Source organism: Sinorhizobium sp. NFACC03, assembly GCF_900103435.1.
Taxonomy (GTDB): domain Bacteria; phylum Pseudomonadota; class Alphaproteobacteria; order Rhizobiales; family Rhizobiaceae; genus Ensifer.
This window is the reverse complement of the sequence record NZ_FMXF01000020.1, coordinates 1-56,995: the sequence shown is the minus strand read 5'-3', so window position 1 is coordinate 56,995 and position 56,995 is coordinate 1. Positions and strand designations below refer to the sequence as shown.

Below are 56,995 nucleotides of genomic sequence, written 5' to 3'. Positions count from 1 at the left end.
CGCTGTAGCACGTTGAATTGCTGCATGTTTTCGTCCGTTTCCGGTACGAACAGGCGAGCAGCGAATCTTCCTGTCATCGGGGATAGGCCAGCGGCTATCGGTACGCAAGTTGTAGCGCATATGTCACTCCTGAGCAAATCGTCCAATATTGACAATAAATCCAAATTCAGAAATAAGCGGGCATGACCATTGCACCCGCCTTCGCCTCCATCCTCGCCACGCATGCGCCGACGGCCGCTGCGATCAGCGCCTTGCTCTATCCGCATGGAGAAGTCGTGCTGCACGATCTCAGGACCGGTACGGTTGCAGGGATCTGGAACTGCTTTTCCGGGCGCGCGGTCGGCGAAGATTCGCTGATCGAGGAAGAGTTCGCCGCGGTCGGCAGCGCCGACGCCGTGCTCGGTCCTTATGAAAAAACCGGCACGGATGGCCGGCGCTTCAAGTCGATCTCCGCCGTGCTGCGTGACGGCACGGGCGAAGCGGTCGGCCTGCTCTGCATCAATCTCGATATGTCGATGATCGATTCGGCGGTGAAGCTGCTTTCGGCTTTCGCCGGCGCCGAGCAGCCGAGGCCACAGGCGCTCTTTGCGCGCGATTGGCGCGAGGAGATCAATGCGACGCTGCATGGCTGGCTGAAGGAGCGGGGGCTGGCACTTTCGGCCCTGAAGCGCGGCGATCGCGTGGCGCTGGTGGCAGCACTCGATGGACGCGGACTGTTCCAGACGCGCAATGCCGTCGATCACCTGGCAAGCCTCATCGGCGCCTCCCGCGCCTCGATCTACAATTATCTTGCTGCGGCACGCGGCGAGGCACCCTGATTTGAAACACGCGCAATTCCGGACGGAGACCGCTTCGCGTCTCCCCGTAGTTGCCTGATCTGCAACCGTTTCGCGCGCCGCCGGGCGCCGAGAGGAGGAGACTTCCATGACGACCTTGCCCGATTTCCGCCTCGAAACCCATTTCTCCCGCTGGGAGTTCAATGCCCGCCACCACATGACGGCGAGCGACAGCCAGACGATAAGCATGAGCGATCTGCTCGCACTTGCCGACGACGAGGACCGCGCCGCCTGGGAAAGCGTGACGCTCGGCTATACCGAGACCCATGGCGCGCCGGCGTTGAGAGCGGCGATCGCTGCCACCTATGAAGGCCTTTCGGCCGCAGACATCCTCTGCTTCGCCGGCGCGGAGGAGGGGCTCTATTGCGCCATGCTGGCGCTGCTCGGGCCGGGTGACCATGCGATCGTGACGGTCCCGAACTACCAGTCGATGGAAACTTTGCCGGTAACGATCGCCGGTGCCGTCACCGGTGTGCCGCTCCGCCCGGAAAACAACTGGCGGCTCGATATCGCCGACGTGCGCGCTGCCTTGAGACCCAATACCCGGCTGATCTGCATCAACTTCCCCAACAACCCGACCGGCGCCATCGCCGACCAGGAAACGTTCCGGGCTCTGGTGGCGCTCTGCGCCGAGCGCGGCATCCATCTCTTCAGTGACGAGGTCTATCGCGGCCTGGAACGCGATCCCTCGCTTCGGCTGCCGCAGGCGGCCGAGTGCTTCGAGCGCGGCATCTCGCTGAACGTCATGTCCAAGGCCTACGGGCTTCCGGGCCTCAGGATCGGCTGGATCGCCTGCCGCGACCACGCACTGCTCGAGCGCATGGAGAAGATGAAGCACTACCTGTCGATCTGCAATTCGCGACCGTCGGAAGTGCTGGCGACGATCGCGCTCAAGGCCCGCGCTGTTATCCTCGATCGCAACCGGGCGCTGGTCGCTGCCAATCTCGAAAAGCTCGGTACCTTCTTCGCCGAGTTTCCCGATCTCTACGAATGGCGGGCACCTGACGGAGGCTGCGTCGGATTTGCCCGCTATCTCGGCGCCGACGGTGTCGAGACCCATTGCCGGCGTCTCGTGGAGGAGTCGGGCGTCTTGCTCCTTCCTTCGAGCCTCTTCGTTTCCGATCTTCTTCCGGTCGCAACCGATCGCTTCCGTGTCGGTTTCGGCCGCAAGGACATCGAGATCGGGCTCGATGCCTGGCGCCGGCATCTCACCGGGCTTCGTGCATCCGCCTGACACCCGCAAGCCGAAGGATATCTCGTGCTTTCCCGCGGCGGCATTCGGTCGCCGCGGTGCCGGTTGGCGGCCGTGCCCAGAAATCGCGCGAATGTGGATATACACCGGGCAGCAATGGTCCTGTCGTTAGGGCCGTGTTAACCAGCGGCCCCTGCCACCGAGTGTTCCCCCTGCTGATGCATTACAGACCCGAAATCGATGGACTGCGCGCGCTTGCCGTGGTGCCAGTCCTCCTGTTCCATGCCGGTTTCGGCCTTGTTGCCGGCGGTTTTGCCGGCGTCGACGTCTTCTTCGTCATTAGCGGCTTTCTGATCACCTCGATCATTCATAGCGAAATCCACGACGGGAGCTTCAGCATCGTCCGCTTTTACGAGCGGCGGGCCCGCCGGCTCGCGCCCGCGCTCCTGCTGGTTTGTGCCGTTTCGATTCCTTTCGCGCTTCTGTGGATGCTGCCGCAGGAGCTCAACACGTTTGGCAAGAGCCTTTATGCCGTGAATTTCTTCGCCTCGAATTTCCTGTTCTGGGATCAGACGGGATATTTCGAGCCGAGCACCGATCTGATGCCGCTGCTGCACACCTGGTCGCTGGCGGTCGAGGAGCAGTTCTATCTCGTCTTTCCGCTGCTCCTGCTTGTGCTGCGCCGTGTGTCTGCGGCAACGACGCTGAAGGTCGTGCTGGCACTCGTCGCCTTGAGTTTTGCGATGACGCAGCTCCTGGCGCGGGTCGATCCGGCCGCGAATTTCTATCTTCTGCCCAGCCGTTTCTGGGAGCTTGGCATCGGTGCGGCCCTGGCGCTTATGGGCGCCGCGAGGCTCGATCTGGCAAAAGGCCGCCGCGAACTGCTCTCGGGCCTCGGCCTGGCCGCGATCATCGCGAGCTACCTCTTCGTGCCGGAATCGGCCTTCTATCCCGGCTTTACGACGGTGCCCGTGGTGCTCGGAACGGCGCTGGTTCTTGCCTTTGCGCACGGCGACACGGCCGTCGGCCGGCTGCTGTCGCTGAAGCCGCTGGTCGCGATCGGCCTCATCAGCTACAGCCTTTACCTCTGGCACCAGCCGGTCTTCGCCTTCGCGCGGCTGAGGGCGATCGACGGCATCCCGGCCGAGGGCTATGCACTCTTGATCGTGCTGTGTTTCGCGCTCGCCTATCTCAGCTGGCGTTTTGTCGAGCAGCCCTTCCGCAATCCCAAGCGCTTCGGGCGCGGCGCGGTCTTCGGCGCAACGCTTGCCGCCGGATCGGCGGCGATCGCACTCGGCTTCGGCTTCGATGGTTCGGACGGACTGGTTGCCCGGAACGGCGAGCTCGCGCAGTTGACACAGCCGAGCGTCGGTCTCGGCAAGAAATGCGATGCGGTTGCCGATCTCACATGCGCCACCAGCCCGAAGCCGGAAGTCGCGGTCTGGGGCGATTCCTTTGCTCGCCATCTCGTCGATGGCGTCATCGCCTCGAAGCCGGACGTGCGGCTGGTGCAGCTTGCCAAGAACAATTGCGGTCCGTTCCTGAACCTGGCGCCCGTCGTTCCCCGGCTCGGTCGCAACTGGCCGCAGGACTGCGCGCGCTACAACGACGACGTCCGCCGCTTTCTGCTCGCCAACCGGTCGATCCGCTACGTCGTTCTGTCCTCGCAACTCAGCCAGTATCTGCAGCAAGAGAAGGTGCTCGTCGACGGCCGCAAGGAAATGCCGTCGGAAGTGAGCCTCCTCAGCGATGGCCTGCGGACGACGCTCGCCTGGCTGGAGGCCAACGGCTTCGAAGCCGTCTTCGTGGCGCCGACGCCGCATGACGGCCGCGACACGGGGCTCTGCGTGGCGAGGGCACGGCTGCTCGGCGAACCGGATCAGCGCTGCGAGCCGGCGCTGAAGGACGTGCGCAAGTATGATCAGGACGTGCTGAAGGTGGTCGCCGATATCGCCGACGAATATCCGGTCGTCAGCTTCATGAACTATCTCTGCGATGCGGATAGCTGCAAGGTCGAGGACAAGGGCGTCTCGCTCTTCGAGGACTTCGGGCATTTCTCCGCGCAAGGGTCACGCCAGATGGTCCGTGCCTTCGACTTCTACCGCTCCTTCATCCAGGCGGCGGAGCGCGATGCTCTTTCCTGGCGTGAGCCTGGTGGCCTGCCGCTCTTCGGGAGCGCCGATCTTTAACGGCGTGTGCCACTACCGGGCGCTGTCCATCAATCTCCAAAAACAGACGCCCCGGATCATGCGATGCCGGGGCGTTTGCTTTTGATTTGGCTTGTCGCTCAGATCAGGCGCGACGGCTGCGACGCTCGCGGGCCGGCGCGGCTGCCGTTTCGTTGGCGGTCTTGTTGCGCATGGGGCCGATCTTTTCGATGATCAGCTCCAGCGTCGGGCGCTCGCGGCGCACATGCTCGTCCAGCGCCACGCGCATGGCGGCGAGGTGGTCGCAGGTGGTGCCGCAGCAGCCGCCGATGATCTTGGCGCCGGCATCGGCCGCAAGCCGTACATATTCGGCCATCAGCGGCGGCGTGCCGGAATAGTGGATCTCGGAACCGCGGAATTCCGGAATGCCGCAATTGCCCTTGACGATCACGGTCGCCTCAGGGGCGGCTTCGGTCATGTCGAGCAGCGAGGAAAGGATGTCCGAAGCGCCGACGCCGCAATTGGCGCCCACGGCCACGGGCCCGTTGCCGAGATCGCTGACGACACCGTGGATATCCTTCGGATGCAGGCCCATCATCGTCTTGCCGGCGGTGTCGAAGGAGCCGGTATAGACGTAGGGCAGGCCCACCTTGGCAGCGGCTTCGGCGGCGGCGCGGATTTCGTCCGGCGAGGACATGGTTTCGATCCAGGCGACTTCGGCGCCTCCGGCCTTCAGGCCTTCGATCTGCTCGATGAAGGCGACAACCGCGTCCTCATAGGAAAGCGCGCCGAGCGGAATCAGCAGTTCGCCGGTCGGGCCGACGGAGCCGGCCGTGATGACCTTGCGCGGTGCCTTGTCGGCAACGGCGCGGGCGATCTCGGCGGCGCGCTTGTTCAGCGCATGCACGCGGTCGTCCGCCTGGTGCAGTTTCAGGCGATGGCGGGTGCCGCCGAAGGTGTTGGTGAGGATGATGTCGGCGCCGGCGTCGACGAAATCCTGATGCAGCTTGGTGATGTTCTCCGGCTTGCTCTCGTTCCAGAGTTCCGGCGCTTCGCCGGCCTCCAGGCCCATGGCGAAGAGCGACGTGCCGGTGGCGCCGTCGGCGAGAAGAATGCCTTTTTCGGCGAGGAGAGAGGAGAGGACATTGGATGCTGCGGTCATCGGTTTTTCCCGGCTAGAAGAGATTACACTAAGATATAAAGATATCTTTATGTCTTGGCAAGCGTTCAGCGTCGGGAGGCTGGCGCTTCCGCGCGCATGCTCATGCGGCCGGCAAGCCCGAGCCCGAAGACGGCAAGCGCGGTCAGCAGCCACATCGGGTCGGCACGATTGAGGAAGAAGCTTTCGAGCATGGCATTATAGGTCATGAAGATGACCACCATCACGCAGAAGTCGGCAAAGATCTGCGCCTGCGGGCGACGATAGGCGCGGATGTAATCGAAGAGCGGTTTGACGAAGAGGAGGGCCGTCATGAGGATGCCGCCCGGCACGCCGAACATCAGCACCGCGTCGAGATAGCTGTTGTGACCGGTAACGATGCCGCGCACGTCCCAGCTCGCCTCGAAATTCGCTTCCATTCCCATGATCACGGGCGATAGCCAGAAACTCGCATAGCCCTGGCCGAGCCACGGGCGCTCGGCGATGCTGGCACTGGCGAATTTCCAGATGTCGTCGCGGCCGGTAAATGTCGGATCGTCGATCAGGGCCTTGGTGATCGAAAGCAGCGTGTCGGAATAGATGCTGCCAAGCGTCAGGCCGAAGATCAGAGCCGACATGGCGAGGTGGGCGAGGATCATCAGGCTGGGGCTGCGCACGGCGCGCCCGGCAAAGACGAGGCCGATCGCGATCGGCAGGAAGCCGATCGTCGTCTTCGACCCGGTATGAAGCACGAAATTGGCCGCAAGAAGCGTGATTGCCCAGCCGCGCAGCGGCGCACCGGCACGCAGGCAATAGATGCCGAACATGCAGAGGATGGAAAAGACCGGCGCCGAGACGTTCTTGTGCAGCAGGTGGCCGCGCCAGAAGCCGGCGTGCCAAGGTTCGTCGCCGAAGGCCGAATGGATGGCGCGGTCGGGCGCCACGAAGAGCGCGGCATAGTCGATCAGGATCAGAAGCAGGATGGCGTTGGCGCCGGCATTGACGAAATCTCGCTCGCTCCTCGGCAGCACCAGCACGCCCGCCACCATGATCATCGCAATGAGGCTCAGCGTCAGGCCGCGGGCGGAAGCCGCAGGATCATAGGACTGCAGGCAGGAGAGATAGGCGATCGCGAAGATCGCGATCCAGCTCGGCGAGACCAGGCGGGCCAATATCCGCCTGTCGACCGTAAGCAGCATGGCGAACAAATAGACCGCGCCGAGCACCAGGTAGCCGACCTGGTTGATGATATTGCCTTCGTTGGCGGCGTTGGGGTCCGTGGTTACCGCACCCTCAAACGGGATCAGCGTGAAGACGATGAGGAACAGGCCAAGGCCCGAGAGCAGCGCGGCAAGACCGTGGACGAGCTCCGCCAGGCCGGCATCGAAGGCAGCCGGCACCCGCTGACGCTCGGTGGATAGGTTTGCCGTGGCTGAGTTCGGGTGCATGGCCTGCCGAAACGGGTGGAAGTTTGCCGCGTCGCGGGCGACGCCTTCGTTTGTGAACCCACGCCGGTGTCGCCGTTGAGGCTGGCCGGGCAGGGGAGACGGTCACCTTGGCGCAATCAGGTTAAACCTCGGTGAAGCGCGAGATGGTGTTGCCTACAGCGCCGCGCGTCTTATCAGACGCGCAAAGGTCGCTGTAGCACTTTGACTTTCTGCATGTCTTTGTCCTTAGATCGAGATCGATTTAAGGAGACATGCAGTGGGGCGACGGCTTTGTGCCTCGGCCGCCGGGACTGTGATATTTGCAGACGGATTGCCGCAGGTGCTTGCCGCGCCGGCCTGCTACCCATAAAAAGGCGGGGATGTCTCGGCCGTGGAAAACGCGGCCGCTGCCGTATTGAGCGGCATGTCTTCCATAATTCGATCACGATTTTCGTCCCGAGGTCGTTCGATAGCGTCGAAACGAGAAAACACGATATGCAGTCCCTTATCCGTATGGTCGCGTCCGCCGCGGTCTCCGTGAGCCTGCTCATTGGCAGCGCCTCCTATGCCGCAGCCGGACAGGCGCATTTTGTCGTCAACGCCGAGACCGGCTCGATCCTCGAAGCCGATAATGCGGACGAGCTGAACTTTCCGGCGTCGCTGACGAAGATGATGACGATCTACCTCGCCTTCGAAGCGCTGAAGAACGGCACCCTGCAATGGGACCAGAAGCTGACGGTTTCGGAACACGCCAACGGCCTTGAGCCGTTCAAGCTTGCCGTCGGCGCCGGCCACCAGATCACCGTGCGCGAAGCGGTCATGGGCATGGTCGTGCTTTCGGCCAACGACGCAGCCGTCGTCATCGGCGAGACGCTTGCCGGCAACGAGCCTGCCTTCGGCGAGATGATGACCCGCAAGGCCAAGGCTCTCGGCATGAGCCGCACCGTGTTCAAGAACGCCAATGGCCTGCCGGACCCGGCCCAGGTGACGACGGCGCGCGACATGGCGACGCTCGGCCTGGCGCTGATGCGCGACTTTCCGGCCGAGTTCCAGCTCTTCGCCAACAAGACGATCGAGTTTCGCGGCATGAAGCTGCGCGGCCATAACGGCGTGATGAAGCGCTACGAAGGCGTCGACGGCATCAAGACCGGCTATACGGACGCGTCCGGCTACAACCTCGTCACCTCCGCCAAGCGCGGCGACACCCGGCTCGTCGCCGTCGTCATGGGCGGCAAGACTGCACAGGCGCGCGACGACGACATGATCGCTCTGCTCGACAAGTTCCTGCCGCCGAAGGAAGACGCGAGTGCTGCCAGCGTTGCCGAGCCGGTTGCAGCGGCAACGGCAGCGACCACGACGACCAACTGATCGCAGAAGAACAGTCTGCCCCTCACCCTAACCCTCTCCCCGCAGGCGGGGCGAGGGGACGCGGACTGTCGCCAACTGTCAGCCTTGGGTTGACCGCCAGCTATGGCGCCCGGTGTTCCGGGTGATCTTGTTGAGCTAGGGAATGCGACTTCGCCACGCGTCCCTTCTCCCCGTCAGAACCGGGAGAAGGTGCCGGCAGGCGGATGAGGGGCGCGTCTTTAGACGGCACCGCTCGCTCGCCGACTCACGCCGCCGCGCGATCCTCGTGGCTCGTTGGCGTGACCATGGCGGAGATGACGGTGGAAAGGTCGAGCGCACCGATCGGGCGGCCGTTGACGTCGACCACATGGGCGCTTGTGACACGGGCAGCGGTCATCATGCGGGCGGCCGATTCCAGCACGGTCCCGGTCACGAGCGGTACGCCTTCGGCATTGCCCGAGAGCGGGCGCATGATCGTTTCGACATTGATCACCCGCCCACGGTTCACTTCCTTGACGAAAGCGGTGATGTAGTCGTCGGCCGGCGAAAGCACGATCTCCTGGCCGGTGCCCTGCTGCACCACGCGTCCGTCGCGCAGGATGGCGATCTTGTCGCCGAGGCGCAGCGCCTCGTCGAGATCGTGGGTGATGAAGACGACGGTCTTCTTCAGTTCCTTCTGCAGGTCGAGAAGCACGGTCTGCATGTCGACGCGGATCAGCGGATCGAGCGCCGAATAGGCTTCGTCCATCAGAAGGATATCGGCGTCGTTGGTGAGCGCGCGGGCAAGGCCGACGCGCTGCTGCATGCCGCCCGAAAGCTGGTTCGGATAGTGGTTTTCGAAGCCCTTGAGGCCGACGCGCTCGATCCAGCCGCGCGCACGCTTCTCGCTCTCCTTGCGCTCGATGCCCTGGATTTCGAGGCCGTAGACGGTGTTGTCGAGCACGGTACGGTGTGGCAGCAACGCGAATTTCTGGAACACCATCGCCGTCTTGTGGCGGCGGAATTCCCGGAGAGCGTCGTCGTTCATCTTGCAGACATCGACACCGTCATAAAGCACTTCGCCCGAGGTCGGGTCGATCAGCCGGTTGATGTGGCGGATCAGCGTCGACTTGCCGGAGCCGGAGAGACCCATGACCACCATGACGCCGCCGGCGGGCATGGAGATGTTGATGTCCTGCAGGCCGAGCACGTGGCCGTGCTTCTCGTTGAGCTCGGCCTTGCCCAAGCCTTTCTTGACGGCGTCGACAAAGTCGCCGCCGCGGGGTCCGAAGATCTTGTAGAGGTTCTTCACCTCGATCGCGTGACTAGCCATGGATAACCTCCGAGTGCTTTTGCAGCCGCTTGCCGAAGGCCTGGCTGGTACGGTCGAAAATGATGGCTATGCCGACAAGGGCAAAGCCGTTGAGGAAGCCGACGGTGAAGAACTGGTTGGCGATCGCCTGCAGCACGTTCTTGCCGAGGCCGCCGACGCCGATCATCGAAGCGACGACAACCATCGCCAGCGACATCATGATCGTCTGGTTGATGCCGGCCATGATGGTCGGCAAGGCGAGCGGCATCTGCACATTCTTCAGTTTCTGCCAGGACGACGAGCCGAAGGCGTCGGCCGCTTCCATCACTTCCTTGTCGACGAGACGAATGCCGAGATTGGTCAGCCGGATCATCGGCGGCACGGCGTAGATGACGACCGCGATGAGGCCCGGCACCTTGCCGAGGCCGAAGACCATGACGACAGGGATCAGGTAGACGAAACTCGGCATCGTCTGCATGACGTCGAGGATCGGGTTGATAAAGGCCTGCACCCGGTCCGAGCGCGCCATCAGAATGCCGATCGGAATGCCGATGACGATCGAGATGAGCGTGCAGACGGTGACCATCGCAAGCGTGACCATCGTGTCGTTCCAAAGCCCGACAAGGCCGATGGCGATCATCGACAGCGCCGTCCCGATGGTGACGTTGATGTTGCGGCTGCCGAAATAGACGACCGCCACCATGAGCACCAGGACCAGGATCCAGGGCGAGCCGACGAACAGGCTTTCGAGGTAGTTCAGGAACCATTGAAGCGGCTGGACCATCCTGTCGATGATGTCGCCATAGGACCGCACGAATCCCTTGAAGCCGTCATCGACGGTCTTGCGAGCGAGCCGGATCGTGCCTTCGTCAATGGCAGGGAACTTGCAGAGCAAAGCTGGCAAGACACTGCAGATGGATGCCATATGTATCCCCTTCTTGGCCGGAAGTCTTTTATCTCGCCGGTTGCGTCTCGGCATCGATTTGCGTCGATGCCTGCGCACACTGCTGGTGGCCTCTTTGGGCCCGGCTCTTGAACTGTGTCAGCGAAATGTGGCGTCCGCTTTACTGTTTGCGACGCGGACGGCCTCGCTTCGCCGCCTCTGGAACGACGCGCGCTCGAACGGAACCCGTGAGAGCGCTGCATTGTCCCCGTTCCGGCATCACAACCGGAACGGACAGGCGGCCGTGAGGGACGGCGCGCCTGCCCTTGTGTCGTGTCAGAGTGCCGCCTTGACCTTTTCGGCCACTTCCGGGCTCACCCACTGGGTCCACATGTCCGGGAACTCGGCGAGGAAGTGCTTGGCGCCATCCTCGTTGGTACCCTGGTTCTGGTCCATCCAGGCGAGAACCTTGTTGACGGTGCCGTTGTCCCACTTGCGCGCCTTGACGTAATCCATGGCGACGCCGGCCTTCTCGGAGAAGGACTTGGTCACGACCGTGTAGACGTCGGAAACCGGGTAGGAGTTGACCTTCGGTGTCGGGCAGTCAGGAACGGCGGTGCAGGCGTCCCAGTCGGCCTTGTCGTGGTCGACGCCGAAGGAGAGGCGGGTCATTTCGTACTTGCCGAGAATGGCGGTCGGCGCCCAGTAGTAGCCGAGCCAGCCGGTCTTCTTTTCGAAGGCGTTGGCGATCGAGCCATCGAGGCCGGCGGCCGAACCGGTATCGACCAGCAGGAAGCCGGCTTTTTCCGCGTCCAGTGCCCGATAGAGATTGGCGGTCGAGACCTGGCAGTTCCAGCCCGACGGGCAATTGTGAACCGCGGCCTTCGACGAATCTTCCGGCGACGGGAAGAGTTCCGGATGCTTCAGGGCGTCCTGCACCGTCTTGATGTCAGGATGCGCGTCTGCGAGGAATTTCGGGATCCACCAGCCCTCGATGCCGCCTTCGCTCAAGATCTTGGCGGCTTCGATCAGCCGGCCTTCCTTGATCGCGGCGTCGAGCGGCGTGCGCACGGCGTTGACCCAGAGTTCCGGCGCCATGTCGGGTTGCGACTTTTCGTTCATGGAAGCGAAGGTCGGCATGGTGTCGCCGGTGACCAGCGTCACGGTGCAGCCGTAACCGTTTTCGAGAATGAACTTGTCCACCTGGGCGGCGACGCCGGCGGAAGCCCAGTTCATTTCGGCAATGCTGACTTCACCGCATTCCGCAGCCTGTGCGGAACCCGCCAGAGCGTAGAGGCCCGCGGCGAGAATGGTGGAAGCGAGGAGTTTCTTCATGTTGCAAGACCTCCCAGTCTTTATTTGCAGCCAATATCCAAACGGGAACCTACGGCGGATGCCGAGCATCCTCCGTCACCCGGAGCAATCATGCAGCCTGGGGTTCGGCATCAAATCAAACCAAGGTTCACCCTTGCTGCGGACGGTGCGGGAGTTCGTTTTCAGCCCTGGCCGCGGAACCCTGTCGCCCGCCAATCTCCTCTTATACCGCCAGCCAAGCCTAAGTATTCTCGTTGAGAAATCAACCTCTTCAATCGGAACGTCGGGTTGCCGCCGCTCTTTGCGCGTTCTGTCTGCGACATCGCTGGCGGGCGCTTTTTGAGCATGAGAAAGGCCGAATTTAAGCAATACCGACAATTCCTGCCGCAAAAAATGGCGCTATGCGCCACATCGTTCGAATCCCTGTCGAGATCCTGACGTTTCCTGTCGTGATTGCGTCACGGCGATTGTCGCGCATGTCGCGAAAAAAATTCAAAAAAAGCCGGAATTCATCTTTGGTTAAATCCTCAATAACCATCCGGTAACGATGTCCAGCTAATTGTTCTTCTCGCGGCGGGGGACTGCCGCGGGTCCGGATCAGGTAGTGCGTCCCGGATTTCAAGCGAACCTTCGGTGCGTTACCCCGAAGTGACCAGGCGTTTTTTGGGCGGCCGCATCCCTCTTCTCGAGGTTGATGCGGCCTTCGCATTTCAGCACCAGCGTCGGACATAAAAAAACCGCCCCGGATGGGGCGGTGGAGGAGGCTCTGGGAGGAGAGCTCGAAGGGGCATCTGCGCCCCGATCGCGGACCTAGCCGACGTTCGACGTACGGATGAAGCCGAGCGGACCGAAGGGCGCGTCGACAACGAGGTTGCGCACGCGTGACTGGCTGGTCGGAACCTTGGAGTTCCAGGCGATCTGGACGAAGTTGGGCTTGCTGAAGATGTACAGCATGGACGTAAACCTTGAGAGGCCGGAGGCCTATCCCCCGGAGCGTGTTGCTATGCCGCTGATATAGGTGTGCGCTGCAATAGAATGAATGCCAAACTCGCCATGCGATGTCGCAATTTGGCTACCGGCTGCGGCATTTTCGACAAGCCTTGCGAAAGGCCGAAACAATGCGTGAGAAGCCTCGCTCGATTGCGGCGAAATCGTGTCGAAACAGACCTTTGCCGCTGACCGTTTCAGTGTTACCGATGGCCGCATGACACGCAGGATCATGTTGCAGGGAACCGGCTCGGATGTCGGAAAATCGGTACTGGTGGCGGGGCTCTGTCGGCTCGCCGCCAATCGGGGCTTAAAGGTCCGGCCGTTCAAGCCGCAGAACATGTCGAACAACGCCGCCGTTTCCGACGACGGCGGCGAGATCGGCCGGGCGCAATGGCTGCAGGCGCTGGCCGCGCGCGTGCCGTCGTCCGTGCACATGAATCCCGTGCTTTTGAAGCCGCAGTCCGACGTCGGCAGCCAGATCGTCGTGCAGGGCAAGGTGACGGGGCAGGCCAAGGGCCGGGAGTACCAGGCGCTGAAACCGAAGCTGCTTGGCGCCGTGCTGGAAAGCTTCGAACAGATCTCGGCCGGCGCCGATCTCGTGGTGGTGGAGGGCGCGGGCTCGCCGGCGGAGATCAACCTGAGGGCCGGCGATATCGCCAATATGGGCTTTGCGACGCGCGCCGACGTGCCCGTCGTGCTCGTCGGCGACATCGACCGCGGCGGGGTGATCGCCTCGCTCGTTGGCACCCATGCGATCCTTTCGGACGAGGACCGGCGCATGGTCACCGGGTACCTCATCAACAAGTTCCGCGGTGACGTTACGCTGTTCGATGATGGCACCGCCGCCGTCAATCGATTCACCGGCTGGCCCTGTTTCGGCGTCGTGCCATGGCTGAAGGCAGCAGCCAGGCTGCCGGCAGAAGATTCGGTCGTGCTGGAGAAACTGACGCGCGGCGAGGGACGGGCGCTGAAGGTTGCCGTGCCGGTGCTGTCGCGCATCGCCAATTTCGACGACCTCGACCCGCTGGCCGCCGAGCCCGAGGTCGATCTCGTCTTCGTCCGGCCGGGCAACCCGATCCCCGCTGATGCCGGCCTCGTCGTCATTCCCGGATCGAAGTCGACCATCGGCGACCTCATCGATTTTAAGGCGCAAGACTGGGATCGCGATCTCGAGCGCCATGTGCGCCGCGGTGGACGGGTCATCGGCATTTGCGGCGGCTACCAGATGCTCGGTCGTCGGGTCACTGATCCGCTCGGCATTGAGGGTGGCGAACGTGCGGTCGAGGGCCTCGGGCTTCTCGACGTCGAGACCGAGATGGCGCCGGAAAAGACCGTGCGCAACAGCCGCGCCTGGTCGCTGGAGCATGACGTGGCCCTCGAGGGTTACGAGATCCACCTGGGCAAGACGCAAGGGGCCGATTGCGACCGACCTTCGGTTCGCATCGACAACCGTGCGGATGGTGCGCTTTCTGCCGACGGCCGGGTGATGGGTACCTATCTGCACGGGCTGTTCACGAGTGACGCCTATCGCACAGCACTTTTGAAGAGCTTCGGCATTGAAGGCGGCGCCAGCAACTACCGCCAGTCGGTCGACGCGGCGCTCGACGATGTCGCCGGCGAGCTGGAGGCGGTACTCGACCGGCGCTGGCTGGACGGGCTGCTCGGCAGATAACCGAAAAGGCGGGCAGCGGAAATCATCGGGATTCCTGGCGACAGCATGGACAAGCCTGAAACCCCAGCATCTTCCACCGTTCCGCTGTAGAATTCACTGGGAAGAATGGAGCGCTCAGCTGCGGCCGCGCTCGGAGACAGGTGTTGCAATGCAGGACGAAACCAGACGAGCCCATTGGGACAAAGCCTATCAATCGAAAGGCGAAGCGGGGGTCAGCTGGTTCGAAGATGCGCCCGCCGTTTCGCTCGATCTCATCCGCAGGCACGTGACGATCGCCACCGCGTCGCTGATCGATATCGGCGGCGGCGCCTCGCGGCTGGTGGACGTGTTGCTCGACGAGGGCATGAAATCAGTGACGGTGCTCGATTTGTCGCCGGCGGCGCTCGATGCCGCCAGGGCAAGGCTCGGGCTGCGGGCCGACGCGGTCCACTGGGTTGCGGCCGATGTGACCGCGTGGCGGCCGGATCGGACCTACGACATCTGGCACGACCGCGCCGCCTTTCATTTCCTGACCGATCCGGACGACCGGGCGGCCTATATCGAACGCCTGACGGCGACCGTCGTTCCGGGCGGACACGCCGTTATCGCCACCTTCGCGCCCGATGGTCCGGAGCGCTGCAGCGGTCTGCCCGTGGCGCGTTACGACCCGGCGGCGCTGGCCGAAGTGATCGGACCGTCCTTCCGGCTTGTCGAGCATATCATGCACCAGCACACGACGCCGTGGAACTCGACGCAGGCCTTTCAATTCAGCGTGCTGGAGCGGGTGACGCACTAGGGCCGCAACCGGTTTGGCGCCTGCGTCGCTTCTGCCGTGGCTAGCGCACCTGCGAGAAGGTGAAGGCTCTGTCGCCGTGGTACCAGATGAACTCGTTTTCCCGGGCGCTCAGTCCTCCGGGATTCCGCGAGACCATCCCACAAAGGTTCGTCGTTTTCAGCCACAGGAAACAAACCTCGTCCTTCTCGAACCGGACCTCGACGTTGCTCATCCTGCCGGCGCCGAGCGAAGCCCAGTCTCCCGTCAAGGTGGCGATGCCCTCGGGCGAAACGACAGCTTCATGTTCCTCGCCCGAATCCAGCATGCGTCCACGCAACCGGTGCCCGAAGAACAACGAACGGAGCTCATCGGCTGGCAGCCTGTCGCGAATGCTGACGTCGGTGTTCATCAGGGTCTCAGGCACGCCCGCCAGGCGCAGTCCCTGATAGAGCTTCTCGCTGGCATGCGGCTGCGCCAGGTCCAGCGGCGGGCGCTCTGAAATGCAGACGGGCGTTCCGCCACGGCTGATGCGAAGCGCGTCGTAGCGGGCGACTGCCGCCTCAGCCTCCGCGCGGTGACCGAGATGTCCGGCGGCAGAGGCAAGGAGAAGGAAAGGACCGTCATCCTGGGGGTTGAGCGCGATGCTGCTTCTCGCCGCCGCTGCTGCTACTTCGAAATCCTCCAGGCTGAACTGCGTCAGGCCGAGGACGTACAGGAAGAAGGACGGGGAGTGCGGATCGAGGCGGATCGCCGTGCGGATATAGGGCAGGGCCTCCGCCGGCCGACCGGCGGATGTCAGCACGAAGGCCGTCAATGCGTAGCTCCAGGAGTCGCCGGGTTCCAGCGCGATCGCTTCCTTGAGGTCTGCGAGCGCGTCGGCATGCCGCCAGTCCACTTCGGCAAGGAGGGCCGCTGCCTGATAGGCGAGTGCCGTCTTATGTTTCTGCGCCATCCGCAGAAACTGCCGCGCCTTGGCTCGCGCCTCGAAGCGCGTGATGCCCAGCTGATAGTGCCAGCGCCACAGATAAATGCGCGCATAGACCATGGCTGCGGCGGCATAGGCACGTCCATAGGCGGGATCGAGCGCAATCGCCTGGTCGAAATAGGGCAGTGCCTTTGCGAAGTCTTCGGGCGTGGTGCGCCGGTGGTGCTCCCAGCCGCGCAGGAACGCATCGAAGGCCGCCGGCACGGTCGTTTCCTTGCGCCCGAAGGCCATCTGCTGGTCAGGATCCAGCCGCAACGCAAGCGCTTCGGCAATGCCGCGCATCACTTCGTCCTGCAGCGCAAAGGCGTCGGTGAGCGATCCGTCGAACTTTCCGGCCCAGACGTGACCGCCATCCAGGGAATCTATGAGCTGCGCATTGATGCGAAGTTGCTCTCCGGCACGCTGGACGCTGCCTTCAAGCACATATCTCACACCGAGTTCTTCCGACACCTGCCTGGCTGTCACCGATCTCCCCTTGTAGGTGAACGTCGAGTTGCGCGCGATGACGAACAGGCCGGAGATCTGGGCCAGTTCGGTGACGAGGCCGTCGGTCATGCCATTGGCGAAAAACTCCTGCTTGGGGTCATCGCTGACATTGGCAAACGGAAGCACGGCGATCGAGGGCTTGTCTGCCTGGCTGAAGTCCACAGCCTGAGCCGGACGGATGTCGGCAGGCGGCTGCCACGGGCGCCACCAGGCGGCGCCGGCGGCGGCTGTGAATGCCAGGGCAGATGCCGCTGCCAGGGCGACCCAGCGTCTTCCACGGTGCGCCCTGGCCTTCGGCTTGCCGGCGTGGGCTTCGTCCAGCCAGAGACGGTAGGTCCGAACCGGTTTTTCGACGTGTTTCAGGCGCTGCTCGCCGAGAAAGACGAAACCGACATCGAGGTGCTTCTCGACCTGGTCGTAGGCGGTGCCGGAGATGACGATGCCGCCCGGTTCGGCCAGGCTCTGCAGGCGCTCGGCGATGATGACACCATCGCCGTGGATGTCGTCGCCCTCGACGATCACGTCGCCAAGATTGATGCCGATGCGGAATTGCAGCCGCCCCGCGTCCACGCCGCGACTATCAGATTTGGCGCGCTGCACCTCGACCGCACATCGGACTGCCTCGACGACGCTGTGGAACTCGACCAGCAGGCCGTCGCCCATGGTCTTGATCAGCCGGCCGCGATGCGTCTCGATGCTTTGTTCGAATAGTTCGTGCAGGTCGGCCTGAAAGCGGGCGCAGGTACCCTCCTCGTCGGCCTGGGTAAGCAGCCCATAGCCGCAAACGTCGGCAATCATCACGGCGGCGAGCCTGCGTTCCATGTGCCTACCGGATAAACGAAGCCCCTCGGGTCGGTTGCGGGATGGTTCAGCGACCTTTGCGCGTCCATAGGACGCGCGGCGCTGCAGTTTAACGCAACATCTGTAATTGCTAAAATATGTTCGTTCGCGATCTGCCATTCGCCTAATGTCCGGTGCGGCTTCGCGCTCGACAAATCGTCGCGCGACGCAAGTCGGCCGGGGAGGTGTCGCAAGCGTCGATTGACTTTGCGGCGCCCGCTTCCTAATCATCGGATGTTGGATGGTTCCCCCTTGTCGTGGCGATCGGGGGGAATAATTGGGAATGTGACGGATGGACCCAAATCGGGCATCCTTATCGCAGCCGACCCCGCGACTGTAGAACGGTCAGGGTTCGCCATCGGGCTCAAATTCAGAGCTGCCAGCCGGTTGCATGGGGCAATCGAGGCAGGTCGGGATCGAGCCGGAAAAGCCACTGGCGTGGCATCGTGATCAGCCGGGTTGGACGCCTCTTCTTCTACGAATCGTCCGCCTTTCACGAAGCCGCCCACAGCGCCCATGCGTCGGAGACGACGCGCAAAGGTTCGCTGTGGCACCGGAAAGCGCCGGGAAGGTGAGGCGGGCCGCTCGGGTCCTGACATCGGAACCTCGTCCATTCTGAGCGAGGCGATGTGGGGCCTCGTGACGCCGTGAGCCAGGAGACCTGCCACCCGACATGGGCATTCCGCCCGAGGAGACGTGTCGTCTCCAACGCCATCACGGAGGTTGTTTTGGCTCTCAGATACTTTCCCGAACGCGCCGCCGGCGCGTCGAACGGCTGTTGCCATCTGCCGCTGACCTTGGCGCGGTCGCGATGAGCAATCCCAGCGCCGGACCCGTTCTGGTCCTCGGCGGCGCCCGTTCCGGCAAGTCCAGCTTTTCCGAGAAGCTCGTCGAAGCGTCCGGCCTTACCAAACATTATGTCGCCACCGGCCGCGCCTGGGACGACGAAATGCGCGCGCGCATCGACCATCACAAGATGCGCCGCGGCGAAGGCTGGACGACGCACGAGGAGCCGGTCGATCTCGTCGGCATTCTGCGGCGCATCGACGACCCCACCCATGTCGTTTTGATCGACTGCCTGACGCTGTGGGTCACCAATCTGATGCTTGAGGAGCGCGACATCGAGGCGGAGTTCGCCTCGCTTGTTGCCTACCTGCCGCAGGCGCAGGCGCGCTTCGTGTTCGTTTCCAACGAAGTCGGCCTCGGCATTGTGCCCGAGAACCGCATGGCCCGCGAGTTTCGCGACCATGCCGGCCGGCTTCACCAGATCGTTGCGGAGAAATCCGCTGAAGTTTACTTTGTCGCGGCCGGTTTGCCGCTGAAAATGAAGGGTTGAATAATGACCACTGCGAGAACCAGCCACGGCAAGATCCCGGCGACTGTCATCACCGGCTTCCTCGGCGCCGGCAAGACGACGATGATCCGCAATCTGTTGCAGAACGCCGACGGCAAGCGCATCGCGCTGATCATCAACGAGTTCGGCGATCTCGGCGTCGACGGCGACGTCTTGAAGGGCTGCGGTGCGGAGGCCTGCACCGAGGACGACATCATCGAACTTACCAATGGCTGCATCTGCTGCACCGTGGCCGATGATTTCATCCCGACCATGACCAAGCTGCTCGAGCGCGAAAACCGCCCGGACCATATCATCATCGAGACCTCGGGCCTGGCTTTGCCGCAGCCGCTGATCGCCGCCTTCAACTGGCCGGATATCCGCAGTGAAGTCACCGTCGATGGCGTCGTCACCGTGGTCGACAGCGCTGCCGTTGCCGCCGGCCGCTTTGCCGATGACCATGACAAGGTCGATGCGCTGCGCGTCGAGGACGACAATCTCGACCATGAAAGCCCGATCGAGGAACTGTTCGAGGATCAGTTGACCGCTGCCGACCTGATCGTGCTCAACAAGACCGATCTGATCGACGCGTCCGGCCTCAAGGCGGTACGCGACGAGGTTTCCTCGCGCACCAGCCGCAAGCCGACCATGATCGAGGCGAAGAACGGCGAGGTGGCCGCCGCCATCCTGCTTGGCCTCGGCGTCGGCACCGAAAGCGATATCGCCAACCGCAAGTCGCATCACGAGATGGAGCATGAGGCGGGCGAGGAGCACGACCATGACGAGTTCGACAGCTTTGTCGTCGAGCTCGGCGCCATCGCCGATCCGGCCGCCTTCATCGATCGCCTCAAGGGCGTGATATCCGAGCACGACGTGCTGCGTCTCAAGGGTTTTGCCGATGTGCCTGGCAAGCCGATGCGCCTGCTGATCCAGGCGGTCGGTGCCCGCATCGACCAGTATTACGATCGCGCCTGGGCGGCCGGCGAAAAGCGCGGCACGCGTCTCGTCGTCATCGGCCTGCACGACATGGACGAGGCGGCGGTTCGCGCTGCGATTGCTGCGCTCGTCTGATCGTTCATTGAATGAAATGATCTAACGCATTGAAATAACGCAATTCCGGACGGAAGCCGCTTCACGCGTTTCCGTTCGGAATTGCCCGAACGGACAAGACCATGCATCTGCTTCTCGCCCAGAAAGGAACGATCGCCGACGGCAACGAGGCGATCGACCTTGGGCAAACGCCGGCCGACATCCTGTTCCTGTCTGCCGCCGACACCGAGCTCTCCTCGATCGCCGCCGCCCACGGCCGGCGTGACGGTGGCCTGAGCCTGCGCATTGCGAGCCTGATGAACCTGATGCATCCGATGTCGGTCGACACCTATGTCGAGCGCACGGCGCGTCATGCGAGGCTGATCGTCGTCCGGCCGCTCGGTGGCGCCAGCTATTTCCGCTATCTGCTCGAAGCCTTGCATGCGGCCGCCGTCACCCACCGTTTCCAGATCGCGGTGCTGCCGGGCGACGACAAGCCGGACCCGGGCCTTGAACCGTTTTCTACGGTTGAGGCCGATGACCGCCAGCGGCTCTGGGCCTATTTCAACGAGGGCGGCGCCGACAATGCCGGCCTGTTCCTCGACTATGCCGAGGCGCTGGTTTCAGGCGCCGAGAAACCGCAGCCGGCCAAGCCTTTGCTGAAAGCCGGCATCTGGTGGCCGGGGCGGGGCGTGATCGGGGTTTCGGATTGGTTGAGTGTTGTGGGGGCTGGAGCCCCCGCATGCGCAAATCCCACCATCGCCATCTGCTTCTACCGCGCCCTCGTCCAGAGCGGCGAGACGCGGCCGGTCGAAGCGCTGATCGATGCGCTGAAGGTGCAAGGGGTTCGGGCACTGCCGGTCTTCGTCTCCAGCCTCAAGGATGCGGTCTCCGTCGGCACGCTGCAATCGATCTTTTCCGAGGCCCCACCCGACGTGGTGATGAATGCCACCGGCTTTGCCGTTTCTTCGCCCGGCGCCGATCGTCAGCCGACGGTGCTGGAATCAACAGGCGCGCCGGTGCTGCAGGTGATCTTCTCCGGCTCATCACGGCAGCAATGGGAGACATCGCCGCAGGGGCTGATGGCGCGCGATCTGGCGATGAACGTGGCGCTACCGGAGGTCGATGGCCGCATCCTTGCGCGCGCCGTCTCGTTCAAGGCGGCGTCGATCTACGATGCGAAAGTCGAGGCTAACATTGTCGGGCATGAGCCGCTCGAAGATCGGGTGCGTTTTGCCGCCAGCCTTGCCGTCAACTGGGCGAAGTTGCGTCGCACCGAACCCACCGACCGGCGGATCGCCATCGTCATGGCCAATTATCCGAACCGCGACGGGCGCCTCGGCAATGGCGTCGGTCTCGACACACCGGCCGGCACCGTCGAAGTGCTGCGTGCCATGACGGCAGAAGGCTATGCGGTGGGCGACGTCCCGGAGGATGGCGACGCGCTGATGCGTTACCTGATGGCCGGGCCGACCAATGCGGCAGGCCGTGATCGTGAAATTAGAGAAACAATTTCGCTCAGCGATTACAACGCCTTCTTCGATTCGCTTCCGAAACAGATTCAGGATGAAGTTGGCGGCCGTTGGGGCGCGCCCGAGGCCGATCCGTTCTTCCTCGACGGCGCCTTCGCGCTGCCGCTCGCCCGCTTCGGCGATGTCATCGTCGGCATCCAGCCGGCGCGCGGCTACAACATCGATCCGAAGGAAAGCTACCACTCGCCGGACCTGGTGCCGCCGCATGGCTATCTCGCCTTCTATGCCTTCCTGCGCCATCAGTTCGGCGCGCAGGCCATCGTGCACATGGGCAAGCACGGCAACCTCGAATGGCTGCCGGGCAAGGCCTTGGCGCTGTCGGAGAGGTGTTATCCCGAGGCGATCTTCGGGCCGCTGCCGCATGTATATCCGTTCATCGTCAACGATCCGGGCGAAGGCACGCAGGCCAAGCGCCGCACCAGCGCCGTCATCATCGACCACCTGACGCCACCGCTCACGCGCGCTGAATCCTATGGTCCGCTGAAGGATCTGGAAGCGCTGGTGGACGAATATTACGACGCGGCTGGTGGCGACCCGCGAAGGCTGAGGCTCTTGAGCCGCCAGATCCTCGACCTCGTGCGCGACATCGGCCTCGACAGCGATGCCGGCATCGACAAGGGCGACAGCGACGACAAGGCGCTGGAAAAGCTCGACGCCTATCTCTGCGACCTCAAGGAAATGCAGATCCGCGACGGCCTGCACATCTTCGGCGTGGCGCCGGAGGGGCGTCTGCTGACGGATCTTACCGTGGCGCTGGCCCGCGTTCCCCGCGGACTTGGCGAAGGTGGCGATCAGAGCCTGCAGCGTGCAATCGCGGCGGATGCGGGGTTCGCCTTCGACCCGCTCGATTGCGTGATGTCGGATGTCTGGACCGGCGCAAAACCATCGATCCTCACCGATATCTCCGACGCCCCCTGGCGCACCAACGGTGACACCGTCGAACGCATCGAGCTCCTCGCCGCAAGCCTCGTCTCGGGTGAGCAGCCTTGCCCAGCGGATTGGACCAACACGCAAGCCGTGCTCGACGAAATCGAGACCCGCCTCAAGCCCTCCATTACCGGCTCCGGTGCTGCCGAAATGGCCGGTTTTCTCACCGGTCTTGACGGCCGCTTCGTCGCCCCCGGTCCTTCCGGCGCGCCGACCCGCGGCCGCCCGGACGTGCTGCCGACGGGGCGCAACTTCTACTCCGTCGACAGCCGCGCCGTGCCGACACCTGCCGCCTATGAGCTCGGCAAAAAATCCGCCGAACTGCTGATCCGCCGCTACCTGCAGGATCACGGCGAGTGGCCTTCCTCCTTTGGCCTCACCGCCTGGGGCACGGCGAACATGCGCACCGGCGGCGACGACATCGCCCAGGCGCTGGCGCTGATCGGCGCCAAGCCCGTCTGGGACATGGTTTCACGCCGGGTCACGGGCTACGAGATCGTGCCGCTTGCCATGCTCGGCCGGCCGCGCGTCGACGTAACGCTGCGCATTTCCGGTTTCTTCCGCGATGCCTTCCCGGACCAGATCGCCCTCTTCGACAAGGCGATCCGCGCCGTCGGCGCGCTGGAGGAGGACGATGCCGACAACATGATCGCCGCGCGCATGCGGGCGGAAAGCCAGCGGCTGGAGGCAGAAGGCGTCGAGGCTCAAGAGGCCGCGCGTCGCGCCTCCTATCGCATCTTCGGCGCCAAGCCCGGAGCCTATGGCGCAGGCCTGCAGGCGCTGATCGATGAGAAAGGCTGGGACAGCAGAGCCGATCTCGCCGAGGCGTACCTCACCTGGGGCGCCTACGCCTATGGCGCCGGCGAAGAGGGCAAGGCCGAACGCGATCTCTTCGAGGAGCGGCTGCGCACCATCGAAGCGGTGGTGCAGAACCAGGACAACCGCGAGCATGACCTGCTCGACAGCGACGACTATTACCAGTTCGAAGGCGGCATGAGCGCTGCCGCCGAGCATCTTGGCGGCACCAGGCCGGCGATCTATCACAACGATCATTCCCGGCCGGAAAAGCCTGTCATCCGCTCGCTGGAGGAAGAGATCGGCCGCGTCGTTCGGGCGCGCGTCGTCAATCCCAAGTGGATCGATGGCGTCATGCGCCACGGCTACAAGGGCGCCTTCGAGATCGCCGCCACCGTCGACTACATGTTCGCCTTTGCCGCGACCACCGGTGCGGTGCGTGACCATCACTTCGAGGCCGCCTATCAGGCCTTCGTCGTCGACGAGCGCGTGGCGGAGTTTCTGCGCGACAAGAACCCGGCCGCCTTTGCCGAGCTTGCCGAGCGGCTGCTGGAAGCGATCGACCGCAATCTCTGGACCCCGCGCTCGAACTCGGCGCGGTTTGAACTTGGAGGCATCAGCGGCGCCGCCACCCGGCTTCGCGCCGGCAACGAATAGAGCAGCTCCGGGCACGGTTTTCCGTCCGGAATTGCCTGGAAGCAAAGACTTGGGTTCCGTTTCGCGTTCAGTGAAACACGGAAAAGGAACAGATGCGGGATCAGAGCTGCGGTTTTGCATCCATCCCGCCAACCGGAATTGAGGGAGTTATCATGAGCGATGAGACGACAAACAGCGGCGAAGCCCCTGCCGAGAAGGACGATGCCCGCCACGCCATGAAGATGGCGAAGAAGAAGGCCGCCCGCGAAAAGATCATGGCGACGAAGACCGACGAGAAGGGCCTGATCATCGTCAACACCGGCAAGGGCAAGGGCAAGTCGACCGCCGGTTTCGGCATGATCTTCCGCCATATCGCCCACGGCATGCCCTGCGCCGTCGTGCAGTTCATCAAGGGCGCCATGGCGACCGGCGAGCGCGAACTGATCGAAAAGCATTTCGGTGACGTCTGCCAGTTCTACACGCTCGGCGAAGGCTTTACCTGGGAAACGCAGGACCGCGCGCGTGATGTGGCGATGGCGGAAAAGGCCTGGGAAAAGGCGAAGGAACTGATCCGCGACGAGCGCAACTCGATGGTGCTGCTCGACGAGATCAACATCGCGCTGCGCTACGACTATATCGACGTCGCGGAAGTCGTGCGCTTTCTGAAGGAAGAGAAGCCGCATATGACCCACGTGGTGCTCACCGGCCGCAACGCCAAGGAAGACCTGATCGAGATTGCCGATCTCGTCACCGAGATGGAGCTGATCAAGCATCCGTTCCGCTCTGGCATCAAGGCGCAGCAGGGCGTCGAGTTCTGATGAGCCAGAGCTGGCAGTTCTGGGCGCTGCTTTCGGCAGCCTTCGCTGCCCTGACGGCTGTGTTCGCCAAGGTCGGGGTCGCGCAGATCAACTCCGACTTCGCGACGCTGATCCGCACCGTCGTCATCCTCTGTGTGCTCGCCGGCATTGTGGCTGCGACCGGGCAGTGGCAGAAACCTTCGGAAATCCCGGGCCGCACCTGGCTGTTCCTGGCACTGTCCGGCCTTGCCACGGGCGCTTCGTGGCTTGCCTATTTCCGGGCGCTGAAACTCGGAGACGCCGCCCGCGTGGCGCCGATCGACAAGCTGTCGATCGTCATGGTCGCGATCTTCGGTGTTCTCTTCCTCGGCGAAAAACTCAACCTGATGAACTGGCTGGGCGTCGTGTTCATCGCCGCCGGCGCGCTGCTTCTGGCGGTGTTTTGAGGTTTCATGATCGGTTTGTTGCTTCGAAGCGATTTGCTCACTGAACTTTAAGAGGCAATCGCGGTAACTGAATGGATGGTATCTGCTCAGCGCTAAATGGTATTTCCAAAATGAATTACGGCGATGTCGGCCTCAGAAAGGCATTTGGTCCCTATGCGGTATTCTTGTCCGTCAGTTTTCTTTTCGCGACCATTGTTGTCTACTTATACTTAACGTTGTTCGACGATCAGGCAATCGTAAGGCGGCTCGGGATCGAGGGGCTGAGCCTCGAAACATGTGTGAGTGCATCTTATTGGATCGCGAACTCAATTTACATTTCGCATAAGCTCCTATCGATCGTAGTATTTTTCAGTTTTGTCGTTGCATTATATTTCTCGTATAAGTTCAATTCTCTCCTTTTTGTTGGTGTCACTATTGTCGGGTCATTGTGTATTTTCCCGTTCGCGATAATGTTTCTCAGCAGTAACGTTTTCATCATTCCATCGTTGCTCGTATCTTCATGTTCTCATGGGGGTGCGTCTGTGTTTTATATTTTAGTGTTAATGATCAACATGATGTCGGCCTATGTAATTTTAGGAATCGCCTATTTTTTGTTCAAAGCTCACAGAGACGGTCTTGGTCGCGACTGAAGCCGGTGACGTAGTTGCTGCCAGTCCGTCAAAATCAAACCCACCGGCGGACACGCCCGCAATAGGCACTGTATGCCTCGCCGAAAGCGCGGGAGAGGTGGGTTTCCTCCATGCGGATCTGGTAGGAGATCGAGATCCAGGCGGAAAGCGCCAGCGCCACCGAGACGACGTTGGGCACCGCCAGCACCGTACCGGTCAGCGCCGTGACCATGCCGGCATAGATCGGGTTGCGGGAGAAGGCATAGAAACCTGAGGTGACGAGCGGCGCGTCCTGTTCCTCGGGGATGCCGATCTTCGCCCATTGCGACAGCATCGTCAGCCCGCCGCCGAGCGCCATGAGTACAAGGCCAGCGGTGTGAAGCAGCGGCCCGTCGAGCACCGGGATCCTGCCGAGCGAAGCGCCGACCGCCTCCGGAAAGGCGGCGACCGCCAGCAGGTGAACCACCAGCGCCGCCACGACTACGCGAAAGAGTTTGCCTGTAAATCCTTCGGCATCGTCGCCATAGGTCATCACGACGGGTGAGCGGCCGGATTGAACGCGGCGCAGCATCGCCAGCGCCAGGGTGAAAAGGCCGACGATAAGCATCAGGATGGCGGGAAGGGTGTTGGACATTGGAACCTCTGGGCAACGACAGGATGACGCTTGCGGCCGGGCGGCCTGTCTGACAGTCTCTGGCTCGCCCGACTTCCGCGACGCATTTCCTGTAAGTTGCAATCTCTAGCGGCTAGAGGTTCAAGGGGTTGAGCACTCGACTTTCGTTTTGGTTGCCGCATGTTGTATCGGCGAGTGTCGATGACAGGGAATGCTCGTCGGGCCCTAGGGGGATGTCACCGCCATATCCGCACATTGCCTAGATTCAGACAGGCCAGATCGCCCCATGACCACCCAATGACCGACATCTACGCAGGGTGGTCGGCTCCGGTTTCCAGGAAGCGATCCGGCGTTAGCTTGTCCTGATCGTTCTTAGTGGTCCGAGAGTTCCTCGGCCGTTGCGGCGATCTCGGAGCCACCGAACGTGCCGTCGACATACTTGAAAACCAGTATGCTCATGATCGAGGCGGCGATTGCAATCACGACTATACGCATTCGGCTTTCCCGGTGGTCGTTGCGATCTACAGCAACACCCGGCGAAGGCCTTGGTTCCCGCATTTGGACTAGTTGGCAGGAACAATTGCAGGCGTCGGCGATGGGGCGGTCTCCAAATCCGGCCGAACCGCCAGAATGCTTATTACGAGAGCGACGAGAACGCAGATGAGCATGAGGAAGGCGATACCAGCTTTGTCCATGCCCCGACATCAGACGTTCAATGTGTGCAAATCGAGGCGGCGGCACAGCCGCGTTTAGGGTTGCCCTCTGTGCGGGGGGCCTTGATGAGGCTTCTGGAAGCACGCATATAGATGCCCACATTGTTTAGATCGCGGGTGTACCTTGAAGACCGTTGCTAGAGTTGTGTTTGCTATCGCATCACTTTTGATAATCGCATCATGCAGTGAAACCGGCTCAGCCCAAACGACCAAAGCGAGCGCGTCCGCGGTCCAGCAGGCAGCCAAAGCAAAGGCGGCTCCCACGCCGAAGATGAGCCGAAAGCAGAGAGCCGCAGCGGAAGCTGAGGCAAAGGCGCGTGCTGAAGCGCGCAGTCCTCGGCAATGCAAGACCCCTAAGCAGATATGTGGTTACGGCGCCGGGCCAGCAGGCGAAGAATGCTCATGCTGGTCAACCACAGGCGCGCCCGACGTTGGTCTGACAGTCAAGTGACGTTCACCTAAGTCGCGGCATCTGGTTAGAGTCTCGGCGAGCGGGGAATGCGCGCCGGGACTCAAAGCCCCAGCCAGATCCTGAGCGGATGCGTCGGATAGGCGAGTAGCCGGATGGCGAGCGCGATCGAGACGATGACCAGCAGCGGCTTGATGATCTTGGCGCCCTTGGCCATGGCATAGCGCGAGCCGACCTGGGCGCCGAGAAACTGGCCGACGCCCATCATCAGGCCGACCTTCCAGAGGATGGCGCCGAAGAAGAGAAATACGCCAAAGGCGCCGACGTTGGAGCCGAAGTTGAGGAACTTCGTATGCGCTGTCGCCTTCAAGACGCCGAAGCCGGCCAGGGTGACGAAGCCGAGCATGAAGAAGGAGCCGGTGCCGGGACCAAAGACGCCGTCGTAAAAGCCGATCAACGGCACAAGCGTCAGCGTGAAGACGAAGGGCGTGATCCGACGGTGCTGGTCGACGTCGCCCATGTTCGGCTTGAGCCCGAAATAGAGTGCAATGGCGATCAGCAGGAAGGGCAGCACGGCCTTCAGGACGTCGCCTGGAACGATGGTTGCAAGCAGCGCCCCCAGCACGGAGCCTGCCGCCGACATCAGCGCCATCGGCAATTGCTCTTTCAGGTTCACGTGACCGCGCCGCGCATAGGAAAGGCTTGCCGAACCCGAGCCGAACAGCCCCTGCAGCTTGTTGGTGCCGAGCGTCTGCAAGGGCGGAATGCCGGCGATCAGCATGGCGGGAATGGTGATCATGCCGCCGCCGCCGGCGATCGAATCGATGAAGCCGGCGATGAAGGCGGCAACGAACAAGAAGGCGAGCAGGTGGAAGGCGAGATCTTGCACGGGAGGGACTCGGGGAGAGGGAGACGTATGGAGGTTTTGCCGCCTTGTGTCAGAGCCGGCCACGATTTGCAAAGCCTTCTGTTGCGGCGTTGTTGGCCGCCCGGGCGGACGACCTTCGAATCTTTCACGGAATCAAAAACTTGTCCTGAGTCGCTGTGTTTCTGGATGGAGGCGCCGGCGATCGAATGGCGGCCGACACAGGCGGCTATAGCGATCCGCCGGGCAACTGTGCGCCTTCGTCAATCGCGACATGGCGATGGCGCAATCCGGTTTGACCGGTCTCCCGCGCTCCGGTAAAAATGACAATCATGCGACGGCGTCCGCTTCGGTGGACTGAAAGAGCGTCCGGTGCGGCCGACCCAGCCAGGGGGCCATCAGCCGGTGCTGTCCAGATCGGCCGGAACGGTTCGTTCCTGCCGGCGCTTCGTTAAGGAAAACCGACGAAGGGAGCCGGCCGCCGATGCCATCGGTTAGCGGATCAGCACAAATGAAAGAAGAGGCCGGGCTGGTGCTCGGGCTCGGTTGCGAGCGCCGCACGCCGGCCGAAGAGGTGATCGCACTTGCCGAGCGCGCTTTGGCAGACGCCGGTGCCAGTGCCGGCGATCTGAGGCTGGTCGCCTCGCTCGACGCCCGCGCCGAGGAACCGGCGATCCTTGCGGCCGCGAAGCATTTCTCCGTTCCTGCAGTCTTCTACGACGCGGCCACGCTAGAGGCCGAAGCCTCCCGGCTCGCCAATCCCTCCGAGATCGTCTTTGCCCACACCGGCTGCCATGGCGTGGCCGAAGGGGCAGCGCTTGTTGGCGCCGGCGGCAAGGCCGTGCTGATCGTGCCGAAGATCGTTTCCGCGCATGCGACGGCGGCGCTTGCCGGGCCGGCGGCATTGCGTGTCGAAGAGTACCGTCAGGCGGCGGAGGTCGCCTGATGCACTTCTATGTTATTGAATTGAATCAATCTTTTGTCCGGGTTTGCTCTGAAATGGAATCCGGTTCTTCGCAGGTCGAGTTAGGCGCGCCGTCAGGTGGAGCCCGTATACAGGTGAGGCAGCACGCATGATCGACGACCTCTTTGCCGGATTGCCGGCGCTCGAGAAAGGTTCGGTCTGGCTCGTCGGCGCCGGTCCGGGAGACCCGGGCCTTTTGACGCTGCATGCGGCCAATGCGCTGCGCCAGGCGGATGTGATCGTGCATGATGCGCTGGTCAACGAGGATTGCTTGAAGCTCGCCAGACCGGGCGCCGTGCTTGAGTTTGCGGGCAAGCGTGGCGGCAAGCCGTCGCCGAAGCAGCGCGACATCTCGCTGCGGTTGGTCGAGCTTGCGCGCGCCGGCAACCGGGTGCTGCGGCTGAAGGGCGGCGATCCCTTCGTCTTCGGCCGCGGCGGCGAGGAGGCGCTGACGCTGGTCGAGCACCAGATCCCGTTCCGCATCGTGCCGGGCATCACCGCCGGCATCGGCGGCCTCGCCTATGCCGGCATTCCCGTTACCCACCGCGAGGTCAACCACGCCGTCACCTTCCTCACCGGCCACGATTCCTCCGGCCTCGTGCCCGATCGCATCAACTGGCAGGGCATCGCCAGCGGCTCGCCGGTGATCGTCATGTACATGGCGATGAAACATATCGGCGCGATCACCGCCAACCTCATTGCCGGCGGCCGTTCGCCGGACGAGCCGGTCGCCTTTGTCTGCAATGCGGCGACGGCGAACCAGACGGTGCTGGAAACGACGCTTTCGCGCGCCGAGGCCGATGTCGAGGCGGCCGGGCTCGAACCGCCGGCGATCGTCGTCGTCGGCGAGGTGGTGCGGCTCCGGGCAGCGCTCGACTGGATCGGTGCGCTTGATGGTCGCAAGCTCTCGGCCGACCCCTTCGCCAACCGCATTCTCAGGAACCCGGCATGAGCGGACTGCTGATCGCCGCACCTTCGTCGGGCTCGGGCAAGACGACGGTGACGCTCGGGCTGATGCGGGCGCTGAAGAAGCGCGGCGTCGCGATTGCGCCGGGCAAGGCGGGCCCCGATTACATCGATCCCGCCTTCCATGCGGCCGCGACCGGCGAGCCCTGCTTCAACTTCGACCCCTGGGCAATGCGGCCGGAACTGCTGCTTGCCAACGCTTCGCATGCCACGACCGGTGGCCGCACGCTGATCGTCGAGGCGATGATGGGGCTGCATGACGGCGCCGCCGACGGCTCCGGTTCGCCCGCCGATCTCGCAGCGACGCTCGATCTTGCCGTCATCCTCGTTGTCGATTGCGCCCGCCTGTCCCATTCGGTCGCCGCACTCGTTCGCGGTTATGCGGATCATCGCGACGATATTCGGGTGGTTGGCGTCATCCTCAACAAGGTCGGCAGCGACCGGCACGAGATGATGCTGCGCGATGCGCTGGAGCGGGTGAGCATGCCGGTTTTCGGTGTCTTGCGGCAGGACAGTGCGCTGCAACTGCCCGAGCGCCATCTCGGCCTCGTGCAGGCGGGCGAGCATGGGGCGCTCGAAGGTTTCATCGGGGCTGCTGCCGAACGCGTGGAGGCGAACTGCGACCTCGATGCCGTCGGCCGCGCTGCGACGATCTTTCCGCACGGGTCGGTCACGAGGATCGAGCGGTTCCGGCCGCTCGGGCAACGAATCGCCGTGGCGCGCGATATCGCCTTTGCCTTCTCTTACGAGCATCTGTTGTTCGACTGGCAGCGGGGCGGCGCCGAAATCTCGTTCTTCTCGCCGCTCGCCGACGAAGCGCCGGATCCTTCGGCCGACGCCGTCTATCTGCCGGGCGGTTATCCGGAGCTGCATGCGGGGCACTTAAGTGCTGCTTCAACCTTCCGTACCGGCATGCAATCCGCGGCGGAACGCGGCGCCCGGATCTTCGGCGAATGCGGCGGCTACATGGTGCTCGGCGAAGGGCTTGTCGCCGCCGATGGCGCACGCTACGACATGCTCGGCCTGCTGCCGCTGACGACCAGTTTTGCCGAGCGCAGGCGGCACCTCGGCTATCGCCGCGTCGTGCCTGTCGACAACGCCTTCTTCGATGGACCCATGACGGCGCACGAATTCCACTATGCGACCATCGTCGCCGAAGGTGCGGCGGACCGGCTGTTTGCGGTCAGCGATGCGGCCGGCGAGAATCTCGGCCATGCTGGCCTCAGGCGCGGCAATGTCGCCGGCTCCTTCATGCATCTCATCGACATCGCAGGCGCGCCATGAGCGCACCGATCGTTCACGGTGGCGGCATCACCGAAGCCGCAGCCCGCTTTGGCGGCCGCTTCGAAGACTGGCTCGATCTTTCGACCGGTATCAATCCTTGCCCCGTCGCCGTGCCGGCGGTGCCGGAACGCGCGTGGCACCGGCTGCCGGATCGGCAGACGGTGGATGACGCACGCCTGGCAGCGGCAGATTATTACCGCACCAATGGCGTGCTGCCGTTGCCGGTGCCGGGCACCCAGTCGGCGATCCAGCTTTTGCCGCGTCTCATAAATGAAAACGGGAAGGCGCCGGCGAACAGGCGCGTCGCGATCTTCGGGCCGACCTATGGCGAATATGCCCGTGTGCTGTCGGCAGCCGGCTTTGCCGTCGATCGCGTCGAAGATGCCGCTGCGCTCAGCGCCGAGCATGCCCTGGTCATCGTGGTAAACCCCAACAACCCGACTGGCCGTGCCTTCGCGTCCGCCGAACTTCTGGCGATGGCGGCGAGGCAGAAGGCAAACGGCGGGCTGCTGCTGGTCGACGAAGCCTTCGGCGATCTTGAGCCGGAGTTGAGCGTCGCCGGCCATGTGCGCGATGAAGGCAACCTCATCGTCTTCCGCTCCTTCGGCAAGTTCTTCGGGCTCGCCGGTCTGCGCCTCGGCTTCGTCGTCGCGACGGAGCCTGTGCTTGCGTCCTTTGCCGATTGGCTCGGTCCCTGGGCCGTCTCCGGCCCGGCGCTGACCATCTCGAAAGCGTTGATGCAGGGCGACACCAGGGCGATTGCGGCCGGTATCCTCGAGCGGCGAGCCGGCCTCGATACGGCGCTTGATGGAGCAGGGCTCAAGCGGATCGGTGGAACAGGGCTCTTCGTGCTGGTCGAGCATCCGAGGGCCGCTCTGTTGCAGCAGCGGCTCTGCGAGGCGCATATCCTCACGCGCAAGTTCGACTATGCGCCGGAGTGGCTGAGGATCGGTCTGGCACCGGATGCGGTGGGTGACCGGCGACTGGCGGATGCGCTTGCGCGGATGGAGCTCTGAATGTCGGAGACCATCCTTCTCATCCTCGCGCTGGCGCTGGTGATCGACCGCGTCGTCGGTGACCCGGACTGGCTCTGGGCGCGTCTGCCGCATCCGGTCGTCTTCTTCGGCAAGGCGATCGGCTTCCTCGATGACAGGTTGAACCGCGAGAATCTGGAGGACGGCGCGGCCAGGTTTCGTGGCGTTGTCACCATCGTGCTGCTGCTTGCCGTCAGCGCCTGGTTCGGCCACCTGCTGCACCGCTTGTTCGCCACTCTCGGTCCGGTCGGCTTCCTGCTGGAGGCGGCGCTGGTCGCGGTTTTCCTGGCGCAGAAGAGCCTTGCCGATCATGTGCGCCGCGTTGACGAGGGCTTGCGGCAAGGGGGGCTCGAAGGCGGGCGGGCGGCCGTTTCGATGATCGTCGGCCGCGATCCGAAGACGCTCAACGAACCGGCGGTCTGCCGCGCGGCGATCGAAAGCCTCGCCGAAAACTTCTCCGACGGCGTCGTGGCGCCGGCCTTCTGGTATGCGATCGCCGGTCTGCCCGGTCTGCTCGCCTACAAGATGCTGAACACGGCCGACTCGATGATCGGCCACAAATCGCCGAAATATCTGCACTTCGGCTGGGCTTCGGCGCGGCTCGACGATCTTGCCAACCTGCCGGCAGCACGGCTCTCGATCCTGCTGATCGCCGCCGGCGCACTGATCCACCGTGGCACGCGCGCCGCCAAGGATGCGTTGACGGCAGCCCTTCGTGATCACGGCCTGCACCGCTCGCCGAATTCCGGCTGGCCGGAAGCGGCGATGGCAGGTGCGCTCGATCTGCAGCTTGCCGGCCCGCGCATCTATGGCGGCGTCAAGGTCAGTGAGCCGATGATCAATGGTCCGGGTCGCGCCGTTGCGCGAAGCGAAGATATCGATGCCGGCATCGCCGTGTTCTATGGCGCCTGCACGGTAATGACCGTTTTTGTTCTTGCCGTCGCGATGATTTGATCGTTTCGGCGGCTCCCGTCTTGCGAAATCGAGCTTCGCATTAAGACTTTGCTTTCCATATGTATTAAGATTGCTTCATACTCGGCCGGTTATTCTCTTCGGACGTTTGGTTCCACCGGTAAGTGTTTGTCATCCCGGAGAGAGAAGCATGCGGAATGCGTTTTCGACTGTGCTCTTTGCCGCATTGATGCAGTTTTCCGTTCAGCCGGCGAACGCCGCCAATCTCATTGCCAATATCAGCCTGTCGTCGCAGACCATGACCGTCAAACAGAATGGCGTCGTCATGTACCGCTGGAAGGTGTCTACCGCCCGCAGGGGCTATGTCACGCCGCGCGGCAGCTGGAGGGCCAAATGGCTCTCACGCTACCATCGCTCGAGCAAATACGACGACGCGCCCATGCCCTATGCGGTGTTCTTCAATGGCGGTTACGCCATTCATGCCACCTATGACATCAAGCGCCTCGGCCGCCCGGCGTCACACGGCTGCGTGCGGCTGCATCCGAACAACGCCGCCGAGTTCTTCGCGCTGACGCGCGAGCATGGGCTGAAGAACACGCGCATCGTGATTGCGCGCTGATCGGAGCTGCCCCTCATCCGGCTGCCGCCACCTTCTCCCCGCAGACGGGGAGAAGGGACCTGTGGCGCCGTTTCCGTTTCATCATCGGCGGCCTCCTTTGGGGGACTAACCGCAGGCGACGTTCCCTCTCCCCGCCTGCGGGGAGAGGGGTAGGGTGAGGGGCAATTTCGCTGCTGGAAAATTCGGTGTAACACCGCACATCTGCGAGCGTCTTCGCAGCCACCGCTGAGCGCGGCTCAGTCGATCCCGCCGACATGCATCAGCCGCTCGAGGCTCGGCACGGTGACGTGGCGGCTGTTTTCGATGCGGATGACGTTTTCCTTGCGCAGCTTGGTGATCTGCCGGCTGACGGTTTCGATCGTCAGGCCCAGATAGTCGGCGATGTCGGCGCGCGAAAGCGGCAGGTCGAATTCGTTCGCGGTCCCCTGTTCGGGATCGATATGGGTCGCAATGATGTAGAGGAAGCTCGCCACCTTCTCCTGAGCGGTCTTGCGGCCGAGCGTCAGCATCCAGTCGCGCGCCTCGTCGAGCTCTTTCAGCGCCTGCTCGTGCAGTCGGTGTTCCAGCCCCGGCGCCTCGGAAACGAGCCGCTCGATGACATTGCGCGGGAAGGCGCAGATGTCGGTGTTGACGGCGGCTTCCGCCGTCAGCGCGCTTTCGCGGGTGAAGGGGCGGCCCATGAAATCGGGCGCGAACTGCAGGCCGACGATCTGCTGGCGTCCGTCAGCCAGAACCTTGCTGAGCTTGACGACACCGCTGATGATGTTGGCGTAGCTGTCCGTCGTCTCGCCCTGGCCGACGACCTCGCGGCCCGGCTCGATGCTGCGGCGTGTCGAGTGGCGGGAGAGGTCGAGAAGCTGATCCGGGGTGAGCGTTCCGCAAACGCCGCCATGACGGGCCTCGCAGGCTGCGCAGACGGTCGGAATGTCCGAGTTATGGATATCCTTGCGGCGATGTTCGTTCACGATCTGCAATTCTTTCTACCTGCATGTCGTTGCTCTTACAGCGCCGCGCGTCTCGTCTGACGCACAAAGGTCGCTGTAGCACTTTGAAGTGCTGCATGTTTATCCTTCAAAGGAAACATGCAGCAGGATGACCAAAGAGGATGCAGGTCGTTAAATCAAGAGTTGACAGGTGCTAATTTCGAAAGCGCGAAACAATGTCTCATGTTGAATTGCGCATTGTCAATTTTAACGTGTTAATTCGACAACTTGATCAAAATCAAAGGCACGTTTGCCCATTCGTCCTATGCCATCGTCATGACAGCGGAGAGACCGATGGAAGACGCGCTCATCCTCAAATATTCAGGCCCTGTGCCGCGCTACACCAGCTACCCGACGGCCCCGCATTTTTCCGAGACGGTGGGCACAGCGGATTATGAAAGCTGGCTCGATGCGATCGGCGCGGGGGAGGCGATTTCGCTCTATGCCCATGTGCCCTATTGCGACCGGCTCTGTTGGTTCTGCGCTTGCCACACCAAGCAGACACTGCGCTATGAGCCCGTGGCGACCTATCTCAGAGGCCTGCACCGCGAGGTTGCAGAAGTCGGCGGACGGGTGAGCCGCGAGGCCAAGGTGACGGCGCTGCATTTCGGCGGCGGCTCGCCGACGCTCGTCCGGCCGGATGACATGATCGCGCTCAAGCGCACCTTCACCGATCACTTCACCTTCACGCCCGATTGCGAGATCAGTGTCGAGATGGATCCGAACGACCTCGATGAGGCGCGCCATGATGCGCTGGCCGTGATCGGCATGACACGGGCGAGCTTTGGCATCCAGGATTTCGATCCTGAGGTGCAGAAGGCGATCAATCGCATCCAGACCTTTGAGCAGACGCGCGGTGCGATCGAGGCATCCCGGGCGAGGGGCGTCCACTCGGTCAATTGCGACGTTCTCTACGGTTTGCCCTATCAGAGCCTCCAGTCGCTGGAGCGCACGATAGAGGCGGTGCTGACGCTTGTTCCGGATCGCGTTGCGCTCTTCGGCTATGCGCATGTGCCGTGGATGAAGACGCATCAGAAGATGATCCCGGACGAGAGCCTTCCCGGCATTGTCGAGCGCTTTGGCCAGATGACCCGCGCCGGCGAGATGCTGGTTGCGGCGGGCTACGAAGCCATCGGCATCGATCATTTCGCAAAGCCCGGAGACAGCTTGGCGCGTGCCAGCCGGGAAGGGCGTCTCCGTCGCAATTTCCAGGGCTATACGGACGATGCCGCGGAAACGCTTGTTGGCCTCGGCGCCTCGGCGATCGGCCAGTTTCGTCAAGGTTATGTCCAGAACATGCCGGCAACCGGTGAATATCTGCGTCATGTGGAAGGGACGGGGCTGGCCGCGGTTCGCGGCTACCGCTTCACGCCGGACGACCGGCTGAGGGCAAAAGTGATCGCCGACATCATGTGCCGTTTCGCCTTCTCCTTTGACGAGGTCGAGCAGGCATTTCCGGGTCTGGCCGGCGCGGTGATCGAGGAATCGCGGCTGTTTCGGGCGCGCGATGCCGACGGGTTGACGACGATCGAGAACGGCATCTTCCGCCTGACCGAGCGCGGCCGACCCTTTGCCCGCTCGGTGGCGGCTACCTTTGATGCCTATCTCGGTAACGGCCGTGGCCGGCATTCGGTGGCGGTCTGACCGATGCGCCTATCCGTACTGTGGGCATCAGAGCGCCTTGTGCGCGCGGCGCTCTGGCAACACCGGTTTCCAATTTGCAAACCGTTGCCATCTAGGCCATTGGCTTTTGCAGCGCATTTACCTATAGGATCGCCGAGACTCGACATAGAATAAAGAGGTATGCGCGTGACAGCTACATTCGACAAGGTTGCCGACATCATCGCCGAAACGAGCGAGATCGATCGCGAGACGATCACGCCGGAAAGCCACACGATCGACGATCTCGGCATCGACAGCCTGGATTTCCTCGACATCGTGTTTGCGATCGACAAGGAATTCGGCATCAAGATCCCGCTCGAGCAGTGGACGCAGGAAGTCAACGAAGGCAAGGTTTCGACCGAAGAGTACTTCGTTCTGAAGAACCTCTGCGCCAAGATCGACGAACTGCGGGCTGCCAAGGGCTGATCGGGCTTTCGCCCGAGCCTTGCCGCACCAATTCCAATGCCGCCCGTCGCGCCCTGCGCTTGACAGGCGGCATTGGCGTTTTTACTTGAGCCCGAAACGAACGGCCCGAAAACGAACAGGGTGAGCCTCAATGCTCCTTGAATACTTCCAGATGATCGATCGTGTCGAAACGGTCGATCTTTCGGCTGGCCGGCTGACGGCGCGGTCCGTGGTGCCAGAGAAGAGCCCGGTGTTCGAAGGCCATTTCCCAGGCTATCCGCTGGTTCCGGGCGTGCTTCTGATCGAGACCATGGCGCAGGCCTCCGGTTTCCTGGTGCTGGCCGCCACCAATTTTGCCGCCATGCCCTTCCTGATGTCGGTCGACGGCGCCAAGATGCGCACCTTCGTCGAGCCCTCGGCCGAACTTGAGATCGAGGCTTTCCTCGAACACGAAGGCTCGGGCTTTGCCGTCACCAAGGCGAAGATCACCTCGGCCGGCAAAAAGGTGTGCGACGCCCAGCTGAAACTGAGGACGATGCCGTTCGATCAGGTTCCGCTCGGCGATATCGTGCGCAAGCGGGCCGAGGAAGTGGGTCTGATGGCGGCTCTTTCGGCAACAGCCGGTTCGGAGAAGTAAGATGAGCAAATCCGCAAACGACGTTGTCATTACCGGCGTCGGTATCGTCACCAGCCAGGGCGTCGGCGTCGAGCCGCATCTGGCGCTGCTCACCGCCGGCACATCGCCGGCCGTGCGGGTCGAGACAGAAAAGTTCAGCCCCTATCCGGTGCATCCGCTGCCGGAAATCGACTGGTCGCAGCAGATCGCCAAGCGTGGCGACCAGCGCCAGATGGAAAACTGGCAGCGCCTCGGCGTGTTTGCCGCCGGCCTGGCGCTCGATGATGCCGGCCTCAAGGACAATCTCGAAGCCTGCGGCAGCATGGACATGATCGTCGCTGCCGGCGGCGGCGAGCGCGACATCAATGTCGACTCGCTGATCGTCGACGAAGCGCTGAAGCGCAACGATCGCGAACAGCTCCTCAACGAAAAGCTGACGACCGAGTTGCGCCCGACGCTGTTCCTCGCCCAGCTTTCCAACCTGCTCGCCGGCAACATCTCGATCGTGCACAAGGTCACCGGTTCTTCGCGCACCTTCATGGGCGAGGAAGCGGCCGGCATCTCGGCGATCGAAACCGCCTTTGCCCGGATCAAGGCCGGCCAGTCGACGCACACGCTCGTCGGCGGCGCCTTTTCGGCCGAGCGTCTCGACATCATCCTCCTCATCGAAGCGATCCAGGGCCATGCGCTCGGTGACTGGCACCCGATCTGGTCGCGCAGCCAGGATAATGGCGGCGGCATGATCCTCGGCTCGGTCGGCGCCTTCCTGGTGCTGGAATCGCGCGAATATGCCGAAGCCCGCGGCGCCCGCATCTATGCTTCGATCGACGCGATCGGCGGCGACCGCGGCGCGCGCGACGGCGGCAAGCTCGAAGCGCGTCTTGGCGACCTCGCCAAGCCTGCGGAAAAGCTTGATGCGGCCTCAACCGTCGTGTTCTCCGGTACGTCTGGTTTCCATGAGCTCGTGGCGCGCGAAAAGGCGTTCCTCGACAAGACGTTTGCCGGTGCGCCGGTGCGTGCCTATGGCGGTCTCGTCGGCCACAGCATCGAGGCGCAGTTCCCACTGGGCTTGGCGCTGGCAGCACTGACGCTGGGCGAGGGCGCCAAGGTGCCGGCCTTTGACGCCGGTGCGGAAAAGCCGATGACGGCGGCGGCGAAAAGCGCCGTGGTCACCACCATCGGCCATTCGCGCGGCGAAGGCGTCGCCGTTCTTTCGGCGGAATAACAGGAGCGGACCATGAGCAACGCTTACAAGGACCATCTCGGCCGCCCGATCATCGCCATTACCGGCATGGGCGTCATCACCTCGCTCGGCCAGGGGGTCGAAGACAACTGGGCAGCCCTTTCGGGCGGCGTCTCGGGCATCCACAAGATCACCCGTTTCCCGACGGAAGGCCTGAACACCCGCATCTCCGGCACGGTCGATTTCATCGATATCCCCGCTGCCAACTCCGTCGAGCGTTCCTATGCCATGGCGCGCGAAACGACGCTGGAAGCTTTGGCGCAGGCCGGTATTTCCGGCGATTTCAACGGCCCCTTGTTCCTGGCTGCCCCGCCGGTCGAGCCGGAATGGAGCGCGCGCTTCGAGCTTGCCGACCGTTCGCCGCCTTCGGAACAGCCGGGTGATGCCTATAACCGCTTCCTCGCCGCCATGCGCCAGAAGGCCGATCCGGTGTTCCACGAGGCCGTGCTCTTCGGCTCGATCTCGGAACGCCTTGCCGATCGCTTCGGCACGCGCGGCCTGCCGGTGACGCTGTCGACCGCTTGCGCTTCGGGCGCCACCGCGATCCAGCTCGGCGTCGAGGCAATCCGCCAGGGCCGCACCGATCGTGCGCTGACGGTTGCGACCGACGGCTCGGTCAGCGCCGAGGCACTGATCCGCTTCGCGCTGCTTTCGGCCCTCTCCACCCAGAACGATCCGCCGGAAAAGGCCTCCAAGCCCTTCACCAAGGACCGCGACGGCTTCGTCATTGCCGAAGGTGCCGCGACCCTGGTGCTGGAATCGCTCGAAGCGGCTGTTGCCCGCGGCGCCCGCGTCTACGGCATCCTCAAGGGCTGCGGCGAGAAGGCCGACCTCTTCCACCGCACGCGCTCTTCACCGGACGGTGGCCCGGCGATCGCGACGATCCGCGCGGCCCTTGCCGACGCCGGCATCAATGAGGACGGTATCGGCTACATCAACGCGCACGGCACCTCGACGCCCGAAAACGACAAGATGGAATATCTGTCGATGTCGGCCGTCTTTGGCGATCGCCTGCCGTCGATCCCGGTCTCGTCCAACAAGTCGATGATCGGCCACACGCTGACGGCCGCCGGTGCGGTCGAGGCGGTGTTCTCGATCCAGACGATGCTGACCGGTACGCTGCCGCCGACGATCAACTACCAGAACCCCGATCCGGCGATCGTGCTCGACGTGGTGCCGAACGTGAAGCGCAGCCAGCAGGTGACTGCGGTGCTGTCGAACTCCTTCGGCTTCGGCGGCCAGAACGCCAGCCTTGTCATGACCGCCGAGCCGGCCTAAGCCGGAAACTCAAGAGCTGCAGCGCCTTTCTCGCGCCCCGTCGGGCGCGCGGCGCTGCAAAATCCAAGACGCAAACATGCCGCCAAGGCAGAGGAAGAACCATGCGCGCCCTGCAACTGCTCGATGACCGCAAGCTCGAAATCACCGACATTCCGGAACCGGAAGCGCCCGGCCCGGGCGAGGTGACCCTGCGCGTCAAGGCGGTTGCGCTCAACCATATCGACGTCTGGGGCTGGCGCGGCATGGCCTTTGCCAAGCGCAAGATGCCGCTCGTCATCGGCGCGGAAGCATCCGGCGTGGTCGACGCGATCGGTCCGGGCGTTTCGAGCGTGCTTCCGGGCCAGCTCGTATCGATCTATGGCGCGCGTACCTGTGGCCTCTGCCGTCCGTGCAAGGAAGGCCGCGACAATCTCTGCGAACATGTCGGCGGCGTGCACGGCTTCCATCTCGACGGCTTCGCGCAGGAAAAGATCAACCTGCCGGCGCGCCTGCTGGTCCCGGCGCCTCCGGGTGTCGATGCCGTCGCTGCAGCGCTTGCTCCGGTCACCTTCGGTACCGTCGAGCACATGCTGTTCGACAATGCCAAGCTTGAGCCGGGTGAAACCATCCTCGTCCATGCCGGCGGCTCCGGCATCGGCTCGGCGGCGATCCAGCTTGCCAAGAAGATCGGCTGCACGGTGATCACCACCGTCGGTTCCGACGACAAGATCGAGAAGGCCAAGGCGCTCGGCGCCGATCACGTCATCAACTACCGCACCGATCGCTTTGAAGGCGTGGTGCGCAAGCTCACCAAGAAGAAGGGCGTCGACGTCGTGTTCGAACACGTCGGCAAGGACACCTGGGCGGGCTCGATGCTCTGCATGAAGCGCGGCGGCCGTCTGGTCACCTGCGGTTCCACCTCGGGCGTTTCCACCGACATGAACCTGATGATGCTGTTCCAGCAGCAGCTGAAGCTGCTCGGCTCCTTCGGCTGCCGCATGGAGAACATGGCGAACGCCATGCAGAAGATGGCCCGCGGCCTGGTGCATCCGGTCATCGACACTGAAATCAGCCTCGATCAGATCGACCGGGCGCTGGAGCGCATGGAATCGCGCCAGATCTTCGGCAAGATCATCCTGAAGATGGATTGATCGACGTGCGCATGCTGATCACACGGCTGGTGCTGGCGGCGGATCGTACCCGCCAGTGGCTGATCGCGCAGTTCGTTTTCCTGCTGCTGACGATCCTGAAGATGTTTCCGGCCGATGCCGCGATCCGCTTCATGGATCGTGCCCTGCGGTTCATCGGGCCGAAGACCAGCCGGCAGAAGCTGACGCTCACCAACCTGCGCAACGCTTTTCCTGAGAAAAGCGAGGCGGAGATCAACGCGATCGCGCTTGAGAGCTGGGGCAACATGGGCCGCATGGCGGCCGAATACGTGTTCCTCGACCGTCTGTTCGATTTCGACCCCGAGCGCACGACGCCCGGCCGTGTCGAGGTGTCGGGCATCCCGTTGTTCCTCGAGCTTCGCGACAATCCGCGCCCCTTCATCGTCTTCACCGCGCACAGCGGCAATTTCGAGATGCTGCCGGTCGCCGGCTCCGCCTTCGGCCTCGACGTGACCGTGCTGTTCCGGCCGCCGAACAACCCTTACGTGGCGGAAAAAGTGTTCAAGTTCCGCGAGGAGCGCATGGGCAATCTGGTGCCGTCACACGCCGGCTCGTCCTTCGCACTCGCCCGCCAGCTCGAACGGGGCCTGGGCGTCGGCGTTCTCGTCGACCAGAAGTTCCGCAAGGGGCTGAAGACCAAGTTTTTCGGCCAGGACGTGCAGACCAATCCGCTGCTGGCCAAGCTCGTCCGCCAGTTCAACTGCGAAGTCTATCCGGCCCGCTGCATAAGGCTGCCGGGCGGCCGTTTCCGGCTGGAGCTGGAACCGGCGATCGCCATTCCCCGCAAGGCCGACGGCAATGTCGACGTCACCGCCACGGCGCAGGTGCTGAACGACAAGGTGGAAAGCTGGGTGCGCGAGTATCCGGGCCAGTGGCTCTGGTATCACGACCGCTGGCACATCAAGCGCTACCTCAAGGACTGATTCCCCTCCGCACGAACGATCGCGCTTGAGCTTGCTTCCGGGCAGCCTTGAGAATTCGGCGCGTTCCGATTTCGGTTCGGCGAGCATCACCTTCGTGGTCCGTCCGCGGCAGCGCATGCCCTTTGTCCCGAAATTGCTTCAAAAGGTTAAGTTTTTCTTTCTGCTGTTGAACGCTAACGCAATGAGTGTAAACTCAACGTTGTCTCGCGAGGGGAAGACTGCAAGCGCTTTGGGTGGCCGGAGCGGTGTGGTTTTACACGGAAAGGGTGGGGAAGCCTCAAAACTAAATCAGTGTCTGCAGCATCAACGCCTGTCTTGAAGTGCATCGAAGCGGCTCTGCCGTGGGGGAATTGGGGTTTCGAATTGAACGCACTGATTGAGCTGTTCTGGTTCAAGTATTCGCAGCTGCAGTATGCCGTACGTACGGCAGACGAGCATTTGATCGGCATTCTGGATCGCGAATTGGATCCGATCCTCAGATCCGTCTACGACGAGAAGGCGGTGAGCGTCGAAGATGCCCGACTTCAGTTCCAGTTCCTGATCGACATCCTGCGCGTCGAAGCCGACGACATCTCCTGCGTGCTCCGGCACTCGCAATTGCTACAGTCGCTGATCAACCGCTATTTTGCGGCGACGGGCGCGGAGAAATTCGCCGACCTCCAGCTCGAGCGGCTGCCGGCCCAGCCGAGCAAGGGCAGGGCGGATGAAGGCCTGCTCAACGAGGCGATCCTCGACAGCTTTCCGGATCGGATCGCGGTGATCACGCCCGACTACCGCTACCTCTACACGAACCCCCGCAATGCCGACCATCTGGAGAGCCGCCCGATGGATCTGATCGGCCGGCACATCGTCGAGTTCATCGGCATCCAGCGCTTCGAGCAGCGGGTGAAATCCTATCTCGATCGTTGTTTTGCGGGCGAGGTGGTCGACTATACCTTCGCCAAGACCGTCGATGCGCGCACGGTCGTCGTGCGTTGCCGGCTGACGCCATGCATGTCCAGCTCCGGCAAGCTCATCGGCGCGATCCTCGTGATCCAGGAACATGCCGACCGCCGCCGCGCGATCGCGGCCTGACACGTCATTGCCGGCGCTACCAATCAAGAGAGAGTGAGGACCCCAAAGACCCGGCCGGGGATCGCGAGGTCGAACCCGCGGGCGAACTGAACAAACTATGGTGTCTTGGTCATGGGCGGATGCTTCCACATGCCATTGAGCGCCTCGTCTTTCGGCCAATAGAGCCGCATCGCGACGAAGAAGGGACCCTTGGGCGCCGGCAGCCAATTCGGCTCCTTGTCCTTGCCCGGCGACTCGTTCTGAACGTAGAAGGTGTAGCCGCCGTCGGCATCCTTCACGAATTGCGGGAGCATCGGCTTGTTAAGCAAATAGCGGTTGATCGGATTGGCAACGAGCAGGCTCGCCGGCAGATCATACATCGTCAGCGACCAGAAGGCGTTGACCGGCGGCATCTTATCGGCGGCGAAATGGACGGTGTAGCGGTTGGCGCCGTCGAGCTTCTGCCCTTCGACGTCAGTGGCGTAGACCGGATACATCGCCTCCTGCTTCGAATTGCCGTAAATGCCGAGAACGGCCGCCGCCATGCGGTAGAGATAATTGTTCTTCAGGTATTCGCGCGTGCCGAAGAGGTCGCCCGAGGTCACCGTTCCGGCGTCGATCTGCTTCTTCAAGCCCTCAAGATCGGCCCAGGCGTCGGCCATACCTTGCTCGATGGCGGTCTTGATGTCCGGCGAGAGCGCCGCAACGTCTATGGTCTTGCCTGCACCAACCCCGATCTTGGCAGAACGCGCCATCAACTCGGTCTCGGATGGATTAGTCGGGCAGAACTGCAGGACGAAATTCAGGATGTTGAAGAACTCCAGCGACTTCTTCTCTTCGTCCGGCGAAAGCGGCTTGGTGAAGTCGATTGCGGGAGCGGCCGCAGGCGCCGCCCCGCCGAGAAACGTCGAAAGCGGCTCTGCCTTGTAGCGATCCTGGATCTTCTTCACATTGTCTAAGTCGTCGGGGTTGAATAGCTGCGTGCGATAGGCCCCGAGAACGAGATCGGTCTCGGCGCGAAACACCTTCTTGATGCCCGCAGGCGTCTCGCCTTTCCAGCCCGGGCCGGCGACCAGGAAGCTGCCGCCGTCGTTGCCGGTCGTGCGGCTGCCGGCATAGTCGAAGTTGAACGTATAAGCGTCGATGAGCTGGATGCTGAAGTACCGGTCCTTCTCGATCACTGGTACGGTGAGGACCATCGGCTCCGCACGCAGGTCCATGCCGATCATCGAATAGGGCGTGTCGGAGTTGGGCGTCTGGATCGCCGTATCGGCGGGGGTGTAGACGCGGGGGATGTTCTTGAGGTGGTTCCACGGCGCCTTGTATTCGGGGTTCTTGTCGTCGACGAAATAGGCGTATTGGATGCGGTAGCTGTCCACCATCGGGAAGCCGTAGATATAGGCTTCCTTGGCGATCTTTCGTGCCTCGTCAGGCGTGATTTCGCTCTGGGCGGCCGCAGTGCCTGGGAAGCGCAATGACGGCATCAGGGCGATCCCGCCGACAAAAGCTCTTCGTGTGATCGTTGTCATGGGCATCGCCTTCCTCGGTTGGCGCATGACGTTCTGCATCGTTCATCAGCGCCGTGTGGACCTGTGAATTCGCAGGAGAAATGAGTAGGTGACTGAAATTTTACAGCGATTTAACGTACGCTGCCGCGCATCGCCAGAACGATTGGGATCGCGTTGCTCCCAAACTCGATCCAGTTTCGCGTATAGCACGAATGGCGTTGCGTTTACAGTCAGATTGTATGCACCTTTGGTCATCCAAAACGGTAGCTTTTGGGCCAGCAAACAGGGCGTGCCCCAGCGCTGTCGTCGACCGGCAGCTTTGGTCGAAAAGCGAAGTTGCACTAAGCAGGGCGGCTGATTCCTAACCGGCGCATTTCGCGATAGACCGTGGAACGGCCAAAGCCAAGTTGCTTGGCAGCTTCCGCGGGAGGTGTTCCCTCCATGATCGACGCGGCCGCGGAGGCCGCCCGGGACACGGATAAAGGCCCAGTGATCGCCGCCGGCATCATTGATGCGCTGCGCCAGGCCAGGAGTCTCCTGCCTGCGATCTCTACTATCGAGCACGCCAGCATCGCCGGCCGGGCGCGCGCCAGAAAACATGCGGCGCATGCACTTCTCTCCGGCCTTCGGTCGGATGGGAACACATCGCCTTCTCCGGCGATTTCCTCTGGGATCGCGCCGCGAAGACAACCGGCCGGAAACCACTGAACCTGACTGGAAAACAGCGAGCAGCGTGAAGGCGTTCAGGCTTCGTCGCCCTTAACGTTGTTTAGCGGGAAACTAGCGCTATGCCCTTAGAGTGAGAAAAGGGACTTGGTGCGGCCGATGACCGGCCGCGAACAATCCTACCTTGCCGCGTGCCGACCGCCCCGTCTGCCGGTTCACCCAACCGGCGAGGTGATGCTGCGCAAACATTCCTGTTCGAAGCCGACGTGTCGCCTGAGGCTGGTGAAAAAGCCGCGCAGCATATAACCGGCGGTTTCGGCATTGACCGTTTGGTCGGCGGCGCCGAGGCGTTCCAGCATCTCCGTCAGTTCTTCGGCGAAGCACTCGTCTTCGCAGTGCTCGTATTTCAGCCGCTCCAGCGTCGCGCCGAGCGTCGGGTCGCCGCGGAAGGTGCGCTCGATCCACGGGAAGACCAGGCTTTCCTCGCCGGAATGCATTTCGCGGATCATCGGTCCGAGCACCTTGGCGGCGTAGACGCATTTCTGCCGATCGATTTCTGCAGGCAGGCTGTCGGCGATCTCCTCGAGACAGTTGCAGAGCGCAAGCTGCTCCTCATGCGCGCGGGCGAGCCATGCGAAAGGCTCGGCCACCGGGACAGCGCGGGGAGGCGGCTCCAGCCGGCTCCGGATTCGTCCCTCTTCAAAAGTCTTTTTCATCGGCTTCAAACGCCAGCTCCCACGGCGCTCCCTGTTATTTGCCGAGGATGATCCAATCGAGGTGGTGCAGCCTTGATCTGAATCAAGGCCAGGATGCCCCGATTCTGACACTTTCCGGCCAGCTGCGGTGGCGCGCCTCGTTCTGGGGCGTGTCGTCGCGTGCGATCGGACCAAGTTGGGGACCCAACCATGAAATACACATTCGAGATGATCCTGCTCGGGGTCGGTGCTTTCCTGGCGCTCGTCGGCGCCGGGTTTGCGCAGGACCGGCACTTTGAAGCCCATATGTGGGTGCTGTTCTTCGTGCTCCTCGCCGGCACTGTCATGCTGATGCGACGCATCGAGTTCAGCCCGGTTTCCGCCGGCAGGGCGCCACCACCACCGCCGCAGTCGGAATATTTCGACGAGGTGGTCAAGTATGGCGTGATCGCCACCGTCTTCTGGGGCGTCGTCGGCTTTCTCGTGGGCGTCGTGGTTGCACTCCAGCTTGCCTTTCCCGACCTCAACATCGAGCCCTGGTTCAACTTCGGCCGCATGCGGCCGCTGCACACTTCGGCTGTCATTTTCGCCTTCGGCGGCAACGCGCTGATCGCGACGTCCTTCTACATCGTCCAGCGTACCAGCCGCGCGCGCCTTTTCGGCGGCAATCTCGGCTGGTTCGTGTTCTGGGGCTACCAGCTCTTCATCATCATGGCGGCCACCGGCTACCTGCTCGGCATCACCCAGTCGAAGGAATATGCGGAGCCGGAATGGTATGTCGACCTGTGGCTGACGATCGTCTGGGTCGCCTATCTCATCGCCTTCCTCGGCACGCTTCTGACGCGCAAGGAGCCGCATATCTATGTGGCCAACTGGTTCTACCTCGCCTTCATCGTCACGATCGCGATGCTGCACATCGTCAACAACCTGGCGGTGCCGGTCTCCTTCCTCGGCTCGAAGAGCTACTCGGCCTTTGCCGGCGTGCAGGATGCGCTGACGCAGTGGTGGTACGGGCATAACGCCGTCGGCTTCTTCCTGACGGCCGGCTTCCTCGGCATGATGTATTACTTCATCCCCAAGCAGGCCAATCGCCCGGTCTATTCCTACCGCCTGTCGATCATCCATTTCTGGTCGCTGATCTTCATGTACATCTGGGCGGGTCCGCACCACCTGCACTATACGGCGCTGCCCGACTGGGCGCAGACGCTCGGCATGGTCTTCTCGGTCATGCTGTGGATGCCCTCCTGGGGCGGCATGATCAACGGCCTGATGACGCTTTCGGGCGCCTGGGACAAGATCCGTACCGACCCGATCATCCGCATGATGGTGATGGCGGTTGCCTTCTACGGCATGGCGACCTTCGAAGGTCCGATGATGTCGATCAAGACGGTCAACTCGCTCAGCCACTACACCGACTGGACGATCGGCCACGTGCATTCGGGTGCGCTCGGCTGGAACGGCCTCATCACCTTCGGCGCGATCTACTATCTGACGCCCAAGCTATGGAACCGCGAGCGGCTCTATAGCGTGCGCATGGTCAACTGGCACTTCTGGCTCGCCACGCTCGGCATCGTCGTCTACGCGGCGGTCATGTGGGTCGCCGGCATCCAGCAGGGCCTGATGTGGCGCGAGTACGACGACCAGGGCTTCCTCGTCTATTCCTTCGCGGAATCGGTCGCGGCCATGGTTCCCTACTACGTGCTGCGTGCTCTTGGCGGCGCACTGTTCCTCGCCGGGGCTCTGCTCATGGCCTTCAACGTAACAATGACCATCCTCGGCCGCGTGCGTGACGAAGCTCCGATCTTCGGTGCTGCTCAGCCCGCGCTGAAAGCTGCGGAATAGGAGGGCATAGACCATGTCCATTCTCGACAAACACGCGACCCTTGAACGCAACGCCACCCTGCTGCTCGTCGGCTCGCTGCTCGTCGTCTCCATCGGCGGCATCGTGGAAATCGCGCCGCTCTTCTATCTCGAAAACACCATCGAGAAGGTGGAGGGGATGAGGCCCTATTCGCCGCTGGAGCTCGCCGGTCGCGACATCTATGTGCGTGAAGGCTGCTACGTCTGTCACAGCCAGATGATCCGGCCGTTCCGCGACGAAGTGGAGCGCTACGGTCATTACTCTCTGGCGGCGGAATCCATGTACGACCATCCGTTCCAGTGGGGCTCCAAGCGCACCGGACCGGACCTCGCCCGCGTCGGCGACCGCTATTCCAACGAATGGCACGTGCAGCACATGACCGAGCCGCGCTCGGTCGTGCCGGAATCGGTCATGCCGAGCTACGCCTTCCTCAAGGAGACGACGCTCGACGTGAACAACATCGCCGCGAACCTGAAGGCCAACAAGGCGGTCGGCGTTCCCTATACGGACGAGATGATCGACAACGCGCTTGCCGACATCAAGGCGCAGGCTGATCCGAATGCCGACACCTCCGGCGTCGAGGCGCGCTATCCGAAGGCCAAGCTCGGCGACTTCGACGGCAACCAGCAGAGGCTGACGGAGATGGACGCGCTCGTCGCCTATCTGCAGATGCTTGGTACGCTGGTCGACTTCTCCACCTACGACGACACCACCGGTTATCGCTAAGGGAGACACGCACATGGAAACCTATACGGCCATGCGCCAGTTCGCCGATAGCTGGGCGCTCCTTGCCATGACGCTCTTCTTCCTCGGCGTCGTCGGCTTCATCTTCCGGCCCGGCGCCAAGAAGGCCGCCGATGATGCCGCAGCCATCCCCCTGAAGGAGGATTAATAGTATGGCGGACAAACACGTCGACGAAATCAGCGGCGTCGAGACCACCGGCCACGAGTGGGACGGTATCCGCGAACTGAACAACCCGATGCCGCGCTGGTGGGTCTATACCTTCTACGCGACCATCGTCTGGGCGGTCGGCTACATGATCGTCTATCCGGCGGTGCCGCTTCTGACGGACGCGACCAAGGGTGTGCTCGGCTATTCGAGCCGCGCCGAGGTGAGCGCCGAACTCGCCAGCGCCAAGGCGGCCCAGGCCGGCAATCTCGAAAAGATCGCCTCGAGCTCGATCGAGCAGATCATTGCCGATCCGCAGCTGCAGCAGTTCGCCGTTTCCGGCGGCGCATCGGCCTTCAAGGTCAACTGCGCCCAGTGCCATGGCTCGGGTGCTGCGGGTTCCGCCGGCTTCCCGAACCTCAACGACGACGACTGGCTCTGGGGCGGCAAGCCCGAGGAGATCTACCAGACGATCGCTCACGGCATTCGCTACACTGGCGATGGCGAGACCCGCGTTTCGGAAATGCCGTCCTTTGCCGAAATCCTGCAGCCGGAAGAGATCAAGCAGACGGCGGCCTACGTCGTCAGCCTTACCGGCACGCCGTCGGACGTCTCGATGGTCGAGCCGGGCAAGGCACTGTTCGAAGCCAATTGCGCCTCCTGTCATGGTGCCGATGCCAAGGGCAACCGCGAGTTCGGCGCGCCTGATCTCGCCGACGCACTGTGGCTCAACGGCGAGGGCGAGCAGGCGATCGTCGCCCAGATGAAGGCACCCAAGCACGGCGTCATGCCCGCCTGGCTGCCGCGCCTCGGCGACACCACGGTCAAGCAGCTTGCGGTGTTCGTGCATTCGCTGGGCGGGGGCGAGTAGGCTATCGTCTGTGGTTGGTGGGCGGGCTGCCCCTCAACCGCCTGCCGGCACCTTCTCCCCGCAGGCGGGGAGAAGGGAAACGCGGCGCCAGCATCGCCAATCTCGAGCGTTGAGGCTTGGCGACAGAGAGCGAGCCAAGCGTTTCTCTCCCCGCGTGTGGGGAGAGATGTCCGGCAGGACAGTGAGGGTCGATCCTAAAGTCGTAAAGTGGGGATGGGTGTCCACAGGATATGGATGGCGCCTTAATCACCTCCTTCATTCCTGTGCTCGTCACAGGAATCCAGCAGCGCCGCGTCGGCGGCGCGGGAGACCCCTTGCAGTCTGCAAATCAGGCGTCCCGGCTCTGCTCCTCCCGCCGTGCCGACGCACGGCTGCTGGATCTCTGTGACAAGCACAGAGATGAGGGTGGAGATGGCTGCGGTCGCTCAGCCTGCCGAAGGGGCAGCCCTCGTTCCCGTGCTGGTCTGGGGCGTCGACTGCCCTTACTGCGCCGACCAAACCGCCAGCTCGTATCCGTCAGGGTCGGCGAAATGGAAGCGGCGGCCGCCGGGGAAGGTGAAGATCGGCTTGACGATCTTGCCGCCGGCCTTTTCGACGCGGGCCAGCATGTCCTCGAGGTTGTCGGCATAGAGGATGATCAGCGGCCCACCGCTGCCGACGGGACCCGTGGTGGTGAAACCGCCGGTCAGACGGCCGTCCTGGAATTCGCAATATTCCGGGCCGTAGTCGGTGAAGGTCCAGCCGAAGGCGCTGCCGTAGAAGGCCTTGGCGGCAGCGATGTCGGAGACGTTGAACTCGACATAGTCGATGCGGCTGTCGTTGCCCTTGTTGCCCATTTTCCTACCTGTCTTTTCCGGATTCCATGATTGATTTCAAAGTGGCGAGATCCTTTGCCACCCAACCGGCGTCGCCGGCAAATTGTTCAGCGCTCATGCCCGGCTGACGCAGCAGCGTGAACATCACCTCCGCCCCGTCGCCGTTCGGCACGACGCGCAGCGCGTTATGAACCTCGGTACCGTCCGCGAGCGTGACGAGATGATCGACGACTCCGAAGTCGTTGGCGGGGGCGAAGCGCACACGGGCCTCGCCGAGCGGTCCCGGCGCCAGCCAGTCCTCGCCGTCGCGCGTCAGGCCCGACGATAGGCCGGACGCCCAGCGCGGCATGTTCTCGGGCTTGGCCATGAAGGCATAGACCTCGCGCCAGTCGCGGGCGATGGTGGTGTGGATGATCTTTGCTTCAAGTGTTGCCATGCTTGGTTCTCCTGAGTGAGGACGTAGCACGGGCGGCCCCGCCGGTCTTGAACGAAACGGCCAGTCAGGCCGCTTGCCGATGGGCGGAAAGCTGGCGGCGGATTTCCGCCGGTGAAAGCGACGTCAGTTCCCTGGCTTCGCGCGAAAGATGCGCCTGGTCGGCATAGCCGGCATCAAGAGCGAGGATGCCGAGGCGTACGGATGGCTCGCCGCGGCATGCCCCAAGGAATCGTTGCAGACGCAGGATGCGATCGAGGGTCTTGGCGCCATAGCCGAAATGTTCGTGGCAGCGGCGGCGCAGCGTCCGCTCGCTGGTGCCGGTGGCGGCGGCCAATGCGCTGATGGGGTTGTCGGACGAATCGCGCCGTTGCGTGAGATGGGCGAGCGCGGCTGCGACATCGCCGGGCGGCGGGGAGACGGCCGGTGAGCGCTCTAGCACTGCTGCCGCCATGATATCGGCGCGGATGGCATCCGGCGCGTCCTGAAGCTTGGCATCAAGTTCGCGCGCGGCTTTGCCCCAGAAGGCGTCGAGCGGGACGATTTGACCGGTGATTTCCGAAAGCGATGTGCGCAGAAACGACGCGGCGACGCCCGGGCGGAAGCGCAGGCCGATGACCTTGGCGCCCGGCGCGATCACGGGAAAGGCAGCGGTCCGATCAGGGCCGGCAACGACGAGACCGCGATTGGACCAGAGGATGTCGACGCAGCCGTCGGGGACGACCGCGATCGGCGCGGGCGGTCCCTCCGGCATCTGGTGGCTCCACAGGCATTCGACATGCCCGGCGAGAGCGTGAGGCGCGGCACGCTCGCGATAGGTGCCGCGCTGTTTGGCCAGCGTCAGGGGCTCGAGGGAGCCGTGCATGCTTTCTCCTTCGCGACTGTCCTGCCTTGCCTTCAGCATAGCCGATATAGGGAAACATGCAGCAATTCAAAGTACTACGGCGACCTTTGCGCGTCTCATAAGGCGCGTGGCGTTGTGGTGCAGATGGGCTCGAGCGCAAGGCCCTTGGCGTCCTTCCGCACCAAAGGTCGTTGCCGACCGCTGCGGTTCCGATGGCTCGGACGTTTCGCCGCATGGCGCGGCCTTAGGCCGCAAACTTGACACAGATCAACGTTTTCGGCGGTCAAATCGGGCAAGACATGGCTCAATACGCGATATCCGGGATGTCCCACTTATGAACTCTCAATCCGCCGCCAACGCCGCATCCGTCGAACGTCACGAGGCCGAACCGGTCAATGCGGCGCATGTGCGCAAGCCGCTCTACGAAAAGCGCAAGAAGATCTTCCCGAAACGCGCCGAGGGCAGCTTCCGCCGCTTCAAGTGGCTGGTGATGCTGGTGACGCTCGGCATCTACTATCTGACGCCGTGGATCCGCTGGGATCGCGGCGAACATGCGCCAGATCAGGCGGTGCTGGTCGATCTCGCCGCCCGTCGCTTCTATTTCTTCTTCATCGAAATCTGGCCGCAGGAATTCTTCTTCGTGGCCGGCCTGCTGGTCATGGCAGGCTTCGGCCTGTTCCTGGTGACGTCTGCCGTCGGGCGCGCCTGGTGCGGCTATACCTGTCCGCAGACGGTGTGGGTCGATCTCTTCCTGGTGGTGGAGCGCTACATCGAAGGCGACCGCAACGCCCGCATGAAACTCGACGCCGGCCCCTGGACGGTCGCCAAGATCGTCAAGCGCGTGTCGAAGCACTCGATCTGGATCCTGATCGGTATTGCCACCGGCGGCGCGTGGATCTTCTATTTTGCCGATGCGCCGACGCTTCTGAAAAGCTTCGTTTCGCTGGAAGCACCAACCGTCGCCTACATGACCGTCGGTATCCTGACCGCCACCACCTATGTCTTCGGCGGGCTGATGCGCGAGCAGGTCTGCACCTATATGTGCCCCTGGCCGCGCATCCAGGCGGCGATGCTCGATGAGAATTCGCTGGTCGTCACCTATAACGACTGGCGCGGCGAGCCGCGCTCGCGCCACCAGAAGAAGGCGGTGGCAGCCGGGGAGGCCGTCGGCGATTGCGTCGATTGCAACGCCTGCGTCGTCGTCTGTCCGATGGGCATCGACATCCGTGACGGCCAGCAGCTCGAATGCATCACCTGCGCGCTCTGCATCGACGCCTGCAACGGCGTCATGGACAAGGTCGGCCGCGAGCGCGGACTGATCTCCTATGCGACGCTGAACGACTATGCCTCCAACATGGCGCTTGCCACCAATGGCGGCACGACGGCGATCGACCCGAGCCGGATTCGCAACGCGGATGGCGCCTTCTCCGACAAGGTCCGCCATTTCAACTGGAAGATCGTCTTCCGTCCGCGCGTGCTCGTCTATCTCGGTGTCTGGACGCTCGTCGGCATCGGGCTGCTCTATGCGCTCTTGTCGCGCGACCGGCTGGAGATCAACGTGCTGCACGACCGCAACCCGCAATTCGTCGTCGAATCCGACGGTTCGGTGCGCAACGGCTACATGGTCAAGCTCTTGAACATGATCCCCGAACAACGCACCATCACGCTCGCGATCGACGGTATGTCTTCGGCGACGATGCGCATCGCCGGCCAGGCGGCGGGCGACGGCCGCACCTTTGCGATCGGCGTCGATCCGGACAAGGTCACCGCCGTGAAAGTGTTCGTGACGCTGCCGAAGGACAAGCTTGGCGAAGCGGCTGACGGTTTCAGCCTGATCGTCGAGGATCCGTCGAGCCACGAGCGCGACGTCTACAAGGCCAACTTCAACAGCCCTGGAGCGGCGAAATGATCACCAAACAGGCAAAGGCACCGCGGCCCTTCACCGGCTGGCATATGCTGGGCGTCATGGTGCTGTTCTTCGGCACGATCATCACCGTCAATCTGATCATGGCCTGGAATGCCAGCCATAGCTGGAGCGGGCTGGTGGTGCAGAACACTTATGTCGCCAGCCAGCAGTTCAACGGCAAGGTGAAGGAGGCGAAGGCCTTCGCCGCCAGCGGGCTCGAAGGCAAGCTCAGTGTCGAACAGGAAGCGCTGCGCTACACGCTAACGCGACAGGGCAAGCCGGAACTGACCGCGGACAAGGTGGTCGCGGTCCTGAAGCGCCCGGTCGAGGAGCATGAGGATGTGACGGTCGAGATGGCGCATCAGGGCGAGGGCGTGTTCGTTGCTGCCGCGACGCTGAAGCGCGGCCAGTGGATCGCCGATATCACCGCGACCAAGGGCGACACGGTCGTCTATCGCCAGGCCATCCGCTTCATGGCGCCGGGAGCAGCGCAATGAGCTGCTGCGCTCCTGGAACCGAAATGGCTCTGGAGATCGACAGGGCCGGGCAGGGACTGCCCACATCGGAAGAGCTCTGGCTGACGAGCCGGTCGCTCGGCGGCGGGTTGCGCCAGACGGACCTCAGCGTACCCGGCGTGCATTGCGGCGCCTGCATCGCGACACTTGAGGGCGCCTTGAAAGCGCGGCCCGAGGTTGAGCGGGCGCGCGTCAACCTTTCGTCGCGGCGGGTGGCGATCGTCTGGAAGGAAGAGGTCGATGACGCCCGCACCGATCCGCGGGAACTGGCGCGCACCATCCGCGCGCGGGGCTACGAGACCCATCTCTTCGCGCCGGGCGAGGAAGACGGCGACCAGACGCTGAAGCAGCTGGTGCGCGCCGTCGCCGTTGCGGGCTTTGCCTCGGCCAATATCATGCTGCTCTCCGTCTCCGTCTGGTCGGGCGCGGAGGCGGCCACGCGCGATCTCTTCCACTGGATCTCGGCGCTGATTGCCGCGCCGACGCTGATCTATTCCGGGCGCTTCTTCTACGCGTCCGCCTGGAATGCGCTGAAGCACGGCCGCACCAACATGGACGTGCCGATCGCGCTTGCGATCACGCTCTCCTTCTCGATCTCGCTCTACGAGACGATTACCCACGGCACCCATGCCTGGTTCGACGGCACGGTGATGCTTCTCTTCTTCCTGCTGATCGGCCGCACGCTCGATCATATGATGCGCGGGCGTGCGCGTTCTGCGATCAGCAGCTTGGCCAGGCTGTCGCCGCGCGGCGCGATGGTGCTCGATGCCGACGGCGGGCGCGAATATCGTCCGGTCGACGAGATCAAGCCGGGCGAAAAGCTGGCGATCGCCGCCGGCGAACGCATCCCGGTCGATGGTCGCATTCTCATCGGCGCCAGTGACCTCGATCGCTCGATCGTCAATGGCGAGAGCGCGCCGGTGCCGGTCAAGGCAGGCGACAGCGTCGAGGCGGGCACGCTGAACCTCACCGGACCGGTGACGATCGAGGCGACCGCTGCGGCGCGCGACTCGCTGCTTGCCGAGATCATGGGCCTGATGGAGGCCGCCGAAGGGGGCAGGGCACGCTATCGCCGTATCGCCGACCGGGCGGCGCAATATTACTCGCCCGCGGTGCACCTCCTGGCGCTTTTGAGCTTCATCGGCTGGATGTTCGTCAATGGCGACTTCCACCATGCGATGCTGGTTGCGGTCGCGGTATTGATCATCACCTGCCCCTGCGCGCTAGGGCTGGCGGTGCCGGTCGTGCAGGTGATTGCCGCCGGACGGCTGTTCCAGAATGGCGTCATGGTCAAGGACGGCTCGGCCATGGAGCGGCTGGCCGAAATCGATACGGTGCTGCTCGACAAGACGGGCACGCTGACGGTGGGCGAGCCGCGGCTCGTCAATGGCCAGGATATTCAGGCATCGGTACTGGCCACAGCGGCGGGGCTGGCTGCTCATTCGCGCCATCCGCTGGCCATGGCCATTCACGATGCTGCAAAGCTTGCCCCTGTCATTGCCGGCGAGATCCGCGAGATTCCCGGTGCCGGGATCGAGGCCCGCACGGAAGCGGGCACCTACCGGCTCGGCAGCCGCGCTTTTGCCTGTGGCGACGCCGGCGAGGCGAGCGGCCAATCCGAGACGATCCTGTCGCTCGACGGCCGCGAACTTGGCTGCTTCCGCTTCGAGGATCGGCTCAGGCCCTACGCCCGTGAAAGCATCGAGGAGCTTGGCCGGCTCGGCCTGTCGACCGGCATTCTCTCCGGTGACCGCGAACCTGTCGTGGCGGCGCTTGCCCGCCGGGTCGGCATCGACAGATTCAAGGCTGAGCTGACGCCGCGTGGCAAGGTGGACGAATGTGCGCTTGCGGCCGAAGGGGGCCGCCGCGTGCTGATGGTCGGCGATGGCATCAACGACGCTCCGGCGCTTCGCGCTGCCCATGTCTCGATGGCCCCGGCAACGGCCGCGGACGTCGGGCGCCAGGCGGCGGATTTCGTCTTCCTGCACCAGGGGCTGAACGCTGTGCCGATGGCGATCGACACATCGCGCCGGGCCGGGCGGCTGATCCGCCAGAACTTCGCGCTGGCGATCGGTTACAACGTGATTGCCGTTCCGATCGCGATCCTCGGCTATGCGACGCCGCTGATCGCAGCGGTTGCCATGTCGACCTCGTCGGTGATCGTCGTTGCCAACGCCTTGCGTCTGCGTGCTGCCACCGGCAATGTTGCCGAGGAGGCGCGCGACGGCCAAGCGCCTGCCGCCCTTCGTCCAGTCGGGAATGCCTCATGAACACGCTGATCTATCTCATTCCCATCGCGTTGTTTCTCGGCGGCATCGGTCTCGTCGCCTTCCTCTGGGCGCTGAAGAGCGGCCAGTACGAAGACCTCGAAGGCGCGTCCTGGCGGGTGCTCGACGACGGCGACGGCAAGCCCGAAAAGAAGTGATTTTGTCAGGAATCGCTTGTCGTTAATCGATTTGAATGCCAAAACATCCTCCGCCGTCGCTTCTTGCGCCAGGGCCTTTGACAGAGCCCGCCGCGAGAGGGCGAAGTTCAATTCGAAGGGCCGGCACCGACGCGCTTATCCCGATCGCGCCCGGCACTTCTGTCCAATGGAGGCAATCACGTGTCACAGGCGGAAATCGGCCTAATCGGTCTCGGCGTCATGGGCTCGAACCTGGCGCTCAACATCGCTGAAAAGGGCAACAAGATCGCGGTGTTCAACCGCACCGTCGAGGCGACGCACAAGTTCTACGCGGAAGCCGGCGAGCTCAAGGGCCAGATCGTGCCCTGCGACACCATCGAAGAGTTTGTTGCCGCCATCCGTCCGCCGCGCCCGATCATCATCATGATCAAGGCCGGCGAGCCGGTCGATCAGCAGATGACGATCCTCGAGCCCTACCTTTCCAAGGGCGACA

Annotated in this window: 52 protein-coding genes and 1 riboswitch; of the genes, 35 read left to right on the top strand and 17 right to left on the bottom strand. The window is 63.1% G+C overall.

The window, feature by feature from the left end; translation table 11 throughout:
- Positions 1-182 precede the first annotated feature (182 nt).
- The 3 genes from BLU35_RS22850 to BLU35_RS22840 all read left to right on the top strand — a co-directional run bounded on the left by BLU35_RS22850 (position 183) and on the right by BLU35_RS22840 (position 4,217).
- Positions 183-818, top strand: coding sequence for a helix-turn-helix transcriptional regulator (locus BLU35_RS22850; RefSeq protein WP_093234612.1), 636 nt, complete (start codon positions 183-185; stop codon positions 816-818).
- 106 nt (positions 819-924) lie between these two features.
- On the top strand, positions 925-2,070 hold the full coding sequence (locus BLU35_RS22845) for an aminotransferase class I/II-fold pyridoxal phosphate-dependent enzyme (protein ID WP_058323201.1): 1,146 nt from the start codon (positions 925-927) through the stop codon (positions 2,068-2,070).
- Between the two features lie 176 nt (positions 2,071-2,246).
- The gene (locus BLU35_RS22840; RefSeq protein WP_093234611.1) at positions 2,247-4,217 is read left to right on the top strand and encodes an acyltransferase family protein; all 1,971 of its coding nucleotides are present in this window, start codon (positions 2,247-2,249) and stop codon (positions 4,215-4,217) included.
- A gap of 103 nt (positions 4,218-4,320) precedes the next feature.
- On the opposite strand, the gene bmt is transcribed toward BLU35_RS22840, so the two are convergent.
- Positions 4,321-5,337 carry a betaine--homocysteine S-methyltransferase gene (gene bmt, locus BLU35_RS22835; protein WP_058323199.1) on the bottom strand — a complete coding sequence of 339 codons (1,017 nt, stop codon included), beginning with the start codon at positions 5,335-5,337 and terminating at the stop codon, positions 4,321-4,323.
- 65 nt (positions 5,338-5,402) lie between these two features.
- The gene (locus tag BLU35_RS22830) at positions 5,403-6,761 is read right to left on the bottom strand and encodes an O-antigen ligase family protein (protein ID WP_093234610.1); all 1,359 of its coding nucleotides are present in this window, start codon (positions 6,759-6,761) and stop codon (positions 5,403-5,405) included.
- Positions 6,762-7,235: 474 nt separating this feature from the next.
- Between BLU35_RS22830 and BLU35_RS22825 the strand changes: the two genes are divergently transcribed.
- Positions 7,236-8,108, top strand: coding sequence for a D-alanyl-D-alanine carboxypeptidase family protein (locus tag BLU35_RS22825; RefSeq protein ID WP_093234609.1), 873 nt, complete (start codon positions 7,236-7,238; stop codon positions 8,106-8,108).
- 244 nt (positions 8,109-8,352) lie between these two features.
- Here the strand turns inward: BLU35_RS22825 and BLU35_RS22820 are convergent, their stop codons facing one another.
- From BLU35_RS22820 to BLU35_RS22805, 5 genes are all read right to left on the bottom strand, one after another.
- On the bottom strand, positions 8,353-9,399 hold the full coding sequence (locus tag BLU35_RS22820; protein ID WP_057254173.1) for a quaternary amine ABC transporter ATP-binding protein: 1,047 nt from the start codon (positions 9,397-9,399) through the stop codon (positions 8,353-8,355).
- Positions 9,392-10,303: an ABC transporter permease gene (locus BLU35_RS22815; RefSeq protein ID WP_057254175.1), complete on the bottom strand. Its 912-nt coding sequence runs from the start codon at positions 10,301-10,303 to the stop codon at positions 9,392-9,394. Before BLU35_RS22815 ends, BLU35_RS22820 begins: the two co-directional genes overlap by 8 nt.
- A gap of 294 nt (positions 10,304-10,597) precedes the next feature.
- Positions 10,598-11,596, bottom strand: a complete 999-nt coding sequence (locus BLU35_RS22810; protein WP_057254177.1) for an ABC transporter substrate-binding protein — start codon at positions 11,594-11,596, stop codon at positions 10,598-10,600.
- 340 nt (positions 11,597-11,936) lie between these two features.
- Positions 11,937-12,197 (bottom strand): hypothetical protein, encoded by a 261-nt coding sequence (locus BLU35_RS35095; RefSeq protein ID WP_143032967.1) that lies wholly within the window; start codon positions 12,195-12,197, stop codon positions 11,937-11,939.
- Between the two features lie 188 nt (positions 12,198-12,385).
- A complete protein-coding gene (locus BLU35_RS22805) occupies positions 12,386-12,529 on the bottom strand; it encodes a hypothetical protein (protein WP_093234608.1) in 144 nt (47 codons plus the stop codon).
- 250 nt (positions 12,530-12,779) lie between these two features.
- On the opposite strand from BLU35_RS22805, the gene BLU35_RS22800 reads away from it, so the two are divergent.
- Both BLU35_RS22800 and BLU35_RS22795 read left to right on the top strand, forming a co-directional pair.
- A complete protein-coding gene (locus tag BLU35_RS22800; protein ID WP_093234661.1) occupies positions 12,780-14,237 on the top strand; it encodes a cobyric acid synthase in 1,458 nt (485 codons plus the stop codon).
- 148 nt (positions 14,238-14,385) lie between these two features.
- Positions 14,386-15,012, top strand: coding sequence for a class I SAM-dependent methyltransferase (locus BLU35_RS22795; RefSeq protein WP_093234607.1), 627 nt, complete (start codon positions 14,386-14,388; stop codon positions 15,010-15,012).
- A 40-nt stretch (positions 15,013-15,052) separates the two neighbouring features.
- Here BLU35_RS22795 and BLU35_RS22790 read toward each other — a convergent pair whose 3' ends face one another.
- Positions 15,053-17,284 carry an adenylate/guanylate cyclase domain-containing protein gene (locus BLU35_RS22790; protein ID WP_093234606.1) on the bottom strand — a complete coding sequence of 744 codons (2,232 nt, stop codon included), beginning with the start codon at positions 17,282-17,284 and terminating at the stop codon, positions 15,053-15,055.
- A 243-nt stretch (positions 17,285-17,527) separates the two neighbouring features.
- Positions 17,528-17,750: riboswitch (cobalamin riboswitch) on the top strand.
- A 363-nt stretch (positions 17,751-18,113) separates the two neighbouring features.
- On the opposite strand from BLU35_RS22790, the gene cobU reads away from it, so the two are divergent.
- From cobU to BLU35_RS22765, 5 genes are all read left to right on the top strand, one after another.
- The gene (gene cobU, locus BLU35_RS22785) at positions 18,114-18,638 is read left to right on the top strand and encodes a bifunctional adenosylcobinamide kinase/adenosylcobinamide-phosphate guanylyltransferase (protein ID WP_093234605.1); all 525 of its coding nucleotides are present in this window, start codon (positions 18,114-18,116) and stop codon (positions 18,636-18,638) included.
- 3 nt (positions 18,639-18,641) lie between these two features.
- Positions 18,642-19,706 carry a cobalamin biosynthesis protein CobW gene (cobW, locus tag BLU35_RS22780; protein ID WP_093234604.1) on the top strand — a complete coding sequence of 355 codons (1,065 nt, stop codon included), beginning with the start codon at positions 18,642-18,644 and terminating at the stop codon, positions 19,704-19,706.
- Positions 19,707-19,807: 101 nt separating this feature from the next.
- Complete coding sequence (cobN, locus tag BLU35_RS22775) at positions 19,808-23,575, top strand: cobaltochelatase subunit CobN (protein ID WP_093234603.1); 3,768 nt, start codon at positions 19,808-19,810, stop codon at positions 23,573-23,575.
- Between the two features lie 152 nt (positions 23,576-23,727).
- Positions 23,728-24,372: a cob(I)yrinic acid a,c-diamide adenosyltransferase gene (gene cobO / locus BLU35_RS22770; protein WP_093234602.1), complete on the top strand. Its 645-nt coding sequence runs from the start codon at positions 23,728-23,730 to the stop codon at positions 24,370-24,372.
- The gene (locus BLU35_RS22765) at positions 24,372-24,797 is read left to right on the top strand and encodes an EamA family transporter (RefSeq protein ID WP_093234601.1); all 426 of its coding nucleotides are present in this window, start codon (positions 24,372-24,374) and stop codon (positions 24,795-24,797) included. The genes cobO and BLU35_RS22765 overlap by 1 nt, the downstream gene beginning before the upstream one ends.
- A gap of 663 nt (positions 24,798-25,460) precedes the next feature.
- On the opposite strand, the gene BLU35_RS22755 is transcribed toward BLU35_RS22765, so the two are convergent.
- The 3 genes from BLU35_RS22755 to BLU35_RS22750 all read right to left on the bottom strand — a co-directional run bounded on the left by BLU35_RS22755 (position 25,461) and on the right by BLU35_RS22750 (position 28,029).
- On the bottom strand, positions 25,461-26,039 hold the full coding sequence (locus BLU35_RS22755) for a methyltransferase family protein (protein ID WP_093234599.1): 579 nt from the start codon (positions 26,037-26,039) through the stop codon (positions 25,461-25,463).
- 351 nt (positions 26,040-26,390) lie between these two features.
- Entirely contained in the window at positions 26,391-26,513 is a 123-nt protein-coding gene (locus BLU35_RS36220) for a hypothetical protein (protein ID WP_286161590.1), read from the bottom strand.
- 730 nt (positions 26,514-27,243) lie between these two features.
- Positions 27,244-28,029 carry a TSUP family transporter gene (locus BLU35_RS22750; RefSeq protein ID WP_093234598.1) on the bottom strand — a complete coding sequence of 262 codons (786 nt, stop codon included), beginning with the start codon at positions 28,027-28,029 and terminating at the stop codon, positions 27,244-27,246.
- A gap of 460 nt (positions 28,030-28,489) precedes the next feature.
- Here BLU35_RS22750 and BLU35_RS22745 point away from each other — a divergent pair, with 460 nt between their 5' ends.
- From BLU35_RS22745 to BLU35_RS22720, 6 genes are all read left to right on the top strand, one after another.
- A complete protein-coding gene (locus BLU35_RS22745; protein WP_162764830.1) occupies positions 28,490-28,951 on the top strand; it encodes a cobalamin biosynthesis protein in 462 nt (153 codons plus the stop codon).
- Positions 28,952-29,081: 130 nt separating this feature from the next.
- A complete protein-coding gene (gene cobA / locus BLU35_RS22740) occupies positions 29,082-29,921 on the top strand; it encodes a uroporphyrinogen-III C-methyltransferase (RefSeq protein ID WP_373419902.1) in 840 nt (279 codons plus the stop codon).
- Complete coding sequence (locus BLU35_RS22735) at positions 29,918-31,219, top strand: cobyrinic acid a,c-diamide synthase CobB (protein ID WP_093234596.1); 1,302 nt, start codon at positions 29,918-29,920, stop codon at positions 31,217-31,219. The genes cobA and BLU35_RS22735 overlap by 4 nt, the downstream gene beginning before the upstream one ends.
- Positions 31,216-32,235 (top strand): threonine-phosphate decarboxylase CobD, encoded by a 1,020-nt coding sequence (gene cobD / locus BLU35_RS22730; protein ID WP_093234595.1) that lies wholly within the window; start codon positions 31,216-31,218, stop codon positions 32,233-32,235. Before BLU35_RS22735 ends, cobD begins: the two co-directional genes overlap by 4 nt.
- Positions 32,236-33,207: an adenosylcobinamide-phosphate synthase CbiB gene (gene cbiB / locus BLU35_RS22725; RefSeq protein WP_093234594.1), complete on the top strand. Its 972-nt coding sequence runs from the start codon at positions 32,236-32,238 to the stop codon at positions 33,205-33,207.
- 148 nt (positions 33,208-33,355) lie between these two features.
- Positions 33,356-33,784, top strand: a complete 429-nt coding sequence (locus BLU35_RS22720) for a L,D-transpeptidase (protein ID WP_093234593.1) — start codon at positions 33,356-33,358, stop codon at positions 33,782-33,784.
- Between the two features lie 236 nt (positions 33,785-34,020).
- Here BLU35_RS22720 and BLU35_RS22710 read toward each other — a convergent pair whose 3' ends face one another.
- Positions 34,021-34,758 (bottom strand): Crp/Fnr family transcriptional regulator, encoded by a 738-nt coding sequence (locus BLU35_RS22710; RefSeq protein WP_058323185.1) that lies wholly within the window; start codon positions 34,756-34,758, stop codon positions 34,021-34,023.
- A gap of 303 nt (positions 34,759-35,061) precedes the next feature.
- Between BLU35_RS22710 and hemN the strand changes: the two genes are divergently transcribed.
- The 8 genes from hemN to BLU35_RS22670 all read left to right on the top strand — a co-directional run bounded on the left by hemN (position 35,062) and on the right by BLU35_RS22670 (position 43,116).
- Positions 35,062-36,411: an oxygen-independent coproporphyrinogen III oxidase gene (gene hemN / locus BLU35_RS22705; protein ID WP_057254211.1), complete on the top strand. Its 1,350-nt coding sequence runs from the start codon at positions 35,062-35,064 to the stop codon at positions 36,409-36,411.
- Positions 36,412-36,570: 159 nt separating this feature from the next.
- A complete protein-coding gene (locus tag BLU35_RS22700; protein ID WP_089044188.1) occupies positions 36,571-36,855 on the top strand; it encodes an acyl carrier protein in 285 nt (94 codons plus the stop codon).
- 130 nt (positions 36,856-36,985) lie between these two features.
- Entirely contained in the window at positions 36,986-37,471 is a 486-nt protein-coding gene (locus BLU35_RS22695) for a 3-hydroxyacyl-ACP dehydratase FabZ family protein (RefSeq protein ID WP_058327002.1), read from the top strand.
- 1 nt (position 37,472) lies between these two features.
- Positions 37,473-38,675, top strand: coding sequence for a beta-ketoacyl-ACP synthase (locus BLU35_RS22690; RefSeq protein WP_093234592.1), 1,203 nt, complete (start codon positions 37,473-37,475; stop codon positions 38,673-38,675).
- Positions 38,676-38,687: 12 nt separating this feature from the next.
- Positions 38,688-39,971: a beta-ketoacyl-ACP synthase gene (locus tag BLU35_RS22685; protein ID WP_065774608.1), complete on the top strand. Its 1,284-nt coding sequence runs from the start codon at positions 38,688-38,690 to the stop codon at positions 39,969-39,971.
- A gap of 101 nt (positions 39,972-40,072) precedes the next feature.
- Positions 40,073-41,101 carry a zinc-binding dehydrogenase gene (locus tag BLU35_RS22680; RefSeq protein WP_057254218.1) on the top strand — a complete coding sequence of 343 codons (1,029 nt, stop codon included), beginning with the start codon at positions 40,073-40,075 and terminating at the stop codon, positions 41,099-41,101.
- A gap of 11 nt (positions 41,102-41,112) precedes the next feature.
- Entirely contained in the window at positions 41,113-42,042 is a 930-nt protein-coding gene (locus BLU35_RS22675; protein WP_057254466.1) for a lipid A biosynthesis lauroyl acyltransferase, read from the top strand.
- Between the two features lie 363 nt (positions 42,043-42,405).
- Positions 42,406-43,116: a PAS domain-containing protein gene (locus BLU35_RS22670; RefSeq protein ID WP_057254468.1), complete on the top strand. Its 711-nt coding sequence runs from the start codon at positions 42,406-42,408 to the stop codon at positions 43,114-43,116.
- Positions 43,117-43,211: 95 nt separating this feature from the next.
- On the opposite strand, the gene BLU35_RS22665 is transcribed toward BLU35_RS22670, so the two are convergent.
- A complete protein-coding gene (locus tag BLU35_RS22665; RefSeq protein ID WP_286161593.1) occupies positions 43,212-44,579 on the bottom strand; it encodes a DUF1254 domain-containing protein in 1,368 nt (455 codons plus the stop codon).
- 465 nt (positions 44,580-45,044) lie between these two features.
- Between BLU35_RS22665 and BLU35_RS35090 the strand changes: the two genes are divergently transcribed.
- Positions 45,045-45,311: a DUF4158 domain-containing protein gene (locus BLU35_RS35090; protein WP_110879462.1), complete on the top strand. Its 267-nt coding sequence runs from the start codon at positions 45,045-45,047 to the stop codon at positions 45,309-45,311.
- A 173-nt stretch (positions 45,312-45,484) separates the two neighbouring features.
- On the opposite strand, the gene BLU35_RS22655 is transcribed toward BLU35_RS35090, so the two are convergent.
- The gene (locus BLU35_RS22655; RefSeq protein ID WP_057254471.1) at positions 45,485-45,985 is read right to left on the bottom strand and encodes a hemerythrin domain-containing protein; all 501 of its coding nucleotides are present in this window, start codon (positions 45,983-45,985) and stop codon (positions 45,485-45,487) included.
- 189 nt (positions 45,986-46,174) lie between these two features.
- Between BLU35_RS22655 and ccoN the strand changes: the two genes are divergently transcribed.
- Genes ccoN through ccoP form a run of 4 tightly spaced genes read left to right on the top strand, consistent with a single transcriptional unit; the run spans position 46,175 to position 49,585 of the window.
- Entirely contained in the window at positions 46,175-47,806 is a 1,632-nt protein-coding gene (ccoN, locus tag BLU35_RS22650) for a cytochrome-c oxidase, cbb3-type subunit I (protein ID WP_058323180.1), read from the top strand.
- Positions 47,807-47,819: 13 nt separating this feature from the next.
- On the top strand, positions 47,820-48,551 hold the full coding sequence (gene ccoO, locus BLU35_RS22645) for a cytochrome-c oxidase, cbb3-type subunit II (protein WP_093234591.1): 732 nt from the start codon (positions 47,820-47,822) through the stop codon (positions 48,549-48,551).
- A 13-nt stretch (positions 48,552-48,564) separates the two neighbouring features.
- A complete protein-coding gene (locus BLU35_RS22640) occupies positions 48,565-48,717 on the top strand; it encodes a CcoQ/FixQ family Cbb3-type cytochrome c oxidase assembly chaperone (RefSeq protein ID WP_057254226.1) in 153 nt (50 codons plus the stop codon).
- Positions 48,718-48,721: 4 nt separating this feature from the next.
- Complete coding sequence (ccoP, locus tag BLU35_RS22635; protein WP_058323178.1) at positions 48,722-49,585, top strand: cytochrome-c oxidase, cbb3-type subunit III; 864 nt, start codon at positions 48,722-48,724, stop codon at positions 49,583-49,585.
- A gap of 482 nt (positions 49,586-50,067) precedes the next feature.
- On the opposite strand, the gene BLU35_RS22630 is transcribed toward ccoP, so the two are convergent.
- From BLU35_RS22630 to BLU35_RS22620, 3 genes are all read right to left on the bottom strand, one after another.
- Positions 50,068-50,421: a VOC family protein gene (locus BLU35_RS22630; RefSeq protein ID WP_057254230.1), complete on the bottom strand. Its 354-nt coding sequence runs from the start codon at positions 50,419-50,421 to the stop codon at positions 50,068-50,070.
- A gap of 4 nt (positions 50,422-50,425) precedes the next feature.
- On the bottom strand, positions 50,426-50,836 hold the full coding sequence (locus BLU35_RS22625; protein ID WP_093234590.1) for an SRPBCC family protein: 411 nt from the start codon (positions 50,834-50,836) through the stop codon (positions 50,426-50,428).
- A gap of 64 nt (positions 50,837-50,900) precedes the next feature.
- Positions 50,901-51,698, bottom strand: coding sequence for an AraC family transcriptional regulator (locus tag BLU35_RS22620; RefSeq protein WP_093234589.1), 798 nt, complete (start codon positions 51,696-51,698; stop codon positions 50,901-50,903).
- A gap of 313 nt (positions 51,699-52,011) precedes the next feature.
- Between BLU35_RS22620 and ccoG the strand changes: the two genes are divergently transcribed.
- From ccoG to BLU35_RS22595, 5 genes are all read left to right on the top strand, one after another.
- A complete protein-coding gene (gene ccoG / locus BLU35_RS22615) occupies positions 52,012-53,586 on the top strand; it encodes a cytochrome c oxidase accessory protein CcoG (RefSeq protein ID WP_093234588.1) in 1,575 nt (524 codons plus the stop codon).
- Positions 53,583-54,080, top strand: a complete 498-nt coding sequence (locus BLU35_RS22610; RefSeq protein ID WP_058326996.1) for a FixH family protein — start codon at positions 53,583-53,585, stop codon at positions 54,078-54,080. Before ccoG ends, BLU35_RS22610 begins: the two co-directional genes overlap by 4 nt.
- Entirely contained in the window at positions 54,077-56,368 is a 2,292-nt protein-coding gene (locus BLU35_RS22605; protein ID WP_093234587.1) for a cation-translocating P-type ATPase, read from the top strand. Before BLU35_RS22610 ends, BLU35_RS22605 begins: the two co-directional genes overlap by 4 nt.
- Positions 56,365-56,523, top strand: coding sequence for a cbb3-type cytochrome oxidase assembly protein CcoS (ccoS, locus tag BLU35_RS22600; protein ID WP_043615060.1), 159 nt, complete (start codon positions 56,365-56,367; stop codon positions 56,521-56,523). Before BLU35_RS22605 ends, ccoS begins: the two co-directional genes overlap by 4 nt.
- Positions 56,524-56,703: 180 nt before the next feature.
- Positions 56,704-56,995: NAD(P)-binding domain-containing protein (locus BLU35_RS22595; protein ID WP_176907380.1), on the top strand; the 292-nt coding region annotated here is incomplete at its 3' end.

Coding starts and splice junctions, on each gene's coding strand:
- cobU (WP_093234605.1), top strand. CDS start 18,114: ATGAGCAATCCCAGCGCCGGACCCGTTCTGGTCCTCGGCGGCGCCCGT.
- BLU35_RS22630 (WP_057254230.1), bottom strand. CDS start 50,421: ATGGGCAACAAGGGCAACGACAGCCGCATCGACTATGTCGAGTTCAAC.
- BLU35_RS22800 (WP_093234661.1), top strand. CDS start 12,780: ATGACACGCAGGATCATGTTGCAGGGAACCGGCTCGGATGTCGGAAAA.
- BLU35_RS22680 (WP_057254218.1), top strand. CDS start 40,073: ATGCGCGCCCTGCAACTGCTCGATGACCGCAAGCTCGAAATCACCGAC.
- BLU35_RS22720 (WP_093234593.1), top strand. CDS start 33,356: ATGCGGAATGCGTTTTCGACTGTGCTCTTTGCCGCATTGATGCAGTTT.
- BLU35_RS22605 (WP_093234587.1), top strand. CDS start 54,077: ATGAGCTGCTGCGCTCCTGGAACCGAAATGGCTCTGGAGATCGACAGG.
- BLU35_RS22805 (WP_093234608.1), bottom strand. CDS start 12,529: ATGCTGTACATCTTCAGCAAGCCCAACTTCGTCCAGATCGCCTGGAAC.
- cobN (WP_093234603.1), top strand. CDS start 19,808: ATGCATCTGCTTCTCGCCCAGAAAGGAACGATCGCCGACGGCAACGAG.
- BLU35_RS22665 (WP_286161593.1), bottom strand. CDS start 44,579: ATGCCGTCATTGCGCTTCCCAGGCACTGCGGCCGCCCAGAGCGAAATC.
- BLU35_RS22735 (WP_093234596.1), top strand. CDS start 29,918: ATGAGCGGACTGCTGATCGCCGCACCTTCGTCGGGCTCGGGCAAGACG.
- ccoN (WP_058323180.1), top strand. CDS start 46,175: ATGAAATACACATTCGAGATGATCCTGCTCGGGGTCGGTGCTTTCCTG.
- BLU35_RS35090 (WP_110879462.1), top strand. CDS start 45,045: ATGATCGACGCGGCCGCGGAGGCCGCCCGGGACACGGATAAAGGCCCA.
- BLU35_RS22830 (WP_093234610.1), bottom strand. CDS start 6,761: ATGCACCCGAACTCAGCCACGGCAAACCTATCCACCGAGCGTCAGCGG.
- BLU35_RS22850 (WP_093234612.1), top strand. CDS start 183: ATGACCATTGCACCCGCCTTCGCCTCCATCCTCGCCACGCATGCGCCG.
- ccoP (WP_058323178.1), top strand. CDS start 48,722: ATGGCGGACAAACACGTCGACGAAATCAGCGGCGTCGAGACCACCGGC.
- bmt (WP_058323199.1), bottom strand. CDS start 5,337: ATGACCGCAGCATCCAATGTCCTCTCCTCTCTCCTCGCCGAAAAAGGC.
- BLU35_RS22625 (WP_093234590.1), bottom strand. CDS start 50,836: ATGGCAACACTTGAAGCAAAGATCATCCACACCACCATCGCCCGCGAC.
- BLU35_RS22620 (WP_093234589.1), bottom strand. CDS start 51,698: ATGCACGGCTCCCTCGAGCCCCTGACGCTGGCCAAACAGCGCGGCACC.
- ccoS (WP_043615060.1), top strand. CDS start 56,365: ATGAACACGCTGATCTATCTCATTCCCATCGCGTTGTTTCTCGGCGGC.
- BLU35_RS22655 (WP_057254471.1), bottom strand. CDS start 45,985: ATGAAAAAGACTTTTGAAGAGGGACGAATCCGGAGCCGGCTGGAGCCG.
- BLU35_RS22795 (WP_093234607.1), top strand. CDS start 14,386: ATGCAGGACGAAACCAGACGAGCCCATTGGGACAAAGCCTATCAATCG.
- BLU35_RS22685 (WP_065774608.1), top strand. CDS start 38,688: ATGAGCAACGCTTACAAGGACCATCTCGGCCGCCCGATCATCGCCATT.
- ccoG (WP_093234588.1), top strand. CDS start 52,012: ATGAACTCTCAATCCGCCGCCAACGCCGCATCCGTCGAACGTCACGAG.
- cobO (WP_093234602.1), top strand. CDS start 23,728: ATGAGCGATGAGACGACAAACAGCGGCGAAGCCCCTGCCGAGAAGGAC.
- BLU35_RS22700 (WP_089044188.1), top strand. CDS start 36,571: ATGCGCGTGACAGCTACATTCGACAAGGTTGCCGACATCATCGCCGAA.
- BLU35_RS22810 (WP_057254177.1), bottom strand. CDS start 11,596: ATGAAGAAACTCCTCGCTTCCACCATTCTCGCCGCGGGCCTCTACGCT.
- BLU35_RS22820 (WP_057254173.1), bottom strand. CDS start 9,399: ATGGCTAGTCACGCGATCGAGGTGAAGAACCTCTACAAGATCTTCGGA.
- BLU35_RS22825 (WP_093234609.1), top strand. CDS start 7,236: ATGCAGTCCCTTATCCGTATGGTCGCGTCCGCCGCGGTCTCCGTGAGC.
- cobD (WP_093234595.1), top strand. CDS start 31,216: ATGAGCGCACCGATCGTTCACGGTGGCGGCATCACCGAAGCCGCAGCC.
- BLU35_RS22755 (WP_093234599.1), bottom strand. CDS start 26,039: ATGTCCAACACCCTTCCCGCCATCCTGATGCTTATCGTCGGCCTTTTC.
- ccoO (WP_093234591.1), top strand. CDS start 47,820: ATGTCCATTCTCGACAAACACGCGACCCTTGAACGCAACGCCACCCTG.
- BLU35_RS22815 (WP_057254175.1), bottom strand. CDS start 10,303: ATGGCATCCATCTGCAGTGTCTTGCCAGCTTTGCTCTGCAAGTTCCCT.
- cbiB (WP_093234594.1), top strand. CDS start 32,236: ATGTCGGAGACCATCCTTCTCATCCTCGCGCTGGCGCTGGTGATCGAC.
- BLU35_RS22845 (WP_058323201.1), top strand. CDS start 925: ATGACGACCTTGCCCGATTTCCGCCTCGAAACCCATTTCTCCCGCTGG.
- hemN (WP_057254211.1), top strand. CDS start 35,062: ATGGAAGACGCGCTCATCCTCAAATATTCAGGCCCTGTGCCGCGCTAC.
- BLU35_RS22840 (WP_093234611.1), top strand. CDS start 2,247: ATGCATTACAGACCCGAAATCGATGGACTGCGCGCGCTTGCCGTGGTG.
- BLU35_RS22790 (WP_093234606.1), bottom strand. CDS start 17,284: ATGGAACGCAGGCTCGCCGCCGTGATGATTGCCGACGTTTGCGGCTAT.
- BLU35_RS36220 (WP_286161590.1), bottom strand. CDS start 26,513: ATGCGTATAGTCGTGATTGCAATCGCCGCCTCGATCATGAGCATACTG.
- BLU35_RS22640 (WP_057254226.1), top strand. CDS start 48,565: ATGGAAACCTATACGGCCATGCGCCAGTTCGCCGATAGCTGGGCGCTC.
- BLU35_RS22765 (WP_093234601.1), top strand. CDS start 24,372: ATGAGCCAGAGCTGGCAGTTCTGGGCGCTGCTTTCGGCAGCCTTCGCT.
- BLU35_RS22610 (WP_058326996.1), top strand. CDS start 53,583: ATGATCACCAAACAGGCAAAGGCACCGCGGCCCTTCACCGGCTGGCAT.
- BLU35_RS22690 (WP_093234592.1), top strand. CDS start 37,473: ATGAGCAAATCCGCAAACGACGTTGTCATTACCGGCGTCGGTATCGTC.
- BLU35_RS22695 (WP_058327002.1), top strand. CDS start 36,986: ATGCTCCTTGAATACTTCCAGATGATCGATCGTGTCGAAACGGTCGAT.
- BLU35_RS22675 (WP_057254466.1), top strand. CDS start 41,113: ATGCTGATCACACGGCTGGTGCTGGCGGCGGATCGTACCCGCCAGTGG.
- BLU35_RS22745 (WP_162764830.1), top strand. CDS start 28,490: ATGCCATCGGTTAGCGGATCAGCACAAATGAAAGAAGAGGCCGGGCTG.
- cobW (WP_093234604.1), top strand. CDS start 18,642: ATGACCACTGCGAGAACCAGCCACGGCAAGATCCCGGCGACTGTCATC.